Raw genomic sequence first — 55392 nt, forward strand, 5'->3', positions numbered from 1 at the left:
CTGACGCCGAACCGCTACGCCCTGATCAAGGACGCCGGGGACGGTCGCGACCTCGAGGCCGAGGTGCGCGAGGCCGGTCTGGCCGAAGGCCTGACCCTGACATCCCGCTCCAGCGAATTGGCGATCGGTTCGGACCCCTTGTGCGCCCTGCGCGCCATGCGTTTCGCGATTGAAGCCTGCCTGAAAGACAATGCGGCCCAGCCTGAACTCAGCTTCGCCGATTCACTGTCGCGCACGCTGAAAGACGCAGAGCGGTTCCGCAACATCGTCCGCAACCGCGAATTCTCGATGTTCTATCAGCCCGTGGTCGATCTGAAGACGCGCGCCGTGCACCACTTCGAGGCCCTGACCCGCTTCGGCCAGGGCAGCGGCCCCGCCTCCGCGATTCGCATGGCCGAGGAACTGGCCCTGATCGAGGACTTCGACCTCGCCGTCGCCGAAAAGATCGTCCACCGCCTGCGCCAACCTGGCTCCGGTCTGCTCAAGATCGCCATCAATGTTTCGGGCGCCTCGCTGGCCAATGACGCCTATGTCGAAGCCCTGCTGAAGATGACGGCCTCCGAGCCGGACAACCGCCGCCGCCTCATCGTCGAAGTGACCGAAACCGCCGCCTTGGCCGACATCGCCGCCGCCAACCGCCGTCTCGGCGCCCTGCGCAGCGCGGGGATCAAGGTCTGTATCGACGATTTCGGCGCCGGCGCCGCCGCCTTTGATTATCTGCTCGGCCTCTCCGTCGATACCGTCAAGATAGACGGCGCCCTGGTGCGCGGCATCGACAGCGATCCTCGTACCCGCACCCTGATCGGCCATCTGGTTGATCTATGCCGCTCACTCGACATGACCACCATCGCCGAAATGATCGAGACCGAGGAGGCCGCCCAGGCGCTTCAGACCCTCGGCGTCGGCTACGGCCAAGGCTGGCTGTTCGGCCGCGCCGAGGCGGAGCCCGTCACCATCGCCCCCTCATCCCCACGCGCCCGCCGTCAGGGCGTGATCGACGGCTGGAGCTGACGTTCCATCCTAGCTCGACGCGCCAATCCCAAGGATTTTCAGGGATTGCGAAGGCTTCGCCCTGTCTCGCTCGCCTTGGTCACATCTTGAGCCACATTACGGACGGTCTTTGACACGTCGATCTTCCTTCCCTCTCCCGCTGGGAGAGGGCTTGAGCCTCCAAGAGCGTAGCGATTGGCCAGGCAAAAGGGTGAGGGTTCAACCTTTCCATCGGCGCGAGCCGCAGCGCAACGGCTTGCGCCGACATCGCCCGAAGACCCCTCATCCGACCCTTCGGGCCACCTTCTCCCATCGGGAGAAGGACAGAAATCTCCGCCCTCCCCATTGCACCAATTGCACTGTTTTTTTCACGACCCCGTGCAATCCGGCCGCGCCAGCCGAACCTCCCGATCCACGCCGACATTGTCCATGAAGTCGCGATCATGGGTGACGATCACCAACGCCCCGTCATAGGCGGCCAGCGCCGCCTCGATGGCCGCGATGGAATCGAGGTCCAGATGGTTGGTCGGTTCGTCCAGGATCAGCAGTTGCGGCGGCTTCGCCCCCGTCATGACGCAGGCCAGGGCCGCCCTCAGCCGCTCGCCGCCTGACAGCGTCCCGACCGTCCGGTGCGCCGCCGTATTGCGGAACAGAAACCGCGCCAGGGCCGCATGGGCGTCATTCGGCGTCCCATCCGGGTTCAGCCGCCGCCAGGCCTCGATCAGCGTCTCGTCAGGCTTCAGGATCGCCGCCGTTTGATCCAGCAGCGCCGCCGTCACAGGCCGTTCGATCCGCCCCGCCGTCGCCTCCAGTTCGCCCGCGATCAGCTTCAGCAGCGTTGTCTTGCCCGCCCCGTTCGGCCCAGTGATCGCCACTCGCTCCGCCCCGGTCAGGCGCAGCGTCACAGGCCCGACGATCAACCGCCCTTCAGGACTGCGCCATTCAACGCCGTCCAACGCCAGCACGGCCTTGCCCGCCGCCAGCCCCGTGGAGGGCATGGGCACGGACAGCCGCCGCGCTCGCTCGACCTGCTCGCGCGCCTCCGTTAGCCGCGCCTCGACCTCGGTGCGGCGGCGCTCCGCCAGCCGCCCTTCCCGCGCGCCTGATTCCTCGGCCCGCTGCGCCTTGGCGTCGAGCATGATCTTGGGATCGGAGGTCCCCGTCCGATGCGCCCGTCCGGCCTTGTCGCGTTTCGCCTTCTTCTCCAGCGCCGTCTGCGCCTCTCGCGCCGCCCGCCCGACCTCGCGCTCGGCGCTTTCCAGATCGCGCTCCGCCGCCGCCCGCTCAGCCTCGCGCCGCTCGACATAGAGGTCCCAGCCGCCGCCGTAGACGCGCGCGCCCAGGCTCGACAGCTCCACGATCCGATCCATCCGCCGCAGCAGCCCTCGGTCGTGACTGACGGTCAGCACCCCGCCCGGCCAGCGCCCGACGACATCGGCCACCAAGGCCCGCGCCTCAGCGTCCAGATGGTTGGTCGGCTCGTCCAGCACGATCAGATCGGGCGCGGCCAGCATCAGCCCGGCCAACCGCAGCCTTGTCTGTTCGCCCCCGCTCAAACTGGCTGTGAGGCGGTCCAGCGCCAGCCCCGTCAGCCCGACCTGGGCCAGGGCCTCATCCAGTCGCGCCTCCAGCGTCCAGTCCGCCTCGGCCATGTCCTCGACCGAGCCCTCGCCCGCCAGCACCCGCGCCAGCAGGGCCAGAGGCTCCGTCGCGCCCAGGGTCTCGGCCACGGTTTCGCCCGGCGCGGGCTCATAGGTCTGCGCCAGCCAGCCGACCGTCCCGGCGCGCGCTGCTGTTCCCTCTGCGGGTTCGGCCAGACCGGCGACAAGGCGCAGCAGCGTGGTCTTGCCCACGCCGTTGCGGCCAACGACGGCCGTGCGCTCGCGCCCGAAGGCGAGGCTCAGATTATCGAATAGGGAATGTCCGTCAGGCGTGCGGGCCGCGACGCTGTTGAGCGTCACGAGTGCGGATGCGGACGGGTTGTGGCTTGGGTTGAACGAGGGCAAAGGCGAGCACCAGCAGCGGAGCGGAAAGGGCGAAACCGATTTCCAAAGCGCTGATCATGATCGTCGTGCCTCCTCGTCAAATACGTTGGCTTGATGAAAGGATGGGTGCTGATCTTGCGCAGCGCAACCCCAATTCTCCTCCTGCGCTTTTGCAACGCAGCGCGGCGCGCCTATGTTCCAGCCATGACCGCGTCTGACCGAACCGTCGCCTTCCACATCGACAAGCCCCTGCCCGACCGCGCTGAAGCCGCCGTTCGCCGCGCCGCAGCCGTCCAGCGGATCCGGGACGAGACCGGCATCGACGAGGCCCTGATCGACGCCCTGGTCGAGGGCTTCTACGCCCGCGTCCGCGATGACGACTTCATCGGCCCGGTCTTTGCCGAGCGCATCTCGGACTGGGGGCCGCACCTGGAACAGATGAAGCTCTTCTGGTCCTCGGTCGCCCTGTCCACCGGCGTCTATCAGGGCCGGCCCATGCCCAAACACCTGCCCCTGCCCATCGACGCCCGCCACTTCGACCGCTGGCTGCAGATCTTCGAGGCGACCGCCCGCGACCTCTGCCCGCCCGCCGCCGCCGAACATTTCATCACCCGCGCCCGCCGCATCGCCGAAAGCCTCGAACTGGGCGTCGCCAACGCCAACGGGGTCCTGGTCGGCCCCGGCGAACGCTACACACGCCCGCAGCCCGCGTGGAAACCCGACTAGCGCAAAATGTTCCCACATTGTTCTTGCTGAAAAGCGCGAATTGATCCCCATATAGCGTCGTCGCCCCGGACCGTTCCGGGGTCTCCCGCGTTCCCGGATTCCATGACCGAAAAGCACAACTTCATCCGCGTTCGCGGCGCCCGCGAGCACAACCTCAAGGGCGTGGACGTCGATATCCCGCGCGAGAAGCTGGTCGTCATGACCGGGCTGTCGGGGTCGGGCAAGTCCTCGCTGGCCTTCGACACCATCTACGCCGAAGGCCAGCGCCGCTACGTCGAGAGCCTCTCCGCCTATGCGCGTCAGTTCCTGGAACTGATGGGCAAGCCCGACGTGGACCTGATCGAGGGCCTGTCCCCGGCCATCTCCATCGAACAGAAGACCACGTCCAAGAACCCGCGCTCGACGGTCGGCACAGTCACGGAAATCCACGACTACATGCGCCTGCTCTGGGCGCGCGTCGGCGTCCCCTATTCGCCCGCCACCGGCCTGCCGATCGAGAGCCAAACCGTCAGCCAGATGGTCGACAAGCTGACCGCCCTGCCAGACGGCGAACGCATCCTGCTGCTGGCCCCCGTCGTTCGCGGTCGCAAGGGCGAGTACAAGAAGGAGATGGCCGAGTGGCAGCGCAACGGCTTCCAGCGGGTCAAGATCGACGGCGAATTCTACGCCATCGAGGACGCGCCGACGCTCGACAAGAAGTTCAAGCACGACATCGACATTGTCGTGGATCGCATTGTTACCAAAGCAGGTCTTGAGCCTCGCTATGCCGACAGCATCCAGACCGCGCTGAACCTGGCCGACGGCATCGCCACCGCTGAATGGGCAAATGCGCCCGAGGGCGAAGAGCCGCGTCGGATCGTCTTCTCCGAAAAGTTCGCCTGTCCGGTCTCGGGCTTCACCATCAGCGAGATCGAGCCGCGGCTGTTCTCGTTCAACAACCCGTTCGGCGCCTGCCCGACCTGCGACGGCCTGGGGGTCAAGCTGGCCTTTGACGCCGACCTGGTCATCCCCGACCGCGACAAGACCCTGCACAAGGGCGCGGTGGCCCCTTGGGCGCGCGGCCCCTCGCCGCTCTACACCCAGACCCTGCAGTCCCTGGCCCAGCACTTCGGCTTCTCGATGGACAAGGCCTGGCGCGACCTGCCTGAACAGGCGCACCGCGCCATCCTGCACGGCACCGGGTCTGAGAAGATCAAGTTCGTCTATGACGACAACGCCCGCAAATACGAGGTCTCAAAGGCCTTCGAGGGCGTTCTGCCCAACCTTGAACGCCGCTGGCGCGAGACCGACAGCGCCTGGGTCCGCGAAGAGCTGGGCCGCTACCAGTCCGAGACGCCCTGCGAAGTCTGCGGCGGCAAGCGACTGAAGCCCGAGGCCTTGGCGGTCAAGGTCGGCGGGTCTGACATTGCCGAGATCAGCTGGCTCTCGATTTCAAAGGCTTACCTCTGGTTCTCCTCCTTGGAAGAGAGCCTGACCGCCAAGCAGGTCGAGATCGGCCGCCGCATCCTCAAGGAAATCACCGACCGGCTGCGCTTCCTGAACAACGTCGGCCTGGACTACCTCAGCCTGTCGCGCAGCTCCGGCACCCTGTCGGGCGGAGAGAGCCAGCGCATCCGCCTGGCCTCCCAGATCGGTTCGGGCCTGACCGGCGTCCTCTATGTGCTGGACGAACCCTCTATCGGTCTGCACCAGCGCGACAACACCCGCTTGCTGGAGAGCCTCAGGGGCCTGCGCGACCTCGGCAACTCGGTCCTGGTGGTCGAGCATGACGAGGAGGCGATCATGACCGCCGACTATGTCATCGATATGGGCCCGGCCGCCGGCGTCCACGGCGGCGAAATCTGCGCCCAGGGCACGCCCGCCGAGGTCATGGCCAACCCCAACTCCCTGACGGGACAATACCTGATCGGCGCGCGCGAGATCGAACTGCCGCCCGAGGGCCGCCGCCCGGTCGACCGCAAGCGGATGCTGAAGATCAGCGGCGCCACCGGCAACAACCTCAAGAATGTCACCGGCGAAATCCCCGTCGGCCTGTTCACCTGCGTCACCGGCGTATCCGGCGGCGGCAAGTCCACATTCACGATCGAGACCCTGTACAAGGCCGCCGCGCGCCGCCTGCACAACGCCTCGGACGCTCCGGCCAACTTCGACCGGATCGAGGGGCTGGAGCAGTTCGACAAGGTCATCGACATCGACCAGTCGCCCATCGGTCGCACCCCGCGCTCGAACCCGGCCACCTATACCGGCGCCTTCAATCCGATCCGCGACTGGTATGCGGGGCTGCCGGAGTCCAAGGCGCGCGGCTATGGCCCGGGCCGTTTTAGCTTCAACGTCAAGGGCGGCCGCTGCGAGGCCTGTCAGGGCGACGGCGTCATCAAGATCGAGATGCACTTCCTGCCCGACGTCTACGTCACCTGCGACATCTGCAAGGGCAAGCGCTACAATCGCGAAACCTTGGAAATTGTCTTCAAGGGCAAGAGCATATCCGACGTTCTGGATATGACGGTTGAGGAAGCCGCGCGCTTCTTCAACGCCGTGCCCTCGATCCGTGACAAGATGCTGACGCTGGAGCGCGTGGGCCTGGGCTACGTCAAGGTCGGCCAGCCGGCCACCACCCTGTCGGGCGGCGAGGCCCAGCGGGTCAAGCTGTCCAAGGAGCTGGCCCGCCGCGCCACCGGCAAGACCCTCTACATTCTCGACGAGCCGACCACGGGCCTGCACTTCGAGGATACCCGCAAGCTGCTGGAGGTGCTTCAGGAGTTGGTCGACAACGGCAACACCATCGTCGTCATCGAGCACAACCTGGATGTCATCAAGGTCGCCGACTACCTGCTGGACTTCGGTCCAGAGGGCGGCGACGGCGGCGGAGAGATCGTGGCCTTCGGCACGCCGGAACAGGTGGCGGACAACGCCGCCAGCTGGACCGGAAAGTACCTCAAGGAGGTGCTGGATCGCCACGAAGAGCGTCGCAAGGCGCGCGTGGCCGCCCTGCCTGAGGTTCTGAAAGCCGAGAAGAAGCCCCGCACCCGCAAGAGCGCCTGACCGGATCGGTCAGGCGTCTCGCCTCATCAGGCGTGCGGCGCGCCCTTGAGCTGCAGATAGGCGGCCGAGAACGGGGCGTACATGATCACGATCTGGGCCGCCGACAGGACGGCTTGGACCACCAGCGAAACCGCCAGCATGGGCCCAAGGGCGCTCAGCAGGCTGGGAACGCTGGCGCCTTGCATGGCCACCAGCTGTTCTGAGCCGCCCACCATCAGACTTAGCGGGGCGGCCACAGCCGAGCCCAGCAGGCCGACCAGCATGGCCATGATCCCGGCGATGATCGCCGTGCCCAGCAGCGGCCAGAAGACCTTCTTGCCCGTCATGGCGAAGGCGGGCTTTAACATGATCCGTCCCTCGGCGAACGTGCTCGGCACGACCAGGCTGAGCCGAACCGACAGCCAGATCAGCAGGCCGATAATCGCCAGCGACAGCACAACCACGACCAGCCACAGCGCCGGAAGGGCCATGGCCCCCGCGGTCGCCAAGGTCACAATCATGAAGCCGGCGAACGTCACGGCGAACATGATCAGGGATACGAGCAGGCTGGCCCCCAGCACCCGAAGTTCGTCCTTGCCGACGCGCAGGTAGCCGAACCTGCGGTCTTCCGGGCGAATGACCGAGCGAGCGATGGCGGTGCTGATCACGGCGCTGAACAGCAGCCCCAGCGGCATGGCCCAGCCGATGATGACGCCATAGGCCTGTGCGAGCCGCTCGACATCTTCTGGCGAAGGCTCTGTCTGCCCCTGCGCCTGCATCTCGGTGATCACCGACAGCACGGTGACGAAGTGCGGTCCGACCAGCAGGAACATCAGCCCGATGAAGACGGCATAGGCCGCAGCCCATGACAGGACGGCCAAGGGCGCGCGTCGCGTCAGGCGAAAACCTTCAAAGGCGCAGTCGGTAGCGGGAAAAGTCATGCAGTCGTCCTTGATTCCCGATCAGTCTAGCCCAACCGCACGCGTTTCGTCCTGCGGCGCTTGCGCCAACAGCGACCGACAGGCTTCGGCATAGGGCGCCATCATCACAGTGCTCAAGAAGCCTTGCAGCCAGGACAGGGGTATGAAGGCCGCCAGCGCCCAGGGGATCAGCACGCCCCAGTTCACCGTCGGCGGCGCGCCGTTTTCCAACATGGCGGCCAGACTAAAGACATTGATCCCGGCGACAAGGAACAGAACCACAGCGATGATCGCCAGCAAGGCCAGTTCGATGGCCAGAACGATCCCGACGATCGCGAGGCTCAGCCCCAGCAGTCGCAGCACCTGCCCCTTTGACAGCCTCCACCCCGCCACAAAGGCGAAGTCGTTCAAGGCCACGCTGGCGGGCATGATCAGGCAGGCCCGCAGGATGACGCACCAGACGGCCACTCCCGCCACTAAAGCCGTCAAGAGGCCCAGCATAACCGCGGCCATCTCTGAAACGAACCACAGACCCGCGCCGATGGCGAAGGCCAGCAGCCCGATCACGATAGCGGCGGCGTAAAAACCTACGATCATGGCCAGTCCGACAACAGCAACCCGCACCTCGTCCATGCCGACCTTCAACCCGGCGAAGGGCGCCGGACGCTCGGGGAAAAGCACGGCCCGGAAGATGGCGGCTGTCACCACGACCCAGATCAGCGCCTGCACGATGTTCGCCAGCCCCGACAAGGCCTGGAACTGAATTATCTGCCCGATAACGGCGGCGGAGGGCTCGTGCGAAGCCATGTCCGCCAAGGCTATCGACCCGAACACACGCAGCATCAGCGCCCCGATCAGTAGCGAGGGCGCAACGGACGCGACACCCCAGGCCCAGACCTGCAACGGCCTGCGGCGCGTCAGTCTGAAGCCGGAGGCCAGGGCCTGGCCGATGGAAAACGCCGTGGTCATGACTGGCTCCTCTGAACCGCCGTCTTAAGCCACGCCATATAGCACGCGCCACCCCGTCGCGGCTTGCGTGCTTATGACAGGCTGACGGAAGGCTCCGGGAAGGCTAGAAGGCCGCCATGTCGAACGCAGCCCCCTCCGCCCACCCCATCCCCGCCCCCGTGCATGTCATCGGCGGCGGCCTCGCCGGTTCCGAAGCCGCCTGGCAGATCGCCCAGGCGGGCGTGCCCGTCATCCTGCATGAAATGCGCGGCGTGCCGGGCGTGAAGACCGACGCCCACCACACCGACGGCCTGGCCGAGCTGGTTTGCTCCAACTCCTTCCGGTCTGACGATTGGGAATATAACGCCGTCGGCCTGCTGCATCAGGAAATGCGCGAACTGGGCTCGATCATCATGGCGGCCGCGGGCGATCATCAGGTCCCGGCGGGCGGCGCCCTGGCAGTCGACCGCGACGGCTTTTCGCAATCCGTCACCGCGCGGCTGGAAGCCCATCCGCTTGTCACCATCGTGCGCGAGGAAATCGACGGCCTGCCGCCAGAGGACTGGGGCAACGTCATCGTGGCCACCGGGCCCCTGACCTCGCCCGCCTTGGCTGAGGCCATCCTGAAGCTGACGGGCGAGGAAAGCCTCAGCTTCTTCGACGCCATCGCCCCCATCATCCACGCCGACAGCATCGACTTCGACATCGCCTGGCGTCAGTCGCGCTATGACAAGGAAGGCCCCGGCGGAGACGCCGCCGCCTACGTCAACTGCCCGATGAACAAGGCGCAGTACGAGGCCTTCATCGACGCCCTGCTGGACGGCCCCAAGGCCGAGTTCAAGGAGTGGGAGAACGTCCCCTACTTCGACGGCTGCCTGCCCATCGAGGTCATGGCCGAACGCGGTCGCGAGACCCTGCGTCACGGCCCGATGAAGCCTGTCGGCCTGACCAATCCGCGCGATCCGAAGGTCAAGTCCTACGCCATCGTCCAGCTGCGCCAGGACAATGCGCTCGGCACCCTGTTCAACATGGTCGGCTTCCAGACCAAGCTGAAACACGGGGCGCAAGCCGAGACCTTCCGCATGATCCCGGGTTTGCAGAACGCCCAGTTCGCGCGCCTGGGCGGCCTGCACCGCAACACCTACCTCAACAGCCCGCAACTGCTGGACAAGCAACTGCGCATGAAATCCATGCCGCGCCTGCGCTTCGCCGGCCAGGTCACGGGGGTCGAGGGCTATGTTGAAAGCGCCGCCATGGGCCTGCTGACTGGACGCATGGCCGCAGCCCAAGCCCTGGGCCGCGACCTGTCGGCGCCGCCGCCGGAAACCGCCATGGGCGCCCTGGTCGAACACATTACCGGCGGCCACCTGGAAGGCTCCAAGTTCCAGCCGATGAACATCAACTACGGCCTGCTGCCCCCGCTGGAAGCGCCGAAGGTCGATGAGGACGGCAAGCGCATCCATCCCAAGGAACGCGGCCGCGCCAAGAAACGCCTTCAAAGCATCCGCGCCATGGCCGCACTGAAGGCCTGGCGCGACGCGGCGGCCTAGATCTCCACCTGCAAAACTCGTCACCCTCGGGCTTGTCCCGAGGGTCCATCATTGCAGCAAGCTCGAAGGTGAGACTAACGGCGCCCGAAACCTGCCATGGACCCTCGGGACAAGCCCGAGGGTGACGGCACTTTAAAATCAGCGCAGCTTGGGCAGGCCCGGCCGGAACGCCAGCGTCATCGCGCCCAGAAACACCACGCCCACGCCCATCAGAATCCAGGCCCCCGTCAGGTCGGCCATGTGGTCGCGCAACAGGCCGGCGGCCAACGGCGACAGGCTGGCGATGATGTAGCCGCCGCCCTGGACGAAGGCGAGCAGATCGCCGGACCGGGCCGGATCGTCAATCTGGTCCATGGCCAGGATCAGGGTCAGGGGGAAGATGGCTCCAATCCCCAGCCCCATGATCACCACGACCGGAACCGCCAGGGCCACCGGCGCGACCACCAGTCCCGCCAGACCGATCAGGGCCAGCACCAGCGCCGTCAGAATCGGCCCGCGCCGGTCGGGGAAGCGTCCGATCAACAGCGACACGAGGATACCGGCCATGACCTCGGCTCCCGTCATGCCGCTGAGCAGATAGCCCGCCGTCGCCCTCGCCTGCCCAAGATCGACATAGAAGGGCGGCAGCCAGGCCAGCACCAGCGTATAGGCAGAGGTGCCCAGCCCCATGATGACGATCAGGCTCCACGCCCGCCCCTGACGCCAGAAGGGAATCTCGGGATGGACCACCTCAATCACAGCGTTTCGGTCGGGCTCCTCCGCCGCCGGATCGCGTGCGGCCAGCAGCCAGACGACCGCCGCCACGAAGGCCGGGACGCTCCACAGCGCCAGGGTCCAGGCCCAGCCCACCGCCTCGGCCAGGCCCGCCGCCGTCGCCGCCGCGATGGCCGCCCCGCCCATGATGCCTGTGGTGTAGAGCGCCATCACCGTGCCGAACCGCGTCGGAAAGGCGCGCTTGATCACGACCGGCGCCAGGGCCTGAATCAGGGCGACGCCCACGCCGACGACCGCCGCGCTGGCGATCAGGGCCGCCGTTTCCGTCAGCACGGCCCGCACCAAACAAGCCCCGCCGATCAGCAGCGCGCCGAGCAAGATGCCGCGCCGCTCGCCCAACCGCCGACGCAAGGGGCGGATCGACAGGGCGCCGAGGCCGATCATCAGCACCGGCAAGGTCGTCAGCAGACTGGCGGCGGTGGAATCCATCCCTGTCGCGCCCTCGATCAGGTCCAGCAGCGGTCCCACCGCCGCCATCGCCGGGCGCAGGTTGAGCGCCAGGGCGAAGATGGCGCCGAGCAGCAACAGGGATGCGCCGCGCGCCGGCTCGGCTTCGGACCGTGCGATCATGATAGGAGACTCCACTGGAAGATCGCGCTAGTCTCTCGACCTCAAGTATCTCGATGTCAAGATAAGTCATGCCCGACAGAGCCGCCCGCGCCGCCGCCCAATGGGCCGTCCAGCGCCCCGAACTCGACATGCTGCCGATGGAGGTGCTGGGTCGCCTGAACGAGGCCTCGCAACTGGTGGTGCGCGAACGCCAGACGCCCCTGTTCGCCCGCTACGGCCTACAACACGGCGAGTTCGACGCCCTGGCGACGCTACGCCGCTCGGGCGCACGCGAGGGACTGACGCCGACCGCCCTGTTCGAGGCGGCGATGATGTCGTCTGGCGGCATGACCGCCCGCATCGACCGGCTGGAGAAGGCGGGTCTGGTCGAACGCGGCCCCCATCCGACCGACCGCCGCGCCACCCTGGTCCGCCTGACCGACAAGGGCTTCAACCTGATCGAATCCATCATGCCCAGCCACGAGGAAACAGCGCGAGACATCCTCGCGCCACTCTCACTTGATGAACAGAAGACCTTGAACGCCCTGCTGGCCCGCCTGATCGGCGGCCTCTGCGACTAGACGCGACCGCGCAGCACCGCCCACAGCAGACGGAGACGTTTCAGCGGTTCCGGGTGCTCAAAGCCCGCCAGCGCGGCATGGGCAATAGCGGGAAAGGCAGCGGCGGGCAGAGTTCTGAGTGCGGCGTTGGCGGCTGCGCGCAGCGTCTTTGCTTCATCCGTCCGGCCGGTCTGCGCCAGGCCCCACACGCGCCCAGACTTCACGACCAGGGCGTCATGCTCCTCGCCTGCCAATATCCGGGTCGCGACCTGCATCGGGCCGACATAGAAGGCTTCCAGGTCGTGCGGCTCGCCGTGCACCCGACCGATGTGAGCCTCGATCAAGGCGTCGAAGGGCGCGCGATCCAGATGCCGGCGCGCGACGGCGGCGGTCAGGGCCTCCAGCACGGGATGGCCGACGCGAGGCGTGTTGGCGAAAACGCCCTCCATCTGCTCGGACCACCACGTGTAGCGCATCTCGGCCAGCATGGGCTGGGTGACGCGGGTGGGAATGGCCAGGAGCTCCGCCTCGAAGGCGTAGAGGGCGATCAGGTCCGCGCGCGCCTGTTCGTCAGCCACAAACCGGCTGGACAGCCAGCGGTCAGGGTCGGCGGCGCGGACCTGGGAATCGAGATCAACAGTCATTGCGCAAGGCCATCGGCCATTGCGCAAAGCGGTGCAAGCCTCAGCTGAACAGGGTCTGATACATGGCCATCGAGGTAAGCATCGGCAGGGACAGCAGAAGGTTGGTGCGGCTGCCCAGCATGGCGATGCGGGCGGCCCTGGCCTTCTTGTCATCATCGACGACGACCATGCCGAGGGCCCGCTTCTGGTTTGGCCAGATCAGCCCCCAGACGTTCAGGAACATGACGATGGCCAGCCAGACGCCGATCCCCATCAGGGTAAACTGCTGATCGCCCGCGTTCAGACCGCCCGCCAGGCCGAAGCTGAGCACCTCGACCGCATAGACGTGGCCGCGCGTGAACATGACGGCCAGACCCGCCAGCACCGTCACCAGCGCCGACCAACGGAACCAGAACAGGGCCTCAGGCGCGATATGCTTGCTGACGGCGGGCTTCAACTCGGCGGGGATCGAGGGCATGACCCGGATCTGCACGAAGTTGAAATAATAGAGCAGGCCGATCCACAGGATGCCGGCCACGACGTGAACCCAGCGGAAGGCCGCCTGGGCGAAGCCGAGATCAAAGCCGCCCGGCGCGATGCGGCCGAAGGCGAAGATCATGACCCCCGCCAGCACGATGCTGAGCAAGAATGTCGTTCTGAAGTTTGAAAGCAGTTTGGCCATGCGCCCCTCCCCGGGTCGGAATCAGGAAGCGTGACCTTACTCCTCCCTCCCCATCGGGGGGAAGGAGGAGCATTTTCAGGTGAGCAGCGCCTTAGGGACGGCTGGCCATGCCGAACTTGACCGGCTTGGTGTCTTCGTCGAGGGAGCCACGCTTGACGCCCCACAGCAGGATGATCGGCGCGCCGACGTAGATCGACGAATAGGTTCCGATGATGATGCCGGCCATCAGGGCGATGGAGAAGCCGAACAGGGCCTCGCCGCCGAAGATCGCTAGCGCAGCCAGCACCATGACGGCGGTGACGCCGGTGATGATGGTCCGCGACAGGGTCTCGTTGATCGACAGGTCGATCACCTCGCGCAGGGGCATGGTCTTGTACTTGCGCAGGTTTTCGCGCAGGCGGTCGAACACCACGACCGTATCGTTCATCGAATAGCCGATGACGGTCAAAATGGCGGCGACCATGTTCAGGCTGAACTCCAGCTTGAACAGAACGATCAGACCGAAGGTCAGGATCACGTCGTGGACCAGACCCGCGATGGCGCCGAAGCCGAACTGCGGCTCGAACCGGAACCAGATGTAGCCGAACATCAGCAGAATGGCTGCGCCCAGAGCCAACAGGCCGCTGGTGAACAGCTCGCCCGAGACCTTGGAGCCGACGACGCTGGTGCCCGAGAAGGCGACCTGGCCGACAGCGTCGGTGATGCCCTTCTGAACGCGCGTCACGACGGCGGTCTGATCCTCGTTGTCCGGCACCTGGAAGCGGACGATGGCGCGCTGGTCGCCGTCGATGTTCTGGACCTGGACCTCGCCCAGATCGAGATTGTTCATCGCTTCGCGAACCTTGCCCGCGTCAATCGACTGGCCGGCCGGTGCAGTCATTTCCATGACGGCCCCGCCCTTGAAGTCGATGCCCATTTCAAGGCCGGGATAGAAGCAGGCGACGATCGAGGCGACGCACAGCACGAGCGACAGGATGCCCGCGGGCAAGGCGTACTTCACGAAATGGAAGTTCGTCTTGTGCGGCAGCAGTTTGATGAAAGGCCATCCACGCATCGCCATCACTCCGCGATCGGCAGTTTTTTGGGCTTGGCGACTTTGAGCCAGTACCCAAGCAGGACCTGGGCGACCATCACCGAGGAGAACATGGAGGTGAACACGCCGATGGTCAGCGTCCAGGCGAAGCCGCGCACCGGCCCGGCGCCAAAGGCGAACATGATCAGCGCCGCGACCAGGGTGGTCAGGTTGGCGTCGATGATGGTGCCCATGGCCTTGTTGAATCCGGCGTCCATCGAGGCGATGACCGAACGCCCCGCTCGTGCTTCATCACGCATCCGCTCATAGATCAGAACGTTAGCGTCAACGGCCACGGCGAAGGTCAGAACCAGACCGGCAATGCCCGGCAGGGTCAGGGTGGCCTGGAACAGCGACATGGCGGCCACGATCAGGATGCCGTTCAGCATCAGACCCAGAACCGAAACGCCGCCGAACAGGAAGCCGTAGGAAAGGATCATGAACAGGACGATGATGGCCGCGCCGACTGCGGTCGAAATCTGACCCGCCTTGATAGCGTCCGCGCCCAGTTCGGCGCCGACCACGCGACGTTCCTCGACCTTCAACGGCGCCGGCAGGGCGCCGCCGTTCAGCAGGTTGACCAGTTCCGAGGCCGACTGGATCGTGAAGTTGCCGGTGATCTGACCCGTGCCGCCGGCGATGGCGCCCTGGATCGTCGGCGCCGAAATGACCTTGCCGTCCAGGATGATGGCGAAGGGCTTGCCGATATTCTGGGCGGTGGCTTCACCGAAGCGACGTGCGCCCTGACCGTCGAAGCGGAAGTCGATGGCCGGGCGGCCGTTCTGGTCCGAGCCGACGCCGGCGCGGGTCAGGTTTTCACCCGAGACCAGCACGCGCTTCTTGACCAGATAGGGCGTCCCGTCTTCACCGACCAGCAGTTCCGAATCCGGCGGCACGCGGCCCGCCATGGCGTCCTGCAAGCCGGTCGCGCTGACATCGACCATCTGGAAGGTCAGTTGCGCCGTCTGGCCGATGACGCGTTCCAGCGCCGAGGGATCGCTCTCGCCCGGAGCCTGGACGACGATGCGGTCGGCGCCCTGACGGGTGATCGAGATTTCCTTGGTGCCGGTGCTGTCGATCCGGCGACGCACGACTTCGATCGACTGATCCACCGCCGTCGCGCCCATGGCGGCCAGGGCCGCGTCGGTGAAGGCGAAGCGGATGCGGTTGTCGCTCAGACGTGTGACGACACGATCCGACTGGCCTTGCGGCGCGCCGGTCATAGCCAGATTGCGAAGTGCAGTCAGGGCGGCGTCGTATTGCGCGCCCTCGCCGACGGTCACGACCACGCCGCCGGCTTCACGCTGCAGGCTGCCGATCGGGATCTTCTGTTCGGCTAGAGTGGTGCGGACGTCTTCGACCAGGTTGGTGACGCGCTTCTCGCGCATCGCCGGGACATCGACTTCCAGTAGCAGGTATGACCCGCCCTGAAGGTCGAGGCCCAGGTTCAAGCCCTGCTTCGGCATCCAGCCCGGCAGAGCCTCGCGCTGAGCGGGCGTCAGGACATTGGGAAAGGCCAGCAGCAGCCCGACAAGGAGCGACAGCACGACCAGGGTGACTTTCCAGCGTGAAAGCTGAATCATGTCAGAGCTCTATTTCGGGCGGGCTTCAGCGGCGAAAGCCGCTCAGCCCTTGTCGTTGGCGGCGATGGCGGTGCGGTTGCGCACTTCGGCGATCATCGACTTGACCACGCGGACGTTCACGCCCTGCGAAATCTCGACCATGGCCTCGGCGTCTTCAACGCGCGTCACCTTGCCGACCATGCCGTTCGACAGAACGACTTCGTCGCCGCGCTTGACGCCGGCGATCAAGGCCTGGTGAGCCTTCATCCGCTTTTGCTGCGGGCGGATCATCAGGAAGTAGAAGAGGATGAAGATCGCGACGATCGGCGCGATCTGCACCACGATGGCCATCAGGCCGCCTTCGGAACCAGTAGGCATGGAAACTCCCCGAACCGGGCCAACCTCGAAACGGGGGCCCCATTAAAATGAGGCGCGGAACCTAGGGCGCGCCGTGCCGATTTGCAACGCGGCCTGACGTCTCTTGCGTGAAGGCGATGCCGTCCGGACACGCCGGGCGGCTATTTCGTCAGCGCGGAAGGACGCCCAACGGATCGACAGCGACTGGATCATCGCCGCGCATCTGACGCGTCTCGAAGTGGATCGAGGGGCGCCCGTCGCCCGCCGTCAGGCCGACGGTGCCGATGGCCTGACCCGCGCGGACCTCGGCGCCGTCTCGCACTGTGGCCGAGCCCAGATGGCCATAAACAGTGCGCCAGCCGTCCCTGTGGACGATCAGCACCGTCAGCCCCTGCCCCACCAGATCATCGCCGACATAGGCCACGCGCCCGGCGGCTGCGGCCTTGACCTCGGTCCCGGCCGAGGCGCCGATGTTGATGCCGTTGTTACGCTCGCCCATGCCGACGGGGCCGAAGCGGCGCAGGATATCGCCGCGAACGGGCCATTGCATGGCCAGGGCCTGACCCACGGCTGCGCCCTGCAGCGGCGAGGCCGGCGTAGAAGACGTCATCGCCGGCGCGCGCGAGGGCGGCAGGGCGGCGTTGCCGCTGGGGGGCGGAGGCGGCGGCGGAATCACTCCGTTGTTCGGCGTGCGCACCCCGACCGGCGACGGCCCCGTGGCGTAAGGGTCCGAACCGGCGTCGACCGCACTGTCCGGCAGCATGATGCGCTGCCCCACGCTGATGGCGCCGCGCGGCCCCAGGCCGTTCAGGTCGATCAGCGTCTGCACCGGGGTCTGGAAGCGACGCCCGACGCCCGAAATCGTGTCGCCGGGCTGGATCACATAGGCAACGCCGGGGATAACCGGGCCGCTGTTCGGTCGCGACGGCGTCGTGGGGCTGGGGGCGACGGGCGCGCTGGTCGAGGGATAGGCCGGACCGCCGGCGGGCGGGAGACCGCCGCCCTCGACCGATCCTGTCGGCGCACGGACGCCTTGTTCTTCATAAGGACGCGCGGGCGGCGGCGTCTGCAGCTGAGCAGGCTGGGCGTAATAGGGATTGTTGCTCGGATAGCCGCCCGGCTGCTGCGGCTGCGCCGGATAGGCGCCCTGCCCGCCGACTGGCGTGGGCCGAGTCGAATAGCGCGGCTCGTCGGGATAGGTCGAACACGCCGCAACCGTCAGCGCCCCGCCGACGACGACCGTCGCCCTGATCCAGCTCGTGAAGCCGCCCATGCGCCCCTCCTTCTTAACCGTGATTTCGCTTGTCCCCCGGTTTGCCCCGGAAGCGTCGCCAAGCCAACCCGCCAAACGGCGCCAAAGTGGGGCGGAAAGGTTAACCGGGGGCCGATCTCACCACCTCGGTCATCCCGGAAAACGCGCAGCGTTTATCCGGGACCGCCCAGAACACCGCCCTCAGACTTGAATGCCGCCTCCCACAGATCCTCCCATTCGGGATTCATCCGCTCAACCAGGCCAAACTTCCAATCTCGTCGCCAGCGCTTCAGCCGCTTTTCAAAATTGATCGCGGATTCAGCGTCGTCAAAAACCTGATACCAGACCAGCCGTCGCAGGCCCCATTGGCAGCTGAAGCCCGAATAGGTCCGATCCCGATGTTGCTGGATGCGACCCAGCAGGTCCGATGTCACGCCGACGTAAAGCACGCCCCGCGTCGTGTTGGTCACGATGTAAACGGTGAAGAGCCTGTCTTCGCGCATGAGCGCACGGTAGCGCTTCTGGCGGTCCCGGATAAGCCCTGCGGGCTTTCCGGGATGACGATAAGGGGGAGCGGGCCGTCCCTACCCCTCCTTCGCCAGCCCTTCGACCAGCGGCACGAAGCGCACTTCGCACAGGCTTTCGCGGCGGAAGCTGCCGTCGTCCTGGCCCGTATAGCGGTTCAGCATCTGTACCGAGCCGCGGCCCACCGGCGCGACCAGAACCCCGCCCGGCTTCAACTGTTTCAGCAGTTCGGTCGGCTCATGCGGCGAAGCCGCCGTCACCATGATCCGGTCAAAGGGCGCCTGTTCCAGCCAGCCCTGCCCGCCGTCGCCGTGGCGGGTGAAGACGTTGTCGACGCCCAGCAGCTTCAGCTTGGTCTCGGCCTCGGTCAGCAGGCTCTTGTAGCGCTCCACCGAATAGACGAACCGCGCCAGGCGGCTCAGCACCGCGCACTGATAGCCGCTGCCGGTGCCGATCTCGAGGACGCGGTGACGCGGCCCGACCTCCAGCGCCTGGGTCATCAGGCCGACGATATAGGGCTGGCTGATCGTCTGGGCGCAGTCGATCGGCAGGGCCTGGTCTTCCCAGGCCTGATCCAGAAACTTCTCGTGGACGAACAGCGAGCGGTCGATGGATTCCATCGCCTTCAGCACCCGCGCGTCGGTGACCCCCTGCCGCCGCAGCGACAGGATCAACCGGCCCGCACGGTCGTCCGACAGGCTCATCCGGCGGGTCCTTTCGGCGGGGCGCCGCCCAGCACCTTTTTCAGATCGTTGACGCTGCGCATGTGCGTCAGGTCGATATGCAGCGGTGTGACCGAGATCCGGCCCTCATCCATGGCCCGCAGGTCGGTGCCCTCGGCGTGCTCCTGCGGGGCGCCGCGGAAGGCCATCCAGTAGTAGTCGCGACCGCGCAAATCGGTGCGTCGGATGGCGTGCATCTCGCCGATGTCGCGGAAGCCCTGCTTCGTCACCTCGACCGCCTTGACCAGTTCCGGCGGCAGCTTGGGGAAGTTGACGTTCATGACCACGCCGTCCTCCCACTTCTGCTCCAGCAGCCGCGCGATGATGCCGGGGGCGAAGGCCTCGGCCGTCTCCCAATGCGCCACCACGTCGTCGTGGAAGCGTTCCAGCGACTGCGACAGGGCGATGGAGCGGATGCCGAAGGCCATGCCCTGCAACGCGCCGGCCACCGTGCCGGAATAGCTGACGTCCTCGCCGACGTTGTGGCCCCGATTGACGCCCGACAGCACCAGATCGGGCCTCTCGGGCATCAGGTCGTTGACCGCCAGGATGACGCAGTCGGTCGGCGTGCCGGTCACGGCGAAGCGCTTGTCGCCCAACTGGTTGACCCGCAGCGGCTCGGTCAGGGTGATCCCACGTCCCTTGGCCGACTGCTCGGTCTGGGGCGCGACGACCCAGACGTCATCCGACAGGGTGCGAGCGATCTTCTCAAGACATTCAAGGCCTTCCGCCTCGATGCCGTCGTCGTTGGTGAGCAGAATTCTCATAGGCACGTCATCCCGGCCGTAGCGCAGCGAAGAGCCGGGACCGCCAGAGACGCTCCCATTTCAGTCCATTGTGTCTTGAGCGGTCCCGGATAGACGCTTCGCGCCTTCCGGGATGACGCTGTAGCGAAGGTGGTCACGAAGCGGCGCCCACCGTCGTCAGGCCGCCCATATAGGGCAGCAGCGCAGCCGGCACGGCGATGGAGCTGTCCTCCTGCTGATAGTTCTCCATCACCGCGACCAGGGTGCGGCCGACCGCCAGGCCCGAGCCGTTCAGGGTGTGCAGGAACTCGGTCTTCTTCTCGCCCGCGCGCTTGAACCGGGCGTCCATGCGCCGGGCCTGGAAGTCGCCGCAGTTCGAAACGGAGCTGATCTCGCGATAGGTGTTCTGGCTGGGCAGCCAGACTTCGAGGTCATAGGTCTTCTGCGCCGCGAAGCCCATGTCGCCCTTGCACAGCAGTACCTTGCGATAGGGCAGCTCCAGCGCCTGCAACACCGCCTCGGCGCAGCCGGTCATGCGCTCGTGCTCGGCGTCCGAGTCTTCGGGTCGGCAGATGGAGACCATCTCGACCTTGCTGAACTGGTGCTGGCGGATCAGGCCGCGCGTATCGCGCCCCGCCGACCCGGCCTCTGCCCGGAAACAGGGCGTCAGCGCCGTCAGACGCATGGGCTCCGCCACCTCATCCTCGCCCAGGATCTGCTCACGCACGATGTTGGTCAGGGAGACTTCGGCGGTGGGGATGAGCCAGAAACGACCGGACTGGGCATCGAAAATTTGAGCAAGCTCGGCATCCGGGATTTCAAGGATGCTGTCTGCTGCTTCCTGTCGCTTGATCAGTTCCTCGCCGTGCTCCGCACTACCGTTCCAGATGCGCATGAAGGCGTGCCGCTGGATGGTCGATACGTAATCAGAAGCGGTCTGCTGACCGTTGAAACTCAGAAACTGGTCGTCACGAAACTTCGGCAACTGCCCCGTGCCGAACATCGCCTCGTCGCGCACCAGATAAGGCGGGTTCACTTCCAGATACCCGTGCTTATCCGTCTGCAGGTCCAGCATGAACTGGCCGATGGCGCGTTCCAAACGCGCCAGCTGGCCCTTCAGCACAGCGAAGCGCGAACCGGACATCCTGGCGGCGGCTTCAAAGTCCAGCAGGCCCATGGCCTCGCCCAGATCGGCGTGATCCTTGGACGGGCCGGTCGTGCGGGGCTCCCCCCACTTCAGAACTTCGACGTTGTCGTTCTCGTCCTCGCCGTCCGGCACGTCGGCGGCCGCCAGGTTCTTCAGCCCCGCCAGCAGGTCGCGCAGTTCGGCGCCCTTGGCGGCTTCGGCCTCGCCCGCCTCGGCGATGTCGGTCTTCAGCGTCTCGACCTCGGCCTTCAGCCGGTCGGCCTCGGCCATGTCCTTCTTGCCCATGGCGGCGCCGATGGCCTTGGAGGCGGCGTTGCGCTTGGCCAGGGCTTCCTGCCCCTTGGTCTGGGCGGCGCGCAGGTCGATGTCCAGCGCCAGAATGCGCGCCACCACCTCGGCGGCGTCCTCCACCCCGCGCGACGACCAGCCGGCGACGAAGGCTTCGGGGTTGTCGCGGATGGCTCTGATGTCGTGCATGGCGTCAATCTTCGGACGTTCGAGAAGAAGCCGAAGGCTGTAACGCCCCAAGCGGAGTCGGGCAAACCCCTAAGCGCTGATCCGGCGCCTCTCCGTCATCCCGGATCGCCTCTGCGAGGCGTCCGGGATGAAGGTGAAGGTTAGCGCGACGCCTTCACCCTGATCTCCACTCCGATCGCCTTGGACACCCAGTCCCCGCTGGCGTCGGACATCATGCCGAGGTCCAGCGCCGTGCGGTCCAGCTCCAACCGGCCCGCCACGGTCGCGACACCGTTCGCCTCTTCAAAGGTGAAGGGCAGGACCACAGGCACGGTCGTCGTCTTGATCCGCAGCGTCCCCGTCGCCTCATAGCGGTCGCCGCCTAGGGCCTTGAACGAATTTGCCTCAAATCGCGCAGTCGGATAGGCGGTCGGGTCCAGCCATTCCGCGCCGGACAGGGAACCCTCCTGCGTCGCGTCGCCGGTCTTGGCCGTGCCGGTCTTGACCAGAACCACGGCCTTCGACCCCGCCAGATCGGCCGGATCAAACCAGACCTGACCCTCCCACTGCTCGAACCTGCCCTTGAAGGCCTTGCCCGCGTGGGTCCCGGTGAATGCGATGCTCGAGGCCGCCTTGTCGATGGTCCAGGCCGCCGCCGTGCCCGGCGTGACCGCAGCCTCGGCCTGAGCGGGCGCCGTCGCGACGGGCGCCTCGGCCCCTGCCCCGGCCTCCAGCGGCGCAGGCTTGGCCGCAATGCCGCCCGCCACGGCCAAAACCGCGATGAAGCCCAACCCGGCCAGACGCTCGGACCAGCTCAACAGGGACTTGGGCTCGGGCGCAGTCCGCCCTTCCCCATGCTTCAGCACCGGGATCATATGGGCCAGAACCCCGTCGCGATTGATGAACTGGTGCTTCAGCGCCGCCCCGACGTGCAGAGCGATCAGCACGACCGCACCCCAGGCCATCAGCCCATGCGCCCCCATGGCCTGATAGGCCACGGCCCGGCGCAGGCCCGCAGCCGCCTCGCCGATGAAGGGCAGATGCGGCACGGTGAACAGGCCGAACCAGCTGGTCGCCACAGCCAGCGGCGCATCCGTCGCAACGGCCCAGCCGGTCGAAACATAGAGCCAGCCGGTCAAAGGCAGGGCCAACATCAGGCCATAGAAGGCCGCATGGGTCGCCCGCGCCGCGAACCTCTCCCAGGTCTTCATCTCAGCCGGCATCCCCGGCGTCCGATGCGTCAGCCGCCAGACCAGCCGTAGCGCCGTCAGCGCCAGGATCAGGAAGCCCACCGACTTGTGAATCTGGAACACGCGATAGGCCAGCGCCTGGCTACCCGGCTCATTGATCGCCTCGCTCATCCACCAGCCCATCGGGATCATGGCGAAGATGGCGACCGCGATGGCCCAGTGCAGGGCGATGGCGACGGGGGTGTAGCGGCTGGCGGACGCGGACATGATCGAACTCGCAGGCTCACAAAATACATCCGTCATCCCGGACGCCTCGCAGAGGCGATCCGGGACCCAGGCGGCAGAGCCAGACGCCATAGCCTCCAGTCTCTATCCGACGCCTGGGTCCCGGATCAGCCTGTCGGCTGTCCGGGATGACGGCGAAGGGTCAGCTGTTAGGCGGCTGGGGCAGCTGCGGCCGGAGCGACCTGCTGCAGGAACTCGCCGTCAAAGCGGATGGTGGTTTCGTCGCCCACCGGACCGACGGCCATGCCGAAGTCCGAGCGCTTGAACTTGCCTTCAGCCGCGAAGCCGAGGGTCGGAACCTGCATGAAGGGGTGCTTCTCGATCTCGCCGTTGAAAGTCGCGTCCAGCGTCACCGGCTTGGTCACGCCCAGGAAGGTCAGGTCGCCCGTCACCTTGGCCGTGCGCGGACCGGTCAGCTCGACCTTGGTCGACTTGAAGGTGATCTGGGGGAAGGCGCCGGCGTTCAGGAAGTTCTTGTTCCGGGCGATGTCCTCGCTCCAGCTCTTGAAGCCGGTGGCCGCGTGGGTGCCGGTGTAGTCGCCCGGATAGTTGGCGTCGACCGAGGTCGGGTCGATGCTGACCTCGACGGTGCTGTTGGCCAGGTTGGCCGGGTCCAGCGTGATCTTGGCGTCAAACTTGTTGAAGCGGGCGGTGTAGTTCGAAATCGTGTTGTGGCCGATCGACCACTGCAGCGAAGCGTGGGTCGGGTCCATGACATAGACGCCGGCCGGGGCCTTCAGCTCGACCGGAGCGGTCGCAGCGGCGTCAGCGGCGGGGGTCTTGTCAGCGGCGGGTTGGCTGCAGGCGGCCAGCAGGGCGAAGGCGGAAACGGCCAGAATATGCTGCATCTTCATGGGGAGGACCTCGTTGAATGTTCAGGACTGGACACGAGGCCCAGATACGGTTCGTCTATCCGTCGGCGCGCCGCTCGGACTGCAACAGTATAAGTTGCGATTGCTGACCTTCAAGCCCCGTTCGTGCAAAAATGCGGATTGAGGTGCGCCCCGCGCGTCGCCCGCCTATCTTGCGACTCACATGCCCATTCGCCGCCTCCCCCCCGAAACCGTCAACCGCATCGCCGCCGGCGAGGTGGTCGAACGCCCCGCCAGCGCCATCAAGGAGTTGGTCGAGAACGCGCTGGACGCGGGCGCCTCGCGTGTCGAGATCCAGGCGGACGGCGGCGGCCTGACCCGCATCCTGATCGCCGACGACGGCAAGGGCATTCCGAAAGACGAACTGCCGCTGGCGGTCGAGCGCCACGCCACGTCCAAGCTGGAGCCCGACGACGCGGGCGACGTGGACCTGTTGCGTATCTCCACCCTCGGCTTCCGCGGCGAGGCCCTGCCCTCCATCGGCTCGGTCGCCCGCCTGACCATCACGACGCGCGCCCGCGATGAAGGCGAGGCCTGGGCCGTCACCGTGGACGGCGGCGATCAGAAGGTCGTCGCCCCCGCCGGATTCCCCGGCCCGCACGGCGCCCGGGTCGAGGTCCGCGACCTCTTCTACGCCACGCCCGCCCGCCTGAAGTTCATGAAGTCCGAGCGGTCCGAGGCCATGGCCATCTCGGAAGAGATCAAGCGTCAGGCCATGGCCCACGAGGCCGTCGCCTTCACCCTGTCGCTGGATGGCAAGGTGACGCTGCGCCTGCCCGCTGAGCATCCCGGTTTCGAAGGCCGCCTGAAACGCCTCGGCGCCCTGCTGGGCCGTGACTTCGAGGCCAACGCCCTGCTGATCGATCAGGAGCGCGATGGCGTGCGCCTGTCCGGTTATGCGGGCCTGCCCACCTATTCGCGCGGCAATGCGGCGCATCAGTTTCTGTTCGTCAACGGCCGTCCGGTGCGCGACCGTCTGCTGCAAGGCGCCCTGCGCGGCGCCTACGCCGACTTCCTGGCCCGCGACCGGCATCCGGCGGCGGCGCTGTTCCTCGACATCGACCCGCTCTACGTCGATGTGAACGTCCACCCCGCCAAGGCCGAGGTTCGCTTCCGCGATCCGGCTCTGGTGCGCGGCCTGATCGTCGGCGCCCTGCGTCACGCCCTGCACGCCGCCGGCCACCGCGCCTCGACCACGGTCGCCGCCGACGCCCTGTCGGGGTTCCGCCCGCATACGGGCGAGGCCCTCTACAGCCCCACCTCGCCGTCAGCCCAGTCCTTCGGCCAAGCAGCGCCCGGCTGGAGCGGCTGGCAGGGCTGGTCGCAACCGGCCGCCGCCGCTCAGAACCTGCCCGGCCTGAACGAACGCTCCGCCCGCGTCGAGCACACCTGGAGCGGCGAAGCCGCCGCGCCCAGCTTCCGCACCCTGGGCGAGATCCAGGCCGAGCATGCGGGCCAGCTCGCGCCCGGCGCCCAGACGCCGCCCGACCTGATCGACTACCCGCTCGGCGCCGCGCGCGCTCAACTGCACGGCACATACATTGTCGCCCAGACCCGCGACGGCCTGGTCGTCGTCGATCAGCACGCCGCCCACGAACGTCTCGTCTATGAGCGGATGAAGACCCAGATGGCCACCGGCGCCGTCACCCGTCAGGCCCTGCTGACGCCCGAGGTCGTCGAACTGGACGCCGCCGAAGCCGAGCGCGTCGCCGCCAAGGCCGAGGAACTGGCCGAGATGGGCCTGATCGTCGAAGCCTTCGGGGTCGGCGCGGTGCTGGTCCGCGAAACCCCGGCCCTACTGGGCGACACCGATGTTCAGGGCCTGATCCGCGACATCGCCGACGACCTGTCCGAACACGGCGCCGCCCTGTCGCTGAAGGAGCGGATGGCCGAGGTCTGCGGCACCATGGCCTGCCACGGCAGCGTCCGCGCCGGCCGCGTCCTCAGCGCCCCCGAAATGAACGCCCTGCTGCGCCAGATGGAAGCTACGCCCCACTCCGGCCAATGCAATCACGGCCGCCCGACCTACGTCGAGCTGAAGCTTAACGACCTCGAAAAGCTGTTCGGGCGTAGGTGATCCCCCCTTCCCCGCTCATCCCGGCGGACGCCGGGATGAGCGGAGCAAAGGGAGCATTCACAGTCCTCGCTGTTCAGTTATCCTGACCTCATGACCCCCTCCGTCCTCTTCGTTTGCCTCGGCAACATCTGTCGCTCGCCCCTGGCCGAGGCGGCCTTCCGTGAAGAGGCCCGTCGCCTGAAGCTGGACGTCATCGTCGATTCCGCCGGCACCGGCGACTGGCACGTCGGCTCTCCGCCCGACCCGCGCGCCCAGGCCGTGGCGCGCAAGAACGGCGTCGACATCTCCATCCTGCGCGGGCGTCAGGTGAAGCCCGCAGACTTCCGCCGCTTCACCCACATCGTCGCCCTGGACGAGGAGAACCTCGCCAACCTGCGCCGCCTCGCCCCCGCCGACGCCATGGCCGACCTCAGCCTGCTGCTGGATCACGTCGAGGGCCGCGAGGGCCAGCCGGTGGCCGATCCCTATTTCGGCGACGACGACGGCTTCGATATCACCTGGTCTGACGTAACCGCCGGCGCGCGCGGTCTGGCTCGGAAGCTGCGCCGCAAGGATTGAAACCGGCAGCCGGCCTCGCTATCACTCGCCCCTCACCTGTTGGGACTGTTTATGTCTGAGAATGTGTTCACGGCCTGAGGCCCGGACGCTGAAAATCCGTCCGTGGCCGCTCGCAACGCCCCGCGTCTGAATGATCGACGCCGGGCGCACGCCGACGCCTGTCCCGGACAATCTGAAAATGAACATCTCCCGTGCGGAACAACGCACGCTCCACGCCCTGGCCCAGGGCGGTCGCATCCTGCTGGAACGCGACGATCAGGGCCGTATCACCGCCGCCCGCTGCTTCACCCGCGAAGGCTGGGTGCTGGACGGCTGCGATCTCGAGCAATGGCGCAGCCTGAAACGCAAGGGCGTCATCAAGTCGCGAAACGGCGGCCCCTATGTCGTCAATCGCGATGGGCTGGCCCGCCTGCGCAGCCAACTGGACAACCGCGTCTCAGGACGCGGTTTCTGACCCCAAGGACGCGCGCGACACAGAGGTCGCGTGCGTCCGTCAGGGTTTCAGCGCCGCCGCCATGAAGGCCGTCACCTGGGGCCAGGCGTCTTGACGCGCCGCCGCATCGGCCTCGGGCGAACCGCCGCTGCGCGGGCTGTCGCGCGGCCCGCCGTCGCCGACCAGATCATGCCCCGCCTCGGGATAAATCAGGGCGGTCGTCTCCCGCCCCGCCGTTTCACGAGACGCCACGATGGCCCGCGCCGCCGCCACCGAATCCCACTGGGCGTCCCGCTCGCCCGCAATCAGGATCAGCGGCCCGGCATAGGCCTCCACCGGAATGCGCGCCTCTACCTCCTTCTGAGGGTGGTCCGCCCGCCCATTGGCGTGGATGGCCCGTAGGTCCGCCTTGCCCGGTCCCGCCAGCAGTCCTTCGACGAATCCGCGATAGGGCATGAAGGGCAGCGGCGTTCCGTCGAACGAAAACGAAGAGCGCGTGCCCTCGGCCTCCAGCGTCTCCAGGCCCCAGCCCTCCCAGACCACGTCTGTGGGCGCATAGGCGACGACCGCGTCGATCCAGTCGTAGCGGCTGGCCGCGATCAGGGCGAACTCCGCCCCCTTTGAGGCGCTAAACAACCCAAACCGCTCCACATCGACGCCGGGCATGCCGCGCAAGGCGTCGCGCAGCTCGGCCAGTTGGTCCACCCGAATATCGATAAAGCTGCCGGCGATCTCGGGCAGAGCCTTGGGCGGGCCAAACTCGGCCCAGTCCGGCGAATAATAGGGCAGCCCCATCGCCGCATAGCCCATCCCGGCCAGGATCGGGCCGAATCGGTCGCCCGCTTCGGTCCCGCCGTCCGCGCCGTGCAGGATCACCACCACGGGCCGGGCCCCTTCGCCCGCCTCGACATAGACCTTGGCATGGGGAAAGCCTGGGATCGCCGAAGATGCGACCTGCGCCCACCCGACGCCGGGAGCTAGTCCGATAGCCAAGGCCGCGCCAATCAGTGCGCGCCGTGCAATCCGTCCAAACATGACACCCTCCGCGTCCGCCCAAAGACAGACGCCATGGGTATCAGTGTTCGCTTTTCAGGAACAGGACCCGCGCCGCGCCATAGTCGCGCGTGTCCAGACGCTCATAGCCCGGCGTGTCGATATCCGGTTCGTCCGAGCCGCGCTCGAACACCACAATGGCGCCGGGCTTCAGCCACTGGCCTTCGCGCAGCCGCGCCAGCGTCTGTTCGCCCAGGCCCTTGGCGTAGGGCGGATCGAGGAAGGCCAGGTCGAACGCCTCGCCCACCGAGCCGGGACGCTCGCCCAGGTCGATGGCGCTGCGTCGATGCACCCGCCCCCGACCGAACAGGCCATAGGCGTCCATGTTCTCGCGGATCACGCCGCGCGCGCCGTCGTCGATTTCGACGAACAGGGCGAAGGCCGCGCCGCGCGACAGGGCCTCGAAACCGAGCGCGCCCGACCCGGCGTAGATGTCCATGACCCGCGCATCCCGCAGACCCTCGGCCCACGAGGCGTGTTCCAGCACGTTGAAGATGGCCTGACGCGCCCGGTCCGAGGTCGGACGCGTATTCTGCCCCTCAGGCGCGAGAATGGCGCGCCCTTTCAGGCTGCCGGCAACGATCCGCATGTCAGGTCTCGCTTGGCGCGTATAGAGCCTCGACCTCCGCGCCGGTCAAGCGCGGGCGGTCGCCGGCGAAGTCATAGTTGGCGGGCTTGGACTCGATGTAGATCTCGTCCTCGAAGGCGAAGATGGCGGGGTCGTCGAAGGCCTGGACCGAGACCATGGTCATGCCGCCCGCCTTCAACCGCCAGAACAGGCTGGAGCCGCAGGCCGAGCAGAACTGACGCTCCGCCCACTCCGACGAAGAATAGGTCGCAAGGGGGCCGTCAACCGCGACGCTGTCGCCGCAGTTGACGCTCAGCGAGACGCCGCCCGAAATCCGGCGACAGTTCTCACAGTGACAAGCGTGCATCCCGCCCTGCGGCACGGCGGTGAAGCTCACCGCGCCGCAAAGGCAACGACCCGCCAGGCGGGCGCCGTCCTTGACTTCGACCATGGTCAGCTCCCCGTCCAGCCCTTAGCTGCGGCCGCGCGGACCGCCACGACCGCCCGAAGGCTTGCCGCCGAACGGCTTCCTGTCGCCGGTCGGACGCGAGCCGCCAGGCTTGGAACCAAAGCCGCCCGGTTTGGCGCCGAAGCCGCCGGGCTTGCCGCCGGAACGCGGTGCGCCGTCGCGCGGTTTGAAGTCCCGCTGTGGACGATCGCTGGCGCCGCCCTCGCGCGGTTTGAAATCGCGTTGCGGACGGTCACCTGAACGGACGCCGTCGCGGGGTTGGAAGTCGCGCTTCGGACGCTCGCCGAAACCGCCCTTGGCGCCGTCACGGGGGGCGCGACGGTCGTCAATCAGTTGCGGCTCGGAGCGGTTGAAGGGCTTGCGTGGGCGATCCGACCACTCGCCGCCCTGGGCGGCTTCCGGACGGGCGCGCGGCTTGAAGGTCTTGGTGTGCTCGAACTTCGGCGCGGACTTGGCCCAGCCTTCCTTCTTGGCCGGACGGTCGCGACGGTCGACAGCGTTCTCGGTGGCTTCCGTGGCCGCACGGACGCGGCTGGGCTTGCGCGAGGGGTCAGACATGGCCGAACCCGACCGGCCCGCCACGATGGGCGAAGACGTGCGACGGCCGGGGATCGGCGCCGGGGTCGAGACGGTGTTGCCCGTCGGCAGGTTCTCGGGCCGGATGTGCTCGGCCAGCATTTCGCGGATCACGCGCGGGCCGACTTCCTCGACCGCCCCGACGGGCAAAGTGCCCAGCTGGAACGGACCATAGGCCAGGCGGATCAGTCGGTTCACGGTCAGGCCGATGGACTCCAGAACCTTGCGGACTTCGCGGTTCTTGCCTTCGGTGATCGAGACGCTGATCCACAGGTTGGCCGAGCTGCGCTCGCCGTCCTCTTTTTCCTTGGCCTTGTCGATGGTCGCTTCCATCGGGCCATAGTGGATGCCGTCGACGGTGCAGCCGGTCTTCAGCTTGTCCAGCTCGGCCTGGGTGATGCGGCCACGGGCTCGGGCCCGGTAGTGGCGCACCAGGGCCGTGTCCGGCATTTCCAGCGCCCGGCTCAGTTCGCCGTCGTTGGTCAGCAGCAGCAGACCTTCGGTGTTCATGTCCAGTCGGCCGACCGAGATCACGCGCGGCAGACCGCTGGGCAGGGCGTCGAACACGGTCGGGCGGCCCGCCGGGTCGTTGTGGCTGGTCAGCAGGCCAGCCGGCTTGTGATAGCGCCAGACGCGGGTCGCCTGGGCCGAGCCCATCGGCTTGCCGTTGACGGTGATGACATCGTCGCGCGTCACCAGGGTCGCGGGCGTGTCCAGGATGCGGCCGTTGACCGCCACCTTGCCCAGACCGATCAGACGCTCGACCTCGCGGCGCGAGGCGATGCCGGCGCGGGCCATGGCCTTGGCGATTCGCTCGCTGCGAGCGGGCGTAGCCGATTCCTTGCCGACGGAGGCGCCTTTCGGGCCGCCCTTGCCTGCGCCCTTCACAAAAGGCTTGTCGCCGCGATCATCCTTGCGGTCGCCGCGTGGCGGGCCTTTGCGGTCTGCGAAGCCGCCCTTGTCGGGGCGCGCGCCGGCGAATTTATGGGGACCGCGTGGGCCGTCGTCTTGACGGAAGCGGGGGTTCTTGTCGTTGTCTTTGGGATGGCGATCCATGATGAGCGGTTCATGAGCATGGCGCTCGATCTGGCGCAAGCTGCGGCGCAAGCGGGCGAAGTGCCGGTCGGCGCAGTAATTGTCGATGAATCGACCGGCAAAGTGGTTGGTCGTGGGCAGAACGGCCCCATAACAGCCCATGATCCGACGGCTCATGCCGAGATCGTGGCCCTGCGTGATGCTGCGGCAACGTTGCAGAATTATCGCCTGACCGACCTGACACTTTATGTAACGCTGGAACCCTGCGCCATGTGCGCCGGCGCCATCAGCCACGCCCGCATCGGTCGGGTCGTCTGGGGGGCCGACGATCCCAAGGGCGGCGCCGTCGTCAACGGCGGTCGCTTCTTCGATCAGCCGACCTGCCACTGGCGCCCCGCCGTCGAGGGCGGGGTCATGGCCGAACCCGCCGCCGAGACCCTGCGCGCCTTCTTCCGCGCCCGACGCGGAACGCGCACCGCCACGGTGCGTTGACGCCACAGCTTGACCTTGGAGGCCTTCGCTTGTCGCACCCGCTCCTTCGCGCCGCCCCGGCCTTAGTCCTGACCGCCTTGCTCGGCGCCTGCGCGCCAGAGCCACGCAGGGCCCCCACCGATGGAGACGAGGTTCGTGAACGCGCGCTGGAGGCCCAGACGGCCAGCCGTCGCACCGGCGCTGAAATTCAGGACCGCGCCCTGAACCGCGTCGTCCGCGCGGTTTACCTCTGCGACAACAGCGAGCGACTAACCGTCGATTTCGACAATCCACGTCAGATGGCGACCCTGCGCACCTCTAACGGCGAAGCGGTCGATCTCTATCAGGAGCGCGCCGCCGACGGCATCTGGTACAGGGCCAGCAACCACGACCTGCGTGGCAAGGGCGACCGGGCCGTGTGGACCGTCGTCGACCGCGCCCCGGCCAACTGCCGGGCGGTGGACTAGGCCTAACGTGGGCTTCGTCTAGCCGGAGCCGCGAGGCGATTTTCGCCCCACCTGTGCGACAGTGAGAGCCACAGTCCAGGCAAGGCGAAAATCCCGTTGGAGAAACAGACCTACGACGCGTCGGCCTCGACTTCACCCGCGTCGAATTCCTCAGCGGTGACGAATGCGGCCCCGTCCTCGTCCAGCACCCAGATCCCGATGAACGAGGGATGCTCAGGGTTCAGGTCCTCTTCGAGCAGGTCGCCCTCATAGAGGCCGACATTGCTGTAGTCGAAGTCCAGCATCAGCTGGCGGGCCATGCCGACCATTTCCTCGGCCATGCGACGCGAATACCCCAGGGCTTCACTGGCATCGACGAACTCGTCGGCGAGCGTGCTGACTTCAGCCGCCTCGCTGCCTTCGGTCGCACTGGTGGTGACGATTGTATAAGCAGGCATGGTCATGTCTCATGAGAGTGGAACCCCACCCCTAGCCCGTTTGCTCGGTGAATCCGCCTAGATTCGGTAAACGATCCGGTGATCGCGGGGGATCAATCGCGAGAGCCGCGATCATTTCGCTTTGTGGCGCGGTAGTGCTTCTGAAGGGCGGCGAGGCGACGGCGCTCGGCGTCCTTGGCCACCCGGTCCGCCTTCTCTTCCGCCGCCGCCAGTTCAAGCTTCAGTTTCTGGAAATGCGCCCAGCGGTCGGGGTCCAGCGTCCCGTCTTCCAAAGCCGCGCGCACGGCGCAGCCCGGCTCATTGGCATGGCTGCAGTCGCTGAAGCGGCAGTCTTGGGGCAGGTGCTCGATGTCATCGAACACTGCGCTGACGCCCTCTTCGGCGTCGATCAGGCCGACTTCGCGAATACCGGGCGTGTCGACGATCATCCCGCCGCCGGGCAGCATGATCAGCTGGCGGTGGCTGGTGGTGTGGCGCCCCTGGTCGTCGGACTCGCGGATGGCCTGGGTAGCCATCCGGTCCTCGTTCAGGAAGGCGTTGACCAGGCTCGACTTGCCGACGCCGGAGGAGCCGATCAGGACACAGGTCTCGCCGGGCTTCACCTGATCGATCAGGGCCTCGAGGCCGAGCCCCTCCCGCGCTGAGACCAGCAGCACCGGACAATCGACGTCCAGCGCAGTGATCTCCGCGGCCAGAGCTTCTGGATCGGGGCTAAGATCGGACTTGGTCAGCACCACCACTGGCCGGGCGCCGCTTTGCCACGCGGCGGCCAGATAGCGCTGTATCCGTCGCGGATTCAGGTCTGCGTTCAGCGAGGTGACGATAAAGGCCACGTCGATGTTGGCGGCGATGATCTGCAGCCCGCGCGAGCTGTGGGCCGCCCGGCGGACAAAGGCTGTGCTGCGCGGCAGGATGGCGTGGATGGTGGCGGTGTGTTCCTGCGGGCTCAGCGAAAGCGCAACCCAGTCGCCGACAGCCGGATGACCGATCTCCTTGGCCTCGTGAAGCAGGCGCCCCGAAGCCTTGGCCCGCAGTTCCCCCTGATCCGTTAGGACCAGATAGCCGTCCCTTTGCTGAAGGATGACCCGCCCCGGCGTGTGGCCTGCCCGCGCGTGCGGCGAAAAGGCCGCCGCCAGTTGCTCGGACCATCCATATTGCTCGATCAAATGAGGGGCATCCCTATTGCCGACCATCCAAGGCCGGGGCTCCATGTACGTTTCTCTATGAGGCCGTCCGTGAGTGGCGACCAGACCTTAGCGCCGGAAGACACCGACCAGTTCAACGTGGGTCGACCACAGGAACTGATCGATGGGCGTGACCTTCTCTAGCTGGAACCCTGCGTCGATCAGGATGCGGGCGTCGCGGGCGAAGGTCTGGGGATTGCACGACACCCCGACCACCAAGCCGGCCTTGGTCCCCGGCAATTGCTGGGTCTGTTCCAGGGCTCCGGCGCGCGGGGGATCAATGACGATGGCCTCGCAGCCCTTGAGGTCGTAGGGCGACAGCGGGCGGCGGAACAGGTCGCGCGCCTGGGCCTCAATGGTCTTCAGGCCCTGAGCCGTGGACACGCCCGCCTTCAACGCTGCGATGGAGGCCGCAGACGAATCCGCCGCGATGACGCCGGCCACCTCGGCCAGGGGGAAGGTAAAGGTGCCGGCGCCGCAGAACAGGTCGGCGACCTTCTTGGCCCCCCTCACCGCTTCGACCGCGCGGCTGACCATGGCCGCCTCGGCCGCCGGCGCGGCTTGCAGGAAGGCCGCAGGCGGCAGAGGCACGGTCGCCCGGCCAAAGGTGATGCGCGGCTGACGCGCCATCACAAGGGTATCGCCATCCAGGCTCAGCCGCGCCAGATCAGCCTCATGCGCCGCTACGATGGCTCGCGCCCTCACGTCCGCCGTCAGTCCGCCTGATTTCTTCTCCACGCCGGTCACATCGACGTCCAGCCCGGTGTCGGTCAGGGTGACGTGCAGGGTCGGCGCAGACTTCGGATGCCCCAGGAAGGGCGCCGCCACCTTGGCCAGACCCGGCAGGGCGGCGATCAGCGCCGGATCGGACACGGGACAGTCGGTCAGCTCGACCAGCCGCCATGACCGTCGCGCCTTGAAGCCCAGCAGGACGCGCCCTCCCGGGCCGCTGCGCGCATGCAGCGCCAGACGGCGGCGGCTCGCTTGCGGCACGGCGACGGTGGCCTCGACCTCGGTCTCGATGCCTTCGCGCGCCAGGGTCTGGATGACCACCTCACGCTTCCAGGCCAGATAGGGTTCGTCAGCCCAATGCTGCATCGGCGCGACGCCGCACTCAGCATAGGTTTCCGAATGGATCGGGCGGCGGTCAGGGCTGGGTTCGAGCAGGTCGAACTGCTCCGCCCGTCCGTCCTTGACCTCGGCCGAGATCACTTCGCCCGGCAGGGCGCCCGGCACGAAGACGAGGCCATTGGGCGTTTCGGCGATCCCGTCGCCCTGGTGGCCCATGCGGGCGATGGTCAGCGTTTGCGTCATGGCCGGGCTTCTAGCCGCTCTCGCGCCAAATCTGAAACCTGAACGAAGATGAACGACACGATCAAAAGCCGTTCAGCTTCGCCCCCCTATTTCTCGATGCAACAGACAGCGTAGCGAAGCCGTTCAGCTTCGGGATCTGTCACAGGAACACGAACGATGATCGGTCATCTGTCCAAAAAAGCATCCGCCGCTGCTGTCGCCGCCCTCGCTGTGGCCGGTTCGCTCATGGCTCCGGGCGTCGTCAGCGCCCAGACCTATGGCTACGGCTATCCGCCCGCCTACAACAGCTACGGCTCGCAGGGTCGCTACAATGACCCCTGCGTGGGCGATCAGCGTAGCCGGGCGACCGGCGGCGGCGTGCTGGGCGCCGCCATCGGCGCCGTGGCCGGCTCGCAGTTGGCGGCGCGCGGTCGTCGCACCGAGGGCAGCGTCCTGGGCGGCGTGCTCGGCGCCGCCATCGGCGCCGGGGTGGGCAACAGCTCCGCCAACTGCGACAGCCGTTATCGCTCGAACACCGGCTACAACCAGTCCTATAGCGGAACCTATGTCCCGCCGGCCTATGGCTACGACAACTCGGGGCATGATCGTCGCTACGATGACGGCTACGGCCGCGACTATCGCGAGTACGACCAGGGCTACAGCCAGCCGACGCCGGATTATCGCTACCAAAACAACCAGAACAACGACGACTGCCGCCTCGCCGAGAGCGTCATTCGTCTGCCCGACGGTCGCAGCGAGACGCGCTACGTGCGCACCTGCCCCGACCAGAACGGCCGTTATCGCGTCGTCGATTAAGTTTCAGCCCCCCTGTCGATCGACGACGTGAAGAGGGCCGCCGGTTATCCGGCGGCCCTCTATTCTTTTGGGATCAGGCCCGGCGAGCCCACATCAGGAACTCGACATTGCCGTCACCGCCCGTGATCGGGCTTTCCGCCGTTTCCTGAACTTTCCAGCCGACGCTCTCGAGCCAGGCGCGTACGCCTTCGACCGCCGCCGCATGGGCCTCGGGGTCCTTGACCACGCCCTTCTTGCCCGCGTCCTTGGGGCCCGCCCCTTCGAACTGCGGCTTGACCAGGGTGATCAGGTCCGCGTCCGGCGTCGCCAGATCAAGAACGGCAGGCAGCACCTTCGACAGCCCGATGAAGCTGGCGTCGCAGACGATCAGCGACGGCGCCTCAGGAATGATCTCAGGCGTCAGATCCCGCGCGTCGGTCCGCTCCAGATTGATCACGCGCGAATCGGCGGCGACCTTCGGATGCATCTGCCCGAATCCAACATCCACGGCGAAGACCCGCGCCGCGCCGCGATCCAGACAGACCTCGGTGAATCCGCCGGTCGAGGCGCCGACATCCAGCACCACCCGCCCCTCCGCCGCCACCGGCCACAGGTCCAGCGCATGTTCCAGCTTCAGCGCACCGCGCCCGACCCAGCGATGAGCGGCGGCATAGCCGATTTCGGCGTCATCGCTGACGGACTGGGACGCCGACCTGGCGGGCGCCCCGTCCACGGTGACGCCCCCCGCCTCGACCGCCGCCTTGGCCTTGGCGCGACTTTCCGTCAGGCCGCGCGTGACGAGCAGCTGATCCAGCCGGATCTTTCTCACGCGCCGGCCATCTCATCCAGACGCGCCAGCGCGGCCTGCAACTTGACCTTGCCCGCTTCGGCCTCGGCCAGCTTGGCGCGCTGTTCGTCCACCACCTCCGGCGCGGCGCGCGACACGAAGTTGGGATTGCCCAGCTTCTTGTTCACGTGACCGATATCGCTCTCGAAGACGGCGATCTCCTTTTCAAGACGCGCGCGTTCGGAAGCAATATCAACCAAGCCATCCAAAGGAATGAAGGCGGACGCTCCGCCTGCAAAAACGGCGATTGATCCAGCCGGTTGCGCCGCGACCTCCGTAATCTCAGCGAGGCGCGCCATGATGCGAAGCGTGTCGTCATGGCGACGATACAGATCTGCGATATCTTCGGTCGGCCTATACAAAGCTAGCTTCAACTTCGCACCGGCCGGCACGCCGATCTCAGCACGGACGGAGCGTAATTCCGTAACCGTACGGATCACCCAGTTCACCTCTGAATGGGCGTAGATGTGGCGATAGCTGTCCGGCAACATCGGCCATTCAGAGCCGATCAGCAGGCCCTCGCGCGCCGGACCTTCCTTGCCCAGTTCGGCCCACAGTTCTTCGGTGATGAAGGGCATGACCGGGTGCAGCAGTTTCAACGTCTGGTCGATGGTCCAGGCCGTCATGGCTCGCGTCTCGGCCTTGGCGGCTTCGTCGGCGCCGTTGAACACTGGCTTGGCCAGTTCCAGATACCAGTCGCAGAAGACGTTCCAGACGAAGCGGTAGAGCGCGGAGGCTGCGTCGTCGAACCGCCCCCCCTCAATGGCCGCACTAATATTGCGCTCAGCGTCCACTAGCTCATGGCGAATCCAGCGGTTGATCGTCTGCACGACGGTCGCCGGATCAAAGCCCTCGACCCGCTTGGCCTCGTTCATCTGGCTGAAGCGTGCGGCGTTCCACAGCTTGGTGCCGAAATTGCGATAGCCTTCAATGCGCTGCTTCGACAACTTGATGTCGCGCGTGCCCGACAGGATGGCCATGGTGAAGCGCAGCGGGTCGGCGCCCAGCTCGTCGATGATGCCCAGGGGATCGATGACGTTGCCCTTGGACTTCGACATCTTCTGGCCCTTCTCGTCGCGGACCAGACCATTAATGATGACGCGCTTGAACGGGACTTCGCCGTCCATGAAGTGCATCCCCATCATCATCATCCGGGCCACCCAGAAGAAGATGATGTCCGCCGCCGTCACCAGATCGCTGGTCGGATAGAAGCGCTCCAGATCCTCGGTCTTCTCGGGCCAGCCCATGGTCGAGAAGGGCCACAGCGCCGAACTGAACCAGGTATCGAGGACGTCCTCGTCCTGCGTCAGGGCCTTGCCGCCCGCCTGGGCGATGGCCTCTTCCTCGGTTTCGGCGACGTAGATTTGGCCGTCGGCGTCATACCAGGCCGGAATGCGGTGGCCCCACCAGAGCTGACGCGAGATGCACCAGGGCTCGATGTTGCGCAGCCATTCGAAATAGATCTTCTCGTAGCTTTTGGGCTCGAAGACCGTGTCGCCCTGCTCCACCGCCTTCAGCGCCGGCTGGGCCAGGGTATGGGCGTCAACGTACCACTGGTCCGTCAGCCACGGCTCGATGACCACGCCCGAGCGGTCGCCGTGGGGAACGACGTGCTTGGTCTTCTCGATCTCGCGCAGCCAGTTCTCTTCCTCGGCGCGGGCGACGATGGCCTTGCGCGCGGCGAAGCGGTCCAGACCGACCAGATCGGCGGGGATTTCCGGCACGTCCTCGTTGGTGATGCGCGCAAAGGCGTCCATCACATTCAGCGCGGCCAGACCGGCGCGCTTGCCGACGCCGAAGTCGTTGAAGTCGTGCGCCGGGGTGATCTTCACCGCGCCCGAGCCCTTGGTCGGATCGGCGTAGTCGTCGGCGACGATGGGAATGCGACGCCCGGTGATCGGCAGGATCACGGCCTTGCCGACCAATCCCGCGTAACGCTCATCCTCAGGATGAACCGCCACGCCGGTGTCGCCCAGCATGGTCTCAGGGCGGGTCGTGGCGACAACGATGAAGTCCCGCGTCTCAAACTCAGTGGCCTTGCCGTCCTCGTCGAAGGTCGTCGGGTGCTCATAGGTGACGCCGTCAGCCAGCGGATAGGCAAAGTGCCAATAGTGGCCGTCCTGCTCGCGCTGTTCGACTTCCAGGTCCGAAATGGCGGTCTGGAAATGCGGGTCCCAGTTCACCAGGCGCTTGTCGCGATAGATCAGGCCGTCCTGATGCAGCTTAACGAAGACCTTGCGGACGGCGGCGTTCAGGCCCTCGTCCAGGGTGAAGCGCTCGCGCGACCAGTCGCAGCTCGCGCCCAGGCGGCGCAGCTGGCGCACGATGGTGCCGCCCGATTCCGCCTTCCATTCCCACACCTTATCGACAAAGGCGTCGCGGCCCATGTCGCGACGCCCGATATTGCCGGCGGCGGCCAGCTGGCGCTCGACCACCATCTGCGTCGCGATGCCGGCGTGGTCGGTGCCGGGCAGCCACAGCACGGCCTTGCCCTTCATCCGGTGATAGCGGGCCAGGATGTCTTGAAGCGTATTGTTCAGCGCGTGGCCGATGTGCAGCGAGCCCGTCACGTTCGGCGGCGGAATAACGATCGAATAAGCGTCGGCGGCGCCGTCCGTCGGCTTGGCCGCGCGCGGCGCGAACAGACCGCTCTCTTCCCACTGGGCGTAGAGACGCGGTTCGGCGGCCTGGGGTTCGAAAGTTTTCTCGAGCATTGTTTTCTCTTTAGGTCCCTACCGCTCCGCACGCGGTGCGTCGCTGCATGAGGGGTGGGTTTCTTGAATGCGAAAGGGCGGCCCCGCCGGAGCCGCCCTCTAAGACTTAGTGTCTGGTGAAGCGAAGGGCTAGCCGGCGTTGCGGGCGATGCGTTCTACTTCCTTGCGTACCTGGGCTTCGACGATGCCCGGCAGGTTGGCGTCCAGCCAGTCCTTCAGCATCGGGCGGAGCATGTTCTGGACCATGGCCTCGACCGTATTGCCGCTGACGAAGGGCAGGTCCTGCGGCGCGGACGCGGCGGGCGCTTCCGGCTTCTGGAAGGTGGCGGCCAGACCGGCGAAGGCCGAGGCGGCGCTGGCGGCGGCGCTTTCGCCGACCAGAGAATCATAGACCGGAGCGGCGAACGGCTGGGGCGCCGGTTCAGCCGCCGGGAACGGAGCCACGTCGGCCACTTCCAGGTCGCCTATCGACTCGGCGGCGGGGGCTTCATAGCGCTCGGTCAGCTCCAGAACCTCGTCCTCGACCGGGGCCGGCTCAACGGCTTCGGCCACGGGCTCGGGCGTCGGCGCGGCTTCCACGACCGGCTCGGGCGCTGCGGCGGCGGTTTCGGCCGGCGCGTCGTCTTCAGAGATGATCCGGCGGATCGACGCCAGAATCTCTTCCATCGTCGGTTCTTGGGCGGTCTGGTCGGTCATGGCAGAACCTTGGGCGAGCGGGGCTGAACCTTAGGGGGACCGCCGACAGGCGCCAGACGGCGCGCGACGATCAGGGCCAGGCAAACAGACTCGCCCTCCCCTTGTCACTGTCGTCGCACCAACGCCCGCCGGAATCAACGGACGTTTTTCGCCTGTCAGGCTAATCTCACGTCAATTGCGGGGAGCGGTGCGGACGATTTCGCTCTTCAGCTGGGTGTCGATCGGCGCATCCTCGACGTCAGTCGCTGGCGTGATCCCTGGCGAAGCGACGCGGTCCAGCGCCTCGACCACGCCGTCCCACGGCAGACCGCCACGGTTGCGAACCGCCTTGTAGTTGGCCTCAGCGTCATAGGCGTCAATCGTCGGGTCCAGGTCGGGTCCGCCCAGACGGCCCATGGCGGCCAGGAGCTGAGCCTGGGCGACGTACTGATTGCGGTTGGCGCTGGCCAGCGTCACCTGGGCCGAGCGCAGTTCCAGTTCCTGGTTCAGCACGTCCAGCGTGGTGCGCAGACCGACCTGAGCTTCCTGGCGAACGCCCTCGGCGGCGACCGATGCCGCGCGAACGGCTTCCTGACCGGCTTGCAGGGTCGACTTGGCGGCGACGGTCTGGGCGTAGGCCGAGCTGACGCTCTGCAGCACGCCGCGACGCTCGCCTTCGACGCTGATCTGGGCGGCGTTGGCGCGCTCAAGCGCCTGGGCCACGCGCGAACGGTTCAAACCGCCGGTGAACAATGGCACCGACACGGTCGCGCCGGCGGTAAAGCTGGTGCGGTCGGTCAGGTCAAAGCCCGACAGGTCATTGGCCGTGCCGCCGTAGGAGGCCGAAAGACGCGCCGACGGCAGGTATTCGGCCCGCGCCGCAGCCACATTGGCCTCCGCCGCTTGCAGGGCGTAGGTCGCGGCCAGAACGCCAGGGTTCTCAGCCAGGGCTACGTCCAGCGCGCCGTCGAAATCGGTCGGCAGCCCCGGCAGGACCGGCAAGGTTTCCATATTGGCCGGCGCCTGGCCGACCACGGCGGCATAGGCCGCACGCGACACGGACAGTTGCGCCTGGGCATTGGCCAGATCGGCGTCCGACTGGGCCAGACGGGCTTCGGACTGAGCCACGTCGGTGCGGGTGATCTCGCCCACTTCGAAGCGGGCGTTGGATTCGTCGAGCTGACGACGCAGGACGGTGATGTTCTCCTGGCGAATGCGCAGGATCTCCATGTCCCGCACCACATCGGCATAGGCCTGAATGACCGAGGCCATCACCTGCTGTTCGATATCACGCAGGTTCTCGCGGCCGGCGCGGACATTGGCCTCGGCGGCGTCGATGCCGCGTGCCGTGCGCCCAGCTGTCCAGATGTTTTGCGACAGGCTGACGCTGGCGGTGGCGCCGTCGCTTTCGGTCGTGCCGCCGATAGACGAGCCAGGCAGCACGCCGACAGCGTCTGGAACATTGTCGCCGTTGGTGTCGATAGCGATCGACTGGCCCGCCGTCGTCACGCGATCCGTCCGCGTCCTGCTGTAGTCGATCCCGGCCGAGGCGCTGACCGTCGGGCGCAAGCCCGCGCGCGCCTGAACGATAGTCTCGTCAAGCGCCCGCTGGTTGGCGCGCTGGGCCAACAGCGTCGGGTTGGTGCGATAGGCCAGGCCGATCGCTTCCTGCAAGGTCTCGGCCCACGCAGGAGCCGCGCCAGCCCCCATCGCGAGAGTGACCAGAGCGACTGAAGCGAGCGCGCGCGAGCGTTTCAACATGAACCTGTTCCTGCCTGACGCCCCGACGGTGCGCCTGTGGTGCCTTCAATGGCGTAGTTGGAGGCAAGCCTCACCTTACGCCAGTTAAGTTTTTTTCACGCTAACGACACTGAAGTCCGTCGCTCGCCCTCAGCGCATTTAGAGAGCGAAAGCAGGCGCGGGAATCAACTCGCTCAACACGGGCGGCGCACAGTCGAACAATTCGCGACGCGAAACCCCTTCGCGGCCCCGGACATAGAGCACAGCCTTGCCGATCGGTCCGCTGCGCTCAACCACGGCCAGCCGACCGCCGGGCCGCAGAGCTGCGATCCACGATTCGGGACGCACCGGCACGGCAGCCTCACTGACGATCAGGTCATAGCCCTCGCCCTGCGGCTGGCTCAGCGGTGCGACCACGGTGGCGACGCCCTCGTCGGCCAGGGCCGCGCCCGTCACCTCGAACACCGCGGCGTCCGAATCCTGCACCGTTACGCTCAGGCCCATGCGCGCCAGAACGGCGGCGGCGTAGGGACCCGCCATGACCAGCGCCTTTTCACCGGCGCGGGCGTCCAGCGCCTGCATCAGCTTGCCCAGATCGCGCGGCAGCATCAGGCGACGCTCGCCCGCCACTTCCGGCTCGATATCGGCATAGGCGGAGAAGGCGCGGTCAGCGGCGCAGAAGCGTTCGCGCTCGACGGCCCCGAAAGCCGCCTGCAGGTCGCGGTCCGTGACGTCGTTCACACGGACTTGCGAGTCCAGCATGACCTTGCGTGCAGCGGCGAAATCCATGGTTCCGAGGTCCTTCAGGTCGGCGTAAGCAAATAAATCTGCGGCGCTTATAGGTCCGTGCGTTGCAGCCGACAATCCGATCTGATAGCTGACGCCCCTCGCGATGGTTCGGGGCTCGGTTTCGAGACTCAAATGGCCTGATGGCGGAGTGGTGACGCAGAGGACTGCAAATCCTTGCACCCGGGTTCGATTCCCGGTCAGGCCTCCATCGCGACAAACAGTCAGCCGCCCTTCGGGGCGGCTTTCTTGTTTCTGGCGTGCCGTTTCCGCTGCGCCGCCTCGATTCCCGACTTAGCGACCGCCCGCCGTCGTCAGATGATGCAAAGCCACCGCGCTGGTCGTTGCGACATTCAGGGAATCAAATCCCCCCGACATACGGATCGCCACCGGCCGACAACGCGCGATGACCTCGGACGACAGGCCAGGCCCTTCCGATCCCAGCAGAATCGCCGTGCGCCGCGCGGGCTTCAGGTCGGACAGAGCGTCGGTCGCCGATGGCGTCAGGGCCAGGACCTCGAACCCGCGCGCCTCCAGAGCCTCGACCATCGCCGCCGCCGTCACGCCCTCGACAAAGGGGGTTCTCAGCGCCGCGCCGACCGAGACCCGGATCGCCTTGCGATAAAAAGGATCGCAGCAGGCCTCATCCAGCAGCAGCCCCGCCGCCCCGAACGCCGCCGCATTGCGGAACAGGCCGCCCATGTTGTCGTGATTGCCGATGCCGCAGGCCCCGACGACCACGGCCCGCTCCGGCAGCCCGTCCAGAAAGGCCCCGAGCGCGAGCGGGTCCGGCTTGCGGCCCAAAGCCAGAATCCCCCGGTGCAGGTGAAAGCCCGCGATCCCGTCCAGCACGTCCTGCGGTGCTGTATGGACCGGCACATGGTGCGGCAAACGCTCCAGCACATCGCGCAGCGCCTCCAGCCGCTTCTCCGCGATCAACACCGCCACCGGGGCGCAGCGCGAAGCCGGCGAAGCCAGCACCCGCAGCACCACCTCCCCTTCCGCCACGAACAGGCCCTGACGCCCCGTCAGGTCGCGTTCCTTCACATCGCGAAAGGCGGAAATACGGGGGTCAGCAGGATCGGAGACAGGGATCAAATTCATGCGGAGCCTTCTAGCGCACCCTGCCAGAAAGATTTCGGCGTTTTCTGCACTTTATCCGTTGCATGAATCAAAAAGGCGTTGCTATACAGCGGCCTCCCCCGAGGGGATGTTCCGCGGTAGCTCAGTGGTAGAGCAGCCGACTGTTAATCGGCTGGTCGTAGGTTCGAATCCTACCCGCGGAGCCACTCGGGGGCATTAAGCCCATGAAATTATTGCGCTTAATATTTGCCCCTGGTGGCTTCCCATCCAGCTTCCCATCCACCGACCACGCGATACGATTTTTCGCGTCTTCGTTCTGCATGGCTTTGCACCCCTTTTCAGCGATAGAGCTCAGCGGGCGACCTAGCGCCTGAACAAGCCCTCCAGCGAGGGCCGTCCATGGTGCCCAGGCAAGGCTCCTGCGGGTGATTCCAGCGGCTCGAACCGGGTGGGTTACCGAAGCAGTCGGCGTCGCCCGACATCGACATTTCAAACACGGAATCGATTAGTCGCAGCTGCGGTCGCGACGCCGATATCCATCCACACCTTTCGATCTCCAGGCGCGTGAACAGAGCAGTTGGCGACGTGCTGACGGCGGCGGTCGGCTCAGCGTTCCGCCACATCCCCTGAGCCCGGATCGGACACGACGCCCTCCTCCAGCCCCAGCCAGTCCGCCATGCGGCCCAGCTCCGCCTCGAGGGCGTCCCGCGTATCGGGAGGCGCGTTCTCCTCCAGATGGACGGACCGGACCATCAAACGCCCGCGCTGGCGGTCTGCCTTAAGGTCCACGCGGGCGACGAGCCCTTCGTCCAGAAGAAAGGGCAGCACGTAATAGCCGTGCAGCCGTTTCTCCGCCGGCACGTAGATTTCGATCCGATACCGGAAACCGAACAGGCGCTCAGCGCGGTCCCGATGCCAGATCAGCGGATCGAAGGGAGCAAGAAGCGCTGAGGCCTCAATCTTGCGCGGCATACGTGCATCGCGATGAACCCAGGCGCGACGGCAACCCGGCGTCGAAACTGGAATCAGAACCCCTTCCTCGGCCAGCTCCATAGTCGCCCGCCGCGCCGCCTCCAGAGGCTGACGGAAATAGTCGCGCAGCTCGGCTTCGGTCGCGACGCCGTGCGCCCGCGCCGCCCGTTCGATCAAGCCGCGATGCGCCTCGGCGTCCGTAGGCGTCGATGCCGCCAGGACCGCCTCCGGCAGGACGCGTTCCACCAGGTCGTAAACGCGCTCGAAACTCCCTCGTCGCTCGGCGGTCGTGATGTGGCCGGCCCAGAACAGCCACTCCAGCGTCCGTTTCGTATCGCTCCATTCCCACCAGCCGGGTCGCCCCTTGTGGGTTTCGAAATCCGAGGCCGCCATGGGGCCGTCGCTCTGGATGCGTTCCAGAAGCGCCATGGCCTCGGGCCGCCGTTCGCCGGCGTAGAGCTTCATCTGCCCCCAGCCGGTCTCGCCGCGGTCGGCCTGGGCCATGCGCCACCGCAGGAGCGGGTGCAGGTCGAACGGGATCAGGGACGCCTCATGCGCGCAGTATTCGAACAGTCGGCGCTGGCCAGGCGGCCCCCACGCAAGCCGGTCCAGGTCGGCGCGCTCATAGCCGCCCAGCCTCGAGAAGGCCGGCAGGTAGTGCGCGCGAGACAGCACGTTGACGCTGTCGATCTGATGCAGGTGCAGATGATCGATTGTGCGCCTGAGATGAAGAGACGATGGAGCCTCGGGCCGGCGGCCGCCGAATCCCTGGGCGGCCAGCGCCATCCGGCGCGCCTGCGGCAAGCTGATCGTCTCCATGCCCGCCTTCACCCAGCACATGTCCCTATCGAATAATGACCCGTGCCGCAAAGCAGGCAATGGCGAACAGCGCCAGAATCACCATGAAGCCGTGCGTCTCCCAGATGGTCCAGGGGAGAAGGTCGGAGAGGACTTCGTCGTCGGCCTCTGGATCACCGCCCACTCCCGCTGAGCCGCCCCTGCGTCTCGTGCCAATAGTCTCGCCCTTCTGGTCGAACTCTGACTTCACGTCACGGCTGATCGACCCGCCCAAGCGCAAGGGCCGACGAACGGCCTGGCCATAGACCCTGTCAGGACGACGCCAGCACCACGCCGACCAGAACCGCCGCCCAATGCACGCTGGCGGCCGCCACCACATGGCCATGCCAGACGGCCCGGAACCACCTGAGCTTCTTGCGGACGTAAAAGACCGCTCCGGACATGTAGAGGGCCCCGCCGACGGCCAGAAGCAGAAGGGCGATCCAGGAGCCGTGAGCGATCATCGGCTTGAAGGCGATCACGACCAACCAACTCAAGGCAATGTACAGGACGATCCAGAACCGGCGGCCGACGCCCGGCAGGAACAGCTTTCCCACGGCCCCGAGGATCGCAAGGCTCCACACCGCAGCCGTCATGCCCCACGCCCAGGCGCCGGTGAGATTGTGGGTGGTGAACGGCGTGTAAGAGCCGGCGATCATCAGGAAGATGCCCGCGTGATCGAGACGACGCAGAAGCGGGCGCCACCGGGGCGCTGCGAAATTATAGGCGGTTGAGAAGCCCAGCATCGCCAGCATGCCGACCGCATAGACGCAGACGGCCAGGACTAGCCCGAGGCTTCCCTTGGCCACAGACAGTCCCAGGAGGACGCCGCCGCCGAACAGGGCGAAGGCCAGACCGACGATATGCACCACCAAGTCCGCGCACCTGGCGCGCGACGTCGGATAGTGCCTCGGCGGAAGAGTCATCTGGGTCACGGCGTTCAGCCTATCATAAAATCCCACACGAGGGCGCTGGCGGCGTCCCGCCTGCCTACACGTCCAGCTCGAGAATCCGGACATGCTGCTGTCCGCAATGCATGTCGCAAAGTACCGGATGGAAGCGCGAGTGGCTAGAAACCGAAATCGATCTGATCGGCCGAAACATGTCGTTTACGGGGCCGGGGCCGACGCTCGCTCATGGCGGCGGACGACGGCGGAACCTCCTGAGATTGTCTCGACACTTCGGATAGGGGCCGATCAATTCCAGGACGGGCGGAGCGGGCGCTCTCGATCAACTTGGGCGCGCGCGGCGCCGTGAGGGACATCGGCCGCCTCGACTTTCGGGATTTGCGCGTCTCCTTCCAGGCCGTCAGTTCGCTCTCCCACCACCCGACCCGGTTCACCGATATCCGCACCGGTTCCGGGAAGTCGCCCAGCCGCTGAAGCCGCCAGGCCGTGGAGCGGCTCAGGCCCGTGACGTCCCGGACCTTGTTCCACGTCAGCAGCCGGTCCTCCGGTCCGCCGCTCTCCACCGGTTCCCGATCCTGCTCCCAAGTCACCGGCGTCGTCCTCTTGCGGCAGACGGCGCGCCTGTCCGGATGTCGGAAATCTGCGACCGGGCCCAGTCGCGCAGCAGGCCCCGCGGATAGTGAGGTTTGGACCGGACATGTCGGCAAGGCGGGCCGTCGTTGCCGGTGGACCACAGCCGCGCCAGGGTCGCCGGCTTCATCCGGATGCCGAAAAGGCCGATGAAGGCTGAAGCCTCCGCTCGCGTCAGCAGGTCCTCGTCCCCATCCGTCGAAGGCGCTTCCCCTTCAATATCGCGATCCGGGATCATCGCCCCGTCTCCCTGGAGGCGCATTGGCGCGAACTGGTCAGTTGCCGCCCCGCGCTGAGAGCGAGGTAGCAGTCCACGACCGTGGCCACATAGGCGCGGGTCTCGGCGATATCGGGCACGCGCCCCAGACGGGCGACACGGCCGGGGCCCGCGTTATAGGCTGCCAGCGCCAGGCGAAGGTCCCCGAACCTGAGGATCTGCCGCGCCAGGTAATTGGCGCCGCCCATAAGGTTTTCAATGGGATCAAAGCGATCCTTGACGCCCAACTCGAGGGCCGTAGCCGGCATGAGCTGGGTCAGACCGCCGGCCCCGGCCGGAGATCGGGCGTCCGGACGATAGGCGCTCTCGGTCAGGACCAGGGCATGCAGCAGCTTAGGGTCCAGGCCATGGCGGGCCGCCGCTGCGGCCACAGCCTCGCCGAACGGCTGGCTCAGCGGCCCCAGGCGCGGTTCATCTCCGCCGTCCGACACGCCCTCCTCTACAGCAGCCGCTCGCCCGAACAGATCGCCTCCGGCGCGCGACCAGTCGACCGTCTGGGCCGAGCTCACGCCCGGCCACGCCGCCAGAAGCGCCGCCGTCAAAAACAGTCTCACCATGTCAGAACCTCCCGATAGACTCCCCTCGCCTCGTCCCTGAGGACAGGGCCGAAATAGCGGCTGTCGAAGCTCCGCGGCGTGTCGCCGAGCAGGAAGAGCTCGTCGTCCGCGAGGAGGCGGCACTGGTTCCAGGTCGGGAGGGCGACCCCCTCGCCGTCCCTTGCGACCCTCAAGACCCGCCGCCCGGGCGTGCGGACGACGCGGCTGTCAGCACAGACCCTGTCGCCGCCGACGGCCGCGACGCGCTTGACCAGAAGGACCTCGGACGGCATGCCCAGTCGCGCGAGATAGCGTCGAACCCGTTCGGGCTGGGCGATCGCCACGATCGACCCGCGTCCGACATCCCCCCTCGAGCGGAGATAGAGGCCGCGCGGAAGGCTTGGGCTCTCATTGACCAGGGCCAGGGTCGGCCTGTCGGCTGCGACCAAGGCCCCCGCAGCCAGACCGATCCCTGCTGCAGTCAGGCTCCAGCGCCGCCAAAGGGTCCGGTGCGGGGTCATGGCTGATAGGGCTCCAGCATCAGGTCGCGCGTGATCATTACCTGCACCGGGGCGCCCGACCGCAGCCGGATCGAGGGGCGCACCTCTAGTTCGCGATCCACCAGACGACCGCCCACCTGAGCGCCCTCTATGGCGGCGGCGTCGCCGGCGTCCCCGCGCCAGCCGCCCGAACCCCGGTCGCCGCCGTCCCGGGCCATCTGCCCGAGCGTCGTGATGGCTCCGGCGAAAAGCGTCCCGACCAGAAGGGGAAACAGCCGGCGATCCACCTGACCGCGCACGCCCACGGCCCCTTGCGCGTCCACGCCGGGCTCTCCGTCCAGCATCAGGCTCTTGCCGTTGGGCAGGATCAACCGATCCCAGACCAGGAAAGCCCGCCGGTCGCCATAGGCGCTCTCCCCCTCATGGCGGCCGATCAGCCGCGTGCCCTGGGGGATGAGGAGGTGCCGTCCGCTCACCGTGTCGAAGACGTTCTGGGTGGTCATGGCCACCACGGGCCCCGCACGCGCAGTGTCCACGCCGGTCAGCAGGGCCGCCGGCACGACTGCGCCCGCCTTGAGTTCGAAGGGCGACAGGGGCGCAACCATGACATTCGGATTGTAGGCCGAACCACGGCTTCCGTTCGTCAGCAGACCCCGGTCCGACGCTGGCCGTTCAGGCGGAACTTCGACCGATGGTCGCCCGCCGACACTCCCTTCAAAGAAGAGGCCAGAGCGCGCCGCTTGCGCCGCACCGTTGTCGGGCGTCCTCGGCGTCGAGACCGGACGATAGGCCGGCTGAGGATATGAAGCGGCAGACGGCGCCGTGCCCTTAACCTCAGCGCCGACCGCCGCAGCGCCGCGCGGCGGCGGCAAGCGATCATAGCTGGCCGGCTGGCGCGTGACGGCCTCGGCTGGCCGCACCACCCCGGCGGCAGCGTCCGGTCGATCCTCCCCGGCGCGTGCCTGGGCGTTGGCCCGCAACTCCGGCTGAACCACGAAGGCCCATGCGAGCGATCCCGCCACCAGGACCCCGCCGCCCAGAACCATGACATGGACGACCGACTTGCGCAGTCGGACGACCGGCGGCCGCAGCGCGCGCAGAGACAGGTGGACCGGTTCCTTGGGAAGCGGCGAACCGGGACCTTGAGGCGCCGTCATAGCCCGGCTCCCAGACGACGGATCCGCACCACCTGCGGACGACGATCCCCCAGGCGCAGTTCGGCCCGATCGAACAGGCGATCGACCACGAAGAGCCCGCCTTGCTGGCGGTAGTTGACCATCTGGGCCTCGCCGTCCGGCGCGACCACGAAGAGGACCGGCGCCTCGTCGACCTGCAGGTCTGTGGAGAAGGCGATGAAGGTGCGCCGGCCATCGTTGAAGACAGAGGTCGGCGTCCAGCGCGCCCGCCGCCCCAAGGGCTCGATGCGGTAGCGTGCGTCGAGCGGCCCCTGAGGCGTCGCGACCGGATCAACCCGGGCCGGCGTCTCAGGCTCCGCCACCTTTCCGGCCTGTCCCGCGTCATCCCAGGCCACGGCGGCGTTGAAGGCGTCAGCCGCCCCGCTCTTGAGGTCCAGCAGATAGACCCGTCGATCCGTGGTCAGGACGAGATTGGTCTCCAGCCCCCGCTCCAGCGGCTTCAGCAGGACATGGGTCCGGCGCGCCGCTCCCGTGCCCGACGCCACCTCGCCGATCTGCCAGCGCACCGTGTCCCCGGCGGCTTTGGAGACGAGGGTCTCGCCCTCCCCCAGCGTCAGGGTGGTGACCCGCAAAGGTGCGGTCCAGATTTCGAACACCCGCCCCGGAGACCAGGCGAAGACCTGGACCCCGCCGACAAAGCCGTCCGCCAGCGACGGCGCCCGCGCCGCCTGGTTGGCCCGGGCGATGGCCGCACGACCCGTCGGTCCGGTCGTCGCCTCGACCTCGACCGTCGGCCTGCCGCTCACGACGGCCAGATACGGAACGGCCGTCTCGCTCTCCGCCGGCAGGGCCAGGACTTCAACGGCAGGGCTGTCCTCCGCCTCCGTCTCAGCCGCAGGCGCGATCGCCAGAACCTCGTCGCTGGCCTGCAGGGCGGCGCAGCCGGACAGGAGCAGGCCCGCCCCGGCCAGGGGCAGCGCCGATCTCAGGAAGCGTCGGGGGTCCATGATACGTCCTCGATCTTCAATCCCAGGGGGTTCTTCATCAGCTCGGCCTCGGTGCGAGGCGGCTGCAGGCCGGTCGTGATCAGGGCCCGCCAGCGTTCGCTCCCGGCCTGCTGGCCGTTGACGTAGCGGGTTTCACGCCATTGCAGGTCGTAGGTTCGCTCGGTGCGGCGCACGACGTTGAGCACCTCGACATTGACCGCCTCGCGCCCGGCGTCGGCGAAGGGGTCGTGGGTCTGGGCCCAAGCGTTGAGGAAGGCGGCGGCGCGCGGCGTCATCAGGTCGTAGGCCCGCAGCCAGTTCTGACGGATGACGATGGGATCGATGCTCTTGGAGCGAACGTCGCGAATCCAGCCGCCCAGCGCATGGCCGACCTGGGCCTCGCTGGGCTCATAACGGCCGCCGATGGCGGTGATCTTTTGGGTCTCGCCCCAGTCCGACACCTCCACCACGAAGGGCATGACCACGGCCCGCTCAGCCTGGGCCCACCAGCCCGCGCCGAGGAATGCGGCCAAGACCAGGTTGGCCAGGGCCATGCGGCGCCAGTTGCGGGCATGGGCCAGGGACAGGCCCATGCGGTCGTCCCAGACCTGGCCGGCCCTCTGATAGGGGGTTGAGTCCGGGGCGGCGCTCAGCGCCCGCCGGGGGCGGAAGAAGGGATGCATGATTTCAGGGCTCCTCGGTCTTGAGGGAGGGCGACAGGACGCCGCTGGTCTCGCCGGACGGCATCAGGCCGCGGCCGGCGTTGGCGACGAAGAAGGCCTGCAGCGCCGCGGATCGGCCCGTAGCCCTGCCCCGCGCCGGGACGTCGCCGCCCGCCGCCGCGCGGTGGAAATCCCTGCGCGCCGCCTCAGCCTCCCGGGCGATGGTTTCGGGCTTGCGGCCAGGGCCTGGCCCGTCCGTAGTGCGTGGAATGCCGCCGGCCATGTCCTTCCCGGACTTAGACCCCGGTCCCGGCTCCGCCGCCGACGAAGGTTCCCCTTGTGGGCCGGCGTCCGGAGACCAGGCCCGCTGGGCCTCGCTAACGCCGGCGCCTCCAGGCGAGGATCTCGGACCCGACGGCGACGGGTTGTCATTTGAGGCGCGCGCTAGCCCCCCGGGCCTGGGCGAGGCCGACAAAGACGGGGGCGGTGAAGGCGACGGCGACGGCGAAGACGGGGACGAAGGCGAGCCCGAACCCGACGGCGGCGTCGACCGCCCGCCCCCCGCGCCTGAGGCCGCTCTCGCCGGCCCAGCCAGGCGCGCGGCGGCGCCGCCTGCCCCGACCAGACCGGCGCCGACCAGGAGCCCTGCGCCGCCGACCGCCAGCCCGCCTGTCACGAGCGCGCCTGCGCCTAGGGCCGGCCCCCCGGTGACCAGGGCCGATGCCAGATTGGGAATGAAGACGGCCAGCATGGCCAGGAGGATGGCGGCGACCAGAATGGTCAGGGCTTCATAGATGTCGGGATTGGCCGAAGGCTGGAGCTGGTCGAAGACGCTCCTCGCCCCCGAGACGACAATGGCCAGGGCCAGGACCTTGAGGCCGGCCGCGACGACATAACCCAGAGGTCGTTCAGCCAGGAAGGCGGACTTGCTCCATATGCCGAAGGGCAGAAGGATGAAGCCGCCCAGCGTCACGATCTTGAACTCGACCAGGGAGACGATGATCTGCAGGGCCAGGACGGCGAAGGCCAGCATGATCCCGATCATGGCTAGGCCGAGGATCAGGGCGTCGGTCAGGTTGCCGGCGATGTCGAGCGGGTTCTCGACCGGGGCCGGGGTGTCCCCCAGAGCCTTCACGATCCGCCAACCTTCGGCGAGGATGGCGCCAGGATTGAGGAAGTCGGCACGGCTGAGACCACCGCCGCCTGCCGTCAGGCCCAACTCCAGAAAGCCGGCGTAGATCGTCTCGGACAGGGCCTGCCAGTCATTGATCAGCCAGGCGAAGGCGCCGATCAGCACGACCTTGCCGAAGCCGGACGCCAGAACCTCGCGGTTGGACGACAGGGCCCACTGGATTCCGGTCAGGGCGACGACCAGGACGATCATCAGCCCGAAGATCCCATTGACCGGTCCCTGCAGGGCGGAAAAGCCCGCCGAGATGGTGTTGGAAAAGACCGCCATCAGCTCGTTGGGAGTCTCCACGCCTACTGCGATCGCCATCGTCCTTCTCCTTAGTTCCGCGCGTTCGACAGCGGGTCGAAGGCGGGCGGGTTGGGGTCCGCGACAGGCCGCGCCCAGGCCCGGCGACGCGCCTCGGCCCCCGCCGTCCGTTCCGCCGCGTCGCGCGCCGCCCCTTCGGACATCAGCCTGGCCTGGGCGAGCATCAGCACCCTCAAGGCGGCCAGGTCCTCGGCCAGGACCGCCAGCATCTGGTTGGAAGACTGGACCGCCGCCGTCTGGCCCGAGGCCGACTGGCTGGCGTTCAGGGCGCCGGCAAGCCTCTGTCCCCGCCCCTGCCCCAGCCGCTCCAGTTCGGCGGCGGTGCGGGCCAGGTCCCCGGCCGTGCGCCGGGCATTGGCGACGCGTCCGCGTCCCTGTTCCAGCATGTCCAGGGCGTCCGCGCCCGACAGGTCGTCGGGATAAAGATCCGCGAACTGTCGCTCCAGCCCGTCGACCGAGGCCGCCAGCCCGCTCGCCGACCGGGCCAGTTCGGCCATGTCCTGCAGGGCCTGGCTGTTCTGGGCCAGATGGCTGTAGGGCGAGGCCGCCAGGCTACGGGCCTCATTGGCCAGGCTTTCGAGCTGACGCGCCGCCTGGAGCGCGTTCTCCATGTGATTGCGCGGGTCGAACACGACCTGTTGGGCCTGTACGCCGTCAGCGGCCATAAGGGCCGTGACGGCGACGATGACCGCAGCCGACCTATTCGGCCGCCAGCGGCGGGGCGAAGGCGTCGAAAACGGAATCCACATCTCGCACTCCCTTGGCTTTGAGGAATTCACGAGCGAAGCCGGCCTCGCCGGATCGCGAAAGCACGGCGTCGATGAGGGCTTGGTCCTCGGGTGATCCTGCCCCGCAAAGGGCCAGGGCCACGCCCGACAGCCGCAGGTCGAACAGCCGTCGTCCCTGGGGCTGACGCCAGTAGTAGGCGCGCTTGGGCGCGGCGAAGGCGATCAGCTCCAACTGCCGCCGGTTCAGGCCGAAGCCGCGGTAGAGCTCCGCCGACGACGGCTCGAGCGCCCGGGGATTGGGCAGGAAGACCTGGGTCGGGCAGGATTCGATCAGGGTGGCCGCAATCGGCGAGGCCGCCACATCGTCCAGACTCTGCGTGGCGAAGACCACGGCGACCCGCTTCTTGCGCAGGGTCTTCAGCCATTCCCGGATCTTGGCCGCGAACGCCGTCTCGCCGAGAAACAACCAGGCCTCGTCCAGCACCAGCAGGGTCGGTCGGCCGTCGAAACTCTGTTCAAGATGATGGAACAGAGCCGAGAGCACAGGCGCGACCGCCGATGGCGTCGCCATCAGGCTCTCGAGCTCGAAGGTGTCGAAACGGCTCGTAGCCACCGCCTCGCCGGCCCCATCCAGCAGCACCCCGTGCGGCCCCTTCAGGGTCAGGGCCTCCAGGCCCGCCGCCACGGCCTTGTCCTGGACCAGGGCGCAGAAGACGGTCAGGGTCCTCTGCTCGACCGGCGCCTCGGCCAGGGCGGCGAGCGCCGACCAGATCTCCTCTCGCACCCGCGGGGTCGGCTCCAGACCGGCCTGACGCACGGTCTCGGCGATCCATTCGGCGGCCCAGGCCCTTTCATCCTCGGCGTCGATCCCGGCCAGGGGCTGGAGCGAGAAGGCCGCGCCCGGCTCCAGCGCCCGCCAGCAGCCGCCGGCCGCAAGCGTCGCGGCCCGCGCCGAACGTCCCTTGTCGAAGAAGACCACCCGCGCCCCTGGATAGCGGAACCACTGCAGGGCCAGGAAGGACAGCAGCGCGCTCTTGCCCGACCCGGTCGGCCCCACGACCATGGCGTGGCCGACGTCGCCGACATGGAGCACCAGACGAAAGGGCGTGGAGCCCGTGGTCCGAGCGACCGCAAGAGGCGGCCCGTCCAGGCAGGCGTCGCCAGACGGTCCGGCCCAGACCGCCGAAACCGGCAGGAGGTCGGCCAGGTTGAGCGTCGAGACCAGAGGCCTGCGCACATCGGCGTAGGGTTCGCCCGGCAGGGAGCCGAGCCAGGCTTCCACGGCGTTCAGGTCCTCGATCCTCGCCGTCAGTCCCTGGGCGTTGAGCGCCGCCTCGACAGCGCGCGCCTTGGCAGAGGCCCCCTCCTCGCTCTCGTCCAGCACTGTGACCGTCAGGGTCAGATAGCCGAAGGCGCAGGCCTCGGCCCCGAGCATCTCCAGAGCTCCGTCGCATTCCTCCGTCTTGGAGGCGGCGTCGGTGTCGATCAGGGGCTGTTCTTCCCTGGTGATCGCCTCCCTCAGGAGCGCGCCCACACCTTTTCGTTTGGAGAACCAGCGCTTGCGCAGCTTGACGATCTCCCGCTCGGCCTCGGCCTTGTCCAGACCGATCCAGCGGGCGGTCCAGCGATAGGCGAAGGGCAGAGCGCCCAGGCCGTCGAGTAGGCCGGGCCGGGTCGCCGAGGGCAGGCCCCGCACCGACACCGTCCTGAGCCATTGGTCGCCGAGCCGGGGCGCGGTTCCGCCCGTCAGGCCGACGTCCGCCAGCCAGACGTCGAGGAAGACAGGCGTCTCCGGCGGCCTCACAACATGTGGGTTGGGCGAGACGCAGGCGTGCAGCCAGGTCAGCAGGGCCGCGTCCTCCAGCGGCGCGATCTCGGGCAGGGCGTCCGCCAGCAGGTCGAAGGTGGCGTCAGCCTCCCGCCGGAAGGTCGCCAGGGTCTGGCGCCAGTCCTGCCCGGCCCGGGCCAGGCCGTCGAACAGCCAGCGCTCCATGCGCCGCGTCTCGTCGGCCGGCGGCAGCCAGGTCAGGGCCAGACGGAAATCCGTCTCGAAGGCCGGTTCGGCGTCCTCGAACCACTCGCGCCGCTCGGCGTCGACCAGCCAGGCCGCCTCCGCCTCGAATTCGCTTTCTGGATAGGCGGTCGCCGGACGCCGACGGGCCTCCACATGCAGGCACCAGCCTGTGCCGAGGCGTTTCAGGGCGTTGTTCAACCGGGCCCTGACCGCCATCAGTTCCTCTTCGGTCGAGGATTCCAGGTCCGGGCCCCGGAAAGAGAAGGCCGTGGTGAAGGAGCCGTCCTTGTTCAGAACCACGCCCGGCGAGACCAGGGCCGCCCAGGGCAGATGATCCGCCAGACTGGCGGGACGACGGCGGTGTTCGTCGAGGAAGCGCATGGGAGCCTCACGCGTCCAGATGGCCAGGCAAGGCCAGATGGCGCCGCAGGACGTCGAAGAAGCGCCGGTCCGCCCGCGCCGCCCACAGGCCCACGGCATGGGCGACGGCCCACCACAGCAGGCCCAGCCACCAGATGCGCAGCGCCAGTCCCAGCACCATGGCGGTCGTCCCCATGAGGATGGCGTAGTCGCGCGGCATGCCGACCATCAGCACCGGTTCGACCAGGGCCTGGGCGACCGGCAGGTCCCAGCCTTCGGGATGGAGGGTGTCGAGGGCGCGGGCCATCAGGCGATCTCCACCCCGCCGGCGAAGCCGAAGAAGTCGAGAAAGAAGGTCGATGCGGCGAAGGCGATGGTCAGGCCGAACAGGATGCCCAAGGCCCTTCTCATGGAGGAACCGCTCTCGCTCATGGCCACCCCGGCCCCGAAAAGGACCACGGCGATCACGGCGGCGGCCTGAACGACCGGCCCCGTGATCGACTGCACCACCTGCTGGATCGGCCCTTCCCAGGGCATGCCCGACCCACCCGCTACGGCCGTACCCGCCGCCAG

General features: G+C 67.3%; 54 protein-coding genes and 2 tRNA genes (2 of these 56 cut by a window edge). 13 read left to right on the plus strand and 43 right to left on the minus strand.

Going from position 1 to position 55392, the window contains the following annotated elements; genetic code table 11:
- Nucleotides 1–1011, plus strand: the 3' portion of a protein-coding gene (locus tag DXK21_RS04240) for an EAL domain-containing protein (RefSeq protein WP_114816531.1). Its footprint begins 579 nt before the window's first position; 1011 of the gene's 1590 nt are visible here — the last part of the coding sequence; its start codon lies off the left edge, out of view; its stop codon occupies nt 1009–1011.
- 347 nt (nt 1012–1358) lie between these two features.
- On the opposite strand, the gene DXK21_RS04250 is transcribed toward DXK21_RS04240, so the two are convergent.
- The gene (locus DXK21_RS04250; RefSeq protein ID WP_114816533.1) at nt 1359–2951 is read right to left on the minus strand and encodes an ABC-F family ATP-binding cassette domain-containing protein; all 1593 of its coding nucleotides are present in this window, start codon (nt 2949–2951) and stop codon (nt 1359–1361) included.
- A gap of 228 nt (nt 2952–3179) precedes the next feature.
- Here DXK21_RS04250 and DXK21_RS04255 point away from each other — a divergent pair, with 228 nt between their 5' ends.
- A complete protein-coding gene (locus DXK21_RS04255) occupies nt 3180–3701 on the plus strand; it encodes a group III truncated hemoglobin (RefSeq protein WP_114816534.1) in 522 nt (173 codons plus the stop codon).
- Nucleotides 3702–3803: 102 nt separating this feature from the next.
- Nucleotides 3804–6743 carry an excinuclease ABC subunit UvrA gene (uvrA, locus tag DXK21_RS04260; RefSeq protein WP_114816535.1) on the plus strand — a complete coding sequence of 980 codons (2940 nt, stop codon included), beginning with the start codon at nt 3804–3806 and terminating at the stop codon, nt 6741–6743.
- A gap of 26 nt (nt 6744–6769) precedes the next feature.
- Here uvrA and DXK21_RS04265 read toward each other — a convergent pair whose 3' ends face one another.
- Nucleotides 6770–7663, minus strand: a complete 894-nt coding sequence (locus DXK21_RS04265; protein WP_114816536.1) for a hypothetical protein — start codon at nt 7661–7663, stop codon at nt 6770–6772.
- 21 nt (nt 7664–7684) lie between these two features.
- Entirely contained in the window at nt 7685–8611 is a 927-nt protein-coding gene (locus DXK21_RS04270; protein WP_114816537.1) for a hypothetical protein, read from the minus strand.
- Nucleotides 8612–8727: 116 nt separating this feature from the next.
- On the opposite strand from DXK21_RS04270, the gene trmFO reads away from it, so the two are divergent.
- Complete coding sequence (gene trmFO, locus DXK21_RS04275) at nt 8728–10140, plus strand: methylenetetrahydrofolate--tRNA-(uracil(54)-C(5))-methyltransferase (FADH(2)-oxidizing) TrmFO (RefSeq protein WP_114816538.1); 1413 nt, start codon at nt 8728–8730, stop codon at nt 10138–10140.
- A gap of 138 nt (nt 10141–10278) precedes the next feature.
- Here trmFO and DXK21_RS04280 read toward each other — a convergent pair whose 3' ends face one another.
- Nucleotides 10279–11484: an MFS transporter gene (locus DXK21_RS04280; protein WP_114816539.1), complete on the minus strand. Its 1206-nt coding sequence runs from the start codon at nt 11482–11484 to the stop codon at nt 10279–10281.
- A gap of 68 nt (nt 11485–11552) precedes the next feature.
- Here DXK21_RS04280 and DXK21_RS04285 point away from each other — a divergent pair, with 68 nt between their 5' ends.
- Entirely contained in the window at nt 11553–12044 is a 492-nt protein-coding gene (locus DXK21_RS04285) for a MarR family winged helix-turn-helix transcriptional regulator (protein ID WP_114816540.1), read from the plus strand.
- Here DXK21_RS04285 and DXK21_RS04290 read toward each other — a convergent pair.
- The 12 genes from DXK21_RS04290 to DXK21_RS04345 all read right to left on the minus strand — a co-directional run bounded on the left by DXK21_RS04290 (nt 12041) and on the right by DXK21_RS04345 (nt 23496).
- Nucleotides 12041–12667, minus strand: coding sequence for a squalene/phytoene synthase family protein (locus DXK21_RS04290; RefSeq protein ID WP_114816541.1), 627 nt, complete (start codon nt 12665–12667; stop codon nt 12041–12043). The two genes, DXK21_RS04285 and DXK21_RS04290, sit on opposite strands and share 4 nt — an antisense overlap.
- Before the next feature lie 40 nt (nt 12668–12707).
- A complete protein-coding gene (locus DXK21_RS04295) occupies nt 12708–13328 on the minus strand; it encodes a hypothetical protein (protein ID WP_114816542.1) in 621 nt (206 codons plus the stop codon).
- 91 nt (nt 13329–13419) lie between these two features.
- Complete coding sequence (gene secF, locus DXK21_RS04300) at nt 13420–14388, minus strand: protein translocase subunit SecF (protein WP_114816543.1); 969 nt, start codon at nt 14386–14388, stop codon at nt 13420–13422.
- Entirely contained in the window at nt 14388–15983 is a 1596-nt protein-coding gene (gene secD / locus DXK21_RS04305; protein WP_114816544.1) for a protein translocase subunit SecD, read from the minus strand. The genes secF and secD overlap by 1 nt, the downstream gene beginning before the upstream one ends.
- A gap of 42 nt (nt 15984–16025) precedes the next feature.
- Nucleotides 16026–16340 carry a preprotein translocase subunit YajC gene (gene yajC, locus DXK21_RS04310; protein WP_105562350.1) on the minus strand — a complete coding sequence of 105 codons (315 nt, stop codon included), beginning with the start codon at nt 16338–16340 and terminating at the stop codon, nt 16026–16028.
- A 148-nt stretch (nt 16341–16488) separates the two neighbouring features.
- Complete coding sequence (locus tag DXK21_RS04315) at nt 16489–17592, minus strand: peptidoglycan DD-metalloendopeptidase family protein (protein ID WP_114816545.1); 1104 nt, start codon at nt 17590–17592, stop codon at nt 16489–16491.
- Nucleotides 17593–17744: 152 nt separating this feature from the next.
- The gene (locus tag DXK21_RS04320; RefSeq protein ID WP_114816546.1) at nt 17745–18074 is read right to left on the minus strand and encodes a GIY-YIG nuclease family protein; all 330 of its coding nucleotides are present in this window, start codon (nt 18072–18074) and stop codon (nt 17745–17747) included.
- Nucleotides 18075–18155: 81 nt separating this feature from the next.
- Entirely contained in the window at nt 18156–18800 is a 645-nt protein-coding gene (locus DXK21_RS04325) for a protein-L-isoaspartate(D-aspartate) O-methyltransferase (RefSeq protein WP_114816547.1), read from the minus strand.
- Nucleotides 18797–19585, minus strand: coding sequence for a 5'/3'-nucleotidase SurE (gene surE / locus DXK21_RS04330; RefSeq protein ID WP_114816548.1), 789 nt, complete (start codon nt 19583–19585; stop codon nt 18797–18799). The genes DXK21_RS04325 and surE overlap by 4 nt, the downstream gene beginning before the upstream one ends.
- A gap of 133 nt (nt 19586–19718) precedes the next feature.
- Nucleotides 19719–21188 (minus strand): serine--tRNA ligase, encoded by a 1470-nt coding sequence (gene serS, locus DXK21_RS04335; RefSeq protein ID WP_114816549.1) that lies wholly within the window; start codon nt 21186–21188, stop codon nt 19719–19721.
- Between the two features lie 140 nt (nt 21189–21328).
- Nucleotides 21329–22624 (minus strand): cytochrome b/b6 domain-containing protein, encoded by a 1296-nt coding sequence (locus DXK21_RS04340; protein ID WP_114816550.1) that lies wholly within the window; start codon nt 22622–22624, stop codon nt 21329–21331.
- A 167-nt stretch (nt 22625–22791) separates the two neighbouring features.
- Nucleotides 22792–23496 carry a YceI family protein gene (locus DXK21_RS04345; RefSeq protein ID WP_114816551.1) on the minus strand — a complete coding sequence of 235 codons (705 nt, stop codon included), beginning with the start codon at nt 23494–23496 and terminating at the stop codon, nt 22792–22794.
- A gap of 181 nt (nt 23497–23677) precedes the next feature.
- Here DXK21_RS04345 and mutL point away from each other — a divergent pair, with 181 nt between their 5' ends.
- From mutL to DXK21_RS04360, 3 genes are all read left to right on the plus strand, one after another.
- The gene (gene mutL / locus DXK21_RS04350; protein ID WP_114816552.1) at nt 23678–25591 is read left to right on the plus strand and encodes a DNA mismatch repair endonuclease MutL; all 1914 of its coding nucleotides are present in this window, start codon (nt 23678–23680) and stop codon (nt 25589–25591) included.
- 90 nt (nt 25592–25681) lie between these two features.
- Nucleotides 25682–26149: a low molecular weight protein-tyrosine-phosphatase gene (locus DXK21_RS04355; protein ID WP_114816553.1), complete on the plus strand. Its 468-nt coding sequence runs from the start codon at nt 25682–25684 to the stop codon at nt 26147–26149.
- Nucleotides 26150–26327: 178 nt separating this feature from the next.
- A complete protein-coding gene (locus DXK21_RS04360) occupies nt 26328–26603 on the plus strand; it encodes a YjhX family toxin (RefSeq protein WP_114816603.1) in 276 nt (91 codons plus the stop codon).
- A 39-nt stretch (nt 26604–26642) separates the two neighbouring features.
- On the opposite strand, the gene DXK21_RS04365 is transcribed toward DXK21_RS04360, so the two are convergent.
- From DXK21_RS04365 to DXK21_RS04380, 4 genes are all read right to left on the minus strand, one after another.
- Entirely contained in the window at nt 26643–27575 is a 933-nt protein-coding gene (locus DXK21_RS04365) for a dienelactone hydrolase family protein (protein WP_162790575.1), read from the minus strand.
- Between the two features lie 82 nt (nt 27576–27657).
- Complete coding sequence (rsmD, locus tag DXK21_RS04370; protein ID WP_114816555.1) at nt 27658–28224, minus strand: 16S rRNA (guanine(966)-N(2))-methyltransferase RsmD; 567 nt, start codon at nt 28222–28224, stop codon at nt 27658–27660.
- Between the two features lies 1 nt (nt 28225).
- Nucleotides 28226–28654 carry a GFA family protein gene (locus DXK21_RS04375; RefSeq protein ID WP_114816556.1) on the minus strand — a complete coding sequence of 143 codons (429 nt, stop codon included), beginning with the start codon at nt 28652–28654 and terminating at the stop codon, nt 28226–28228.
- Nucleotides 28655–28675: 21 nt separating this feature from the next.
- Complete coding sequence (locus DXK21_RS04380; RefSeq protein ID WP_114816605.1) at nt 28676–30304, minus strand: pseudouridine synthase; 1629 nt, start codon at nt 30302–30304, stop codon at nt 28676–28678.
- Here DXK21_RS04380 and tadA point away from each other — a divergent pair.
- On the plus strand, nt 30293–30775 hold the full coding sequence (tadA, locus tag DXK21_RS04385; RefSeq protein WP_114816604.1) for a tRNA adenosine(34) deaminase TadA: 483 nt from the start codon (nt 30293–30295) through the stop codon (nt 30773–30775). The genes DXK21_RS04380 and tadA overlap by 12 nt on opposite strands.
- A gap of 29 nt (nt 30776–30804) precedes the next feature.
- A complete protein-coding gene (locus tag DXK21_RS04390) occupies nt 30805–31221 on the plus strand; it encodes an MliC family protein (protein WP_114816557.1) in 417 nt (138 codons plus the stop codon).
- Nucleotides 31222–31331: 110 nt separating this feature from the next.
- On the opposite strand, the gene DXK21_RS04395 is transcribed toward DXK21_RS04390, so the two are convergent.
- The 3 genes from DXK21_RS04395 to DXK21_RS04405 form a co-directional block, all read right to left on the minus strand.
- Nucleotides 31332–31658, minus strand: coding sequence for a hypothetical protein (locus DXK21_RS04395; protein WP_162790576.1), 327 nt, complete (start codon nt 31656–31658; stop codon nt 31332–31334).
- Between the two features lie 92 nt (nt 31659–31750).
- On the minus strand, nt 31751–32824 hold the full coding sequence (gene rsgA / locus DXK21_RS04400; protein ID WP_114816559.1) for a ribosome small subunit-dependent GTPase A: 1074 nt from the start codon (nt 32822–32824) through the stop codon (nt 31751–31753).
- 87 nt (nt 32825–32911) lie between these two features.
- The gene (locus DXK21_RS04405) at nt 32912–34156 is read right to left on the minus strand and encodes a class I SAM-dependent RNA methyltransferase (RefSeq protein WP_114816560.1); all 1245 of its coding nucleotides are present in this window, start codon (nt 34154–34156) and stop codon (nt 32912–32914) included.
- 156 nt (nt 34157–34312) lie between these two features.
- Here DXK21_RS04405 and DXK21_RS04410 point away from each other — a divergent pair, with 156 nt between their 5' ends.
- Entirely contained in the window at nt 34313–34951 is a 639-nt protein-coding gene (locus DXK21_RS04410) for a glycine zipper 2TM domain-containing protein (RefSeq protein ID WP_114816561.1), read from the plus strand.
- Between the two features lie 73 nt (nt 34952–35024).
- On the opposite strand, the gene DXK21_RS04415 is transcribed toward DXK21_RS04410, so the two are convergent.
- From DXK21_RS04415 to DXK21_RS04435, 5 genes are all read right to left on the minus strand, one after another.
- Nucleotides 35025–35759: a TlyA family RNA methyltransferase gene (locus tag DXK21_RS04415; RefSeq protein ID WP_245945097.1), complete on the minus strand. Its 735-nt coding sequence runs from the start codon at nt 35757–35759 to the stop codon at nt 35025–35027.
- On the minus strand, nt 35756–38491 hold the full coding sequence (locus DXK21_RS04420; protein ID WP_114816562.1) for a valine--tRNA ligase: 2736 nt from the start codon (nt 38489–38491) through the stop codon (nt 35756–35758). Before DXK21_RS04420 ends, DXK21_RS04415 begins: the two co-directional genes overlap by 4 nt.
- Before the next feature lie 129 nt (nt 38492–38620).
- Complete coding sequence (locus tag DXK21_RS04425) at nt 38621–39187, minus strand: DUF2497 domain-containing protein (RefSeq protein WP_114816563.1); 567 nt, start codon at nt 39185–39187, stop codon at nt 38621–38623.
- Nucleotides 39188–39358: 171 nt separating this feature from the next.
- Nucleotides 39359–40927 (minus strand): TolC family outer membrane protein, encoded by a 1569-nt coding sequence (locus DXK21_RS04430; RefSeq protein WP_114816564.1) that lies wholly within the window; start codon nt 40925–40927, stop codon nt 39359–39361.
- Nucleotides 40928–41065: 138 nt separating this feature from the next.
- A complete protein-coding gene (locus DXK21_RS04435; protein ID WP_114816565.1) occupies nt 41066–41695 on the minus strand; it encodes a protein-L-isoaspartate O-methyltransferase family protein in 630 nt (209 codons plus the stop codon).
- Nucleotides 41696–41829: 134 nt separating this feature from the next.
- On the opposite strand from DXK21_RS04435, the gene DXK21_RS04440 reads away from it, so the two are divergent.
- A tRNA-Cys gene (locus DXK21_RS04440) sits at nt 41830–41903 on the plus strand.
- An 83-nt stretch (nt 41904–41986) separates the two neighbouring features.
- Here DXK21_RS04440 and DXK21_RS04445 read toward each other — a convergent pair.
- Complete coding sequence (locus tag DXK21_RS04445; RefSeq protein WP_114816566.1) at nt 41987–42796, minus strand: TrmH family RNA methyltransferase; 810 nt, start codon at nt 42794–42796, stop codon at nt 41987–41989.
- A gap of 110 nt (nt 42797–42906) precedes the next feature.
- Between DXK21_RS04445 and DXK21_RS04450 the strand changes: the two genes are divergently transcribed.
- A tRNA-Asn gene (locus tag DXK21_RS04450) sits at nt 42907–42981 on the plus strand.
- Nucleotides 42982–43381: 400 nt separating this feature from the next.
- On the opposite strand, the gene DXK21_RS04455 is transcribed toward DXK21_RS04450, so the two are convergent.
- The 14 genes from DXK21_RS04455 to DXK21_RS04525 all read right to left on the minus strand — a co-directional run.
- A complete protein-coding gene (locus DXK21_RS04455; protein WP_114816567.1) occupies nt 43382–44587 on the minus strand; it encodes a winged helix-turn-helix domain-containing protein in 1206 nt (401 codons plus the stop codon).
- A 269-nt stretch (nt 44588–44856) separates the two neighbouring features.
- Nucleotides 44857–45510: a PAQR family membrane homeostasis protein TrhA gene (gene trhA, locus DXK21_RS04465; protein ID WP_114816569.1), complete on the minus strand. Its 654-nt coding sequence runs from the start codon at nt 45508–45510 to the stop codon at nt 44857–44859.
- A 143-nt stretch (nt 45511–45653) separates the two neighbouring features.
- Nucleotides 45654–46082: a helix-turn-helix transcriptional regulator gene (locus tag DXK21_RS04470; RefSeq protein ID WP_114816570.1), complete on the minus strand. Its 429-nt coding sequence runs from the start codon at nt 46080–46082 to the stop codon at nt 45654–45656.
- On the minus strand, nt 46079–46360 hold the full coding sequence (locus tag DXK21_RS04475; protein ID WP_114816571.1) for a hypothetical protein: 282 nt from the start codon (nt 46358–46360) through the stop codon (nt 46079–46081). Before DXK21_RS04475 ends, DXK21_RS04470 begins: the two co-directional genes overlap by 4 nt.
- Nucleotides 46357–46956: a lytic transglycosylase domain-containing protein gene (locus tag DXK21_RS04480; RefSeq protein WP_114816572.1), complete on the minus strand. Its 600-nt coding sequence runs from the start codon at nt 46954–46956 to the stop codon at nt 46357–46359. The genes DXK21_RS04475 and DXK21_RS04480 overlap by 4 nt, the downstream gene beginning before the upstream one ends.
- Nucleotides 46950–47456 carry a S26 family signal peptidase gene (locus DXK21_RS04485; RefSeq protein WP_114816573.1) on the minus strand — a complete coding sequence of 169 codons (507 nt, stop codon included), beginning with the start codon at nt 47454–47456 and terminating at the stop codon, nt 46950–46952. The genes DXK21_RS04480 and DXK21_RS04485 overlap by 7 nt, the downstream gene beginning before the upstream one ends.
- Nucleotides 47453–48592, minus strand: a complete 1140-nt coding sequence (locus DXK21_RS04490) for a TraB/TrbI/VirB10 family type IV secretion system protein (protein WP_114816574.1) — start codon at nt 48590–48592, stop codon at nt 47453–47455. Before DXK21_RS04490 ends, DXK21_RS04485 begins: the two co-directional genes overlap by 4 nt.
- Nucleotides 48589–49578: a P-type conjugative transfer protein TrbG gene (gene trbG / locus DXK21_RS04495; RefSeq protein WP_114816575.1), complete on the minus strand. Its 990-nt coding sequence runs from the start codon at nt 49576–49578 to the stop codon at nt 48589–48591. The genes DXK21_RS04490 and trbG overlap by 4 nt, the downstream gene beginning before the upstream one ends.
- Nucleotides 49557–50240, minus strand: coding sequence for a conjugal transfer protein TrbF (gene trbF, locus DXK21_RS04500; protein ID WP_114816576.1), 684 nt, complete (start codon nt 50238–50240; stop codon nt 49557–49559). The genes trbG and trbF overlap by 22 nt, the downstream gene beginning before the upstream one ends.
- 4 nt (nt 50241–50244) lie before the next feature.
- A complete protein-coding gene (gene trbL, locus DXK21_RS04505) occupies nt 50245–51717 on the minus strand; it encodes a P-type conjugative transfer protein TrbL (protein WP_114816577.1) in 1473 nt (490 codons plus the stop codon).
- Nucleotides 51718–51728: 11 nt separating this feature from the next.
- Nucleotides 51729–52466 carry a TrbJ/VirB5 family protein gene (locus tag DXK21_RS04510; RefSeq protein WP_114816578.1) on the minus strand — a complete coding sequence of 246 codons (738 nt, stop codon included), beginning with the start codon at nt 52464–52466 and terminating at the stop codon, nt 51729–51731.
- Nucleotides 52417–54840: a conjugal transfer protein TrbE gene (trbE, locus tag DXK21_RS04515; RefSeq protein ID WP_114816579.1), complete on the minus strand. Its 2424-nt coding sequence runs from the start codon at nt 54838–54840 to the stop codon at nt 52417–52419. Before trbE ends, DXK21_RS04510 begins: the two co-directional genes overlap by 50 nt.
- Before the next feature lie 7 nt (nt 54841–54847).
- Nucleotides 54848–55126 (minus strand): VirB3 family type IV secretion system protein, encoded by a 279-nt coding sequence (locus DXK21_RS04520; protein ID WP_114816580.1) that lies wholly within the window; start codon nt 55124–55126, stop codon nt 54848–54850.
- On the minus strand, nt 55126–55392 hold the 3' portion of the coding sequence (locus DXK21_RS04525) for a TrbC/VirB2 family type IV secretion system protein (RefSeq protein ID WP_114816607.1). Its footprint extends 54 nt past the window's final position; only the last 267 of its 321 coding nucleotides appear in the window; the start codon falls outside the window, past its right edge; its stop codon occupies nt 55126–55128. The genes DXK21_RS04520 and DXK21_RS04525 overlap by 1 nt, the downstream gene beginning before the upstream one ends.

The sequence above is a fragment of the Brevundimonas bullata genome, from assembly GCF_003350205.1.
GTDB lineage: Bacteria > Pseudomonadota > Alphaproteobacteria > Caulobacterales > Caulobacteraceae > Brevundimonas > Brevundimonas bullata.

Bases quoted from the DNA above. Each gene is read 5' to 3' on its own strand.
- DXK21_RS04255 (WP_114816534.1), top strand. From the start codon at position 3,180: ATGACCGCGTCTGACCGAACCGTCGCCTTCCACATCGACAAGCCCCTG.
- uvrA (WP_114816535.1), top strand. From the start codon at position 3,804: ATGACCGAAAAGCACAACTTCATCCGCGTTCGCGGCGCCCGCGAGCAC.
- DXK21_RS04265 (WP_114816536.1), bottom strand. From the start codon at position 7,663: ATGACTTTTCCCGCTACCGACTGCGCCTTTGAAGGTTTTCGCCTGACG.
- DXK21_RS04270 (WP_114816537.1), bottom strand. From the start codon at position 8,611: ATGACCACGGCGTTTTCCATCGGCCAGGCCCTGGCCTCCGGCTTCAGA.
- trmFO (WP_114816538.1), top strand. From the start codon at position 8,728: ATGTCGAACGCAGCCCCCTCCGCCCACCCCATCCCCGCCCCCGTGCAT.
- DXK21_RS04280 (WP_114816539.1), bottom strand. From the start codon at position 11,484: ATGATCGCACGGTCCGAAGCCGAGCCGGCGCGCGGCGCATCCCTGTTG.
- DXK21_RS04285 (WP_114816540.1), top strand. From the start codon at position 11,553: ATGCCCGACAGAGCCGCCCGCGCCGCCGCCCAATGGGCCGTCCAGCGC.
- DXK21_RS04290 (WP_114816541.1), bottom strand. From the start codon at position 12,667: ATGACTGTTGATCTCGATTCCCAGGTCCGCGCCGCCGACCCTGACCGC.
- DXK21_RS04295 (WP_114816542.1), bottom strand. From the start codon at position 13,328: ATGGCCAAACTGCTTTCAAACTTCAGAACGACATTCTTGCTCAGCATC.
- secF (WP_114816543.1), bottom strand. From the start codon at position 14,388: ATGGCGATGCGTGGATGGCCTTTCATCAAACTGCTGCCGCACAAGACG.
- secD (WP_114816544.1), bottom strand. From the start codon at position 15,983: ATGATTCAGCTTTCACGCTGGAAAGTCACCCTGGTCGTGCTGTCGCTC.
- yajC (WP_105562350.1), bottom strand. From the start codon at position 16,340: ATGCCTACTGGTTCCGAAGGCGGCCTGATGGCCATCGTGGTGCAGATC.
- DXK21_RS04315 (WP_114816545.1), bottom strand. From the start codon at position 17,592: ATGGGCGGCTTCACGAGCTGGATCAGGGCGACGGTCGTCGTCGGCGGG.
- DXK21_RS04320 (WP_114816546.1), bottom strand. From the start codon at position 18,074: ATGCGCGAAGACAGGCTCTTCACCGTTTACATCGTGACCAACACGACG.
- DXK21_RS04325 (WP_114816547.1), bottom strand. From the start codon at position 18,800: ATGAGCCTGTCGGACGACCGTGCGGGCCGGTTGATCCTGTCGCTGCGG.
- surE (WP_114816548.1), bottom strand. From the start codon at position 19,585: ATGAGAATTCTGCTCACCAACGACGACGGCATCGAGGCGGAAGGCCTT.
- serS (WP_114816549.1), bottom strand. From the start codon at position 21,188: ATGCACGACATCAGAGCCATCCGCGACAACCCCGAAGCCTTCGTCGCC.
- DXK21_RS04340 (WP_114816550.1), bottom strand. From the start codon at position 22,624: ATGTCCGCGTCCGCCAGCCGCTACACCCCCGTCGCCATCGCCCTGCAC.
- DXK21_RS04345 (WP_114816551.1), bottom strand. From the start codon at position 23,496: ATGAAGATGCAGCATATTCTGGCCGTTTCCGCCTTCGCCCTGCTGGCC.
- mutL (WP_114816552.1), top strand. From the start codon at position 23,678: ATGCCCATTCGCCGCCTCCCCCCCGAAACCGTCAACCGCATCGCCGCC.
- DXK21_RS04355 (WP_114816553.1), top strand. From the start codon at position 25,682: ATGACCCCCTCCGTCCTCTTCGTTTGCCTCGGCAACATCTGTCGCTCG.
- DXK21_RS04360 (WP_114816603.1), top strand. From the start codon at position 26,328: ATGAACATCTCCCGTGCGGAACAACGCACGCTCCACGCCCTGGCCCAG.
- rsmD (WP_114816555.1), bottom strand. From the start codon at position 28,224: ATGCGGATCGTTGCCGGCAGCCTGAAAGGGCGCGCCATTCTCGCGCCT.
- DXK21_RS04375 (WP_114816556.1), bottom strand. From the start codon at position 28,654: ATGGTCGAAGTCAAGGACGGCGCCCGCCTGGCGGGTCGTTGCCTTTGC.
- tadA (WP_114816604.1), top strand. From the start codon at position 30,293: ATGGCGATCCATGATGAGCGGTTCATGAGCATGGCGCTCGATCTGGCG.
- DXK21_RS04380 (WP_114816605.1), bottom strand. From the start codon at position 30,304: ATGGATCGCCATCCCAAAGACAACGACAAGAACCCCCGCTTCCGTCAA.
- DXK21_RS04395 (WP_162790576.1), bottom strand. From the start codon at position 31,658: ATGCCTGCTTATACAATCGTCACCACCAGTGCGACCGAAGGCAGCGAG.
- DXK21_RS04405 (WP_114816560.1), bottom strand. From the start codon at position 34,156: ATGACGCAAACGCTGACCATCGCCCGCATGGGCCACCAGGGCGACGGG.
- DXK21_RS04410 (WP_114816561.1), top strand. From the start codon at position 34,313: ATGATCGGTCATCTGTCCAAAAAAGCATCCGCCGCTGCTGTCGCCGCC.
- DXK21_RS04420 (WP_114816562.1), bottom strand. From the start codon at position 38,491: ATGCTCGAGAAAACTTTCGAACCCCAGGCCGCCGAACCGCGTCTCTAC.
- DXK21_RS04425 (WP_114816563.1), bottom strand. From the start codon at position 39,187: ATGACCGACCAGACCGCCCAAGAACCGACGATGGAAGAGATTCTGGCG.
- DXK21_RS04430 (WP_114816564.1), bottom strand. From the start codon at position 40,927: ATGTTGAAACGCTCGCGCGCGCTCGCTTCAGTCGCTCTGGTCACTCTC.
- DXK21_RS04435 (WP_114816565.1), bottom strand. From the start codon at position 41,695: ATGGATTTCGCCGCTGCACGCAAGGTCATGCTGGACTCGCAAGTCCGT.
- DXK21_RS04445 (WP_114816566.1), bottom strand. From the start codon at position 42,796: ATGAATTTGATCCCTGTCTCCGATCCTGCTGACCCCCGTATTTCCGCC.
- DXK21_RS04455 (WP_114816567.1), bottom strand. From the start codon at position 44,587: ATGTGCTGGGTGAAGGCGGGCATGGAGACGATCAGCTTGCCGCAGGCG.
- trhA (WP_114816569.1), bottom strand. From the start codon at position 45,510: ATGACTCTTCCGCCGAGGCACTATCCGACGTCGCGCGCCAGGTGCGCG.
- DXK21_RS04475 (WP_114816571.1), bottom strand. From the start codon at position 46,360: ATGATCCCGGATCGCGATATTGAAGGGGAAGCGCCTTCGACGGATGGG.
- DXK21_RS04480 (WP_114816572.1), bottom strand. From the start codon at position 46,956: ATGGTGAGACTGTTTTTGACGGCGGCGCTTCTGGCGGCGTGGCCGGGC.
- DXK21_RS04485 (WP_114816573.1), bottom strand. From the start codon at position 47,456: ATGACCCCGCACCGGACCCTTTGGCGGCGCTGGAGCCTGACTGCAGCA.
- DXK21_RS04490 (WP_114816574.1), bottom strand. From the start codon at position 48,592: ATGACGGCGCCTCAAGGTCCCGGTTCGCCGCTTCCCAAGGAACCGGTC.
- trbG (WP_114816575.1), bottom strand. From the start codon at position 49,578: ATGGACCCCCGACGCTTCCTGAGATCGGCGCTGCCCCTGGCCGGGGCG.
- trbF (WP_114816576.1), bottom strand. From the start codon at position 50,240: ATGCATCCCTTCTTCCGCCCCCGGCGGGCGCTGAGCGCCGCCCCGGAC.
- trbL (WP_114816577.1), bottom strand. From the start codon at position 51,717: ATGGCGATCGCAGTAGGCGTGGAGACTCCCAACGAGCTGATGGCGGTC.
- DXK21_RS04510 (WP_114816578.1), bottom strand. From the start codon at position 52,466: ATGTGGATTCCGTTTTCGACGCCTTCGCCCCGCCGCTGGCGGCCGAAT.
- trbE (WP_114816579.1), bottom strand. From the start codon at position 54,840: ATGCGCTTCCTCGACGAACACCGCCGTCGTCCCGCCAGTCTGGCGGAT.
- DXK21_RS04520 (WP_114816580.1), bottom strand. From the start codon at position 55,126: ATGGCCCGCGCCCTCGACACCCTCCATCCCGAAGGCTGGGACCTGCCG.